Annotated in this window: 44 protein-coding genes (1 of these 44 running past the window's edge); 19 read left to right on the top strand and 25 right to left on the bottom strand. The window is 61.5% G+C overall.

The features are described from left to right. Window positions 1-791, bottom strand: the 5' portion of a protein-coding gene (serA, locus tag AD665_RS18525; RefSeq protein ID WP_024777964.1) for a phosphoglycerate dehydrogenase. 439 nt of this gene lie to the left of the window's left edge; the window shows 791 of its 1,230 coding nt (coding positions 1-791); its start codon is at window positions 789-791; its stop codon lies off the left edge, out of view. A 202-nt stretch (window positions 792-993) separates the two neighbouring features. Here serA and AD665_RS18520 point away from each other — a divergent pair, with 202 nt between their 5' ends. From AD665_RS18520 to AD665_RS18505, 4 genes are all read left to right on the top strand, one after another. Continuing rightward, a complete protein-coding gene (locus AD665_RS18520) occupies window positions 994-2,388 on the top strand; it encodes an FAD-binding oxidoreductase (RefSeq protein ID WP_053193099.1) in 1,395 nt (464 codons plus the stop codon). 40 nt (window positions 2,389-2,428) lie between these two features. Continuing rightward, window positions 2,429-3,094, top strand: a complete 666-nt coding sequence (locus AD665_RS18515) for a fumarylacetoacetate hydrolase family protein (protein WP_024777962.1) — start codon at window positions 2,429-2,431, stop codon at window positions 3,092-3,094. A 231-nt stretch (window positions 3,095-3,325) separates the two neighbouring features. After that, window positions 3,326-4,258, top strand: a complete 933-nt coding sequence (locus AD665_RS18510; protein WP_024777961.1) for an SdiA-regulated domain-containing protein — start codon at window positions 3,326-3,328, stop codon at window positions 4,256-4,258. Window positions 4,259-4,374: 116 nt separating this feature from the next. Continuing rightward, complete coding sequence (locus AD665_RS18505) at window positions 4,375-5,283, top strand: SdiA-regulated domain-containing protein (protein WP_024777960.1); 909 nt, start codon at window positions 4,375-4,377, stop codon at window positions 5,281-5,283. 150 nt (window positions 5,284-5,433) lie between these two features. On the opposite strand, the gene rpiA is transcribed toward AD665_RS18505, so the two are convergent. Beyond that, window positions 5,434-6,108: a ribose-5-phosphate isomerase RpiA gene (gene rpiA, locus AD665_RS18500; RefSeq protein WP_053193096.1), complete on the bottom strand. Its 675-nt coding sequence runs from the start codon at window positions 6,106-6,108 to the stop codon at window positions 5,434-5,436. A 137-nt stretch (window positions 6,109-6,245) separates the two neighbouring features. On the opposite strand from rpiA, the gene ilvA reads away from it, so the two are divergent. After that, window positions 6,246-7,760 (top strand): threonine ammonia-lyase, biosynthetic, encoded by a 1,515-nt coding sequence (gene ilvA, locus AD665_RS18495; protein WP_053193093.1) that lies wholly within the window; start codon window positions 6,246-6,248, stop codon window positions 7,758-7,760. 42 nt (window positions 7,761-7,802) lie between these two features. Beyond that, window positions 7,803-8,231: a DUF2269 domain-containing protein gene (locus tag AD665_RS18490; protein ID WP_024777957.1), complete on the top strand. Its 429-nt coding sequence runs from the start codon at window positions 7,803-7,805 to the stop codon at window positions 8,229-8,231. 94 nt (window positions 8,232-8,325) lie between these two features. Here AD665_RS18490 and AD665_RS18485 read toward each other — a convergent pair whose 3' ends face one another. Continuing rightward, the gene (locus AD665_RS18485; protein WP_053193091.1) at window positions 8,326-8,982 is read right to left on the bottom strand and encodes a histidinol-phosphatase; all 657 of its coding nucleotides are present in this window, start codon (window positions 8,980-8,982) and stop codon (window positions 8,326-8,328) included. Between the two features lie 143 nt (window positions 8,983-9,125). On the opposite strand from AD665_RS18485, the gene AD665_RS18480 reads away from it, so the two are divergent. Beyond that, entirely contained in the window at window positions 9,126-9,605 is a 480-nt protein-coding gene (locus tag AD665_RS18480) for an RNA pyrophosphohydrolase (protein ID WP_003186867.1), read from the top strand. A 22-nt stretch (window positions 9,606-9,627) separates the two neighbouring features. Continuing rightward, window positions 9,628-11,907: a phosphoenolpyruvate--protein phosphotransferase gene (gene ptsP, locus AD665_RS18475; RefSeq protein WP_024777955.1), complete on the top strand. Its 2,280-nt coding sequence runs from the start codon at window positions 9,628-9,630 to the stop codon at window positions 11,905-11,907. Between the two features lie 130 nt (window positions 11,908-12,037). Here ptsP and AD665_RS18470 read toward each other — a convergent pair whose 3' ends face one another. Then, window positions 12,038-12,784, bottom strand: a complete 747-nt coding sequence (locus AD665_RS18470) for an NRDE family protein (protein WP_053193088.1) — start codon at window positions 12,782-12,784, stop codon at window positions 12,038-12,040. A gap of 304 nt (window positions 12,785-13,088) precedes the next feature. Between AD665_RS18470 and AD665_RS18465 the strand changes: the two genes are divergently transcribed. From AD665_RS18465 to AD665_RS18455, 3 genes are all read left to right on the top strand, one after another. Further along, on the top strand, window positions 13,089-13,871 hold the full coding sequence (locus AD665_RS18465; RefSeq protein WP_053193085.1) for a sulfite exporter TauE/SafE family protein: 783 nt from the start codon (window positions 13,089-13,091) through the stop codon (window positions 13,869-13,871). A 68-nt stretch (window positions 13,872-13,939) separates the two neighbouring features. Beyond that, window positions 13,940-14,749: a prolipoprotein diacylglyceryl transferase gene (gene lgt, locus AD665_RS18460; RefSeq protein WP_024777952.1), complete on the top strand. Its 810-nt coding sequence runs from the start codon at window positions 13,940-13,942 to the stop codon at window positions 14,747-14,749. Window positions 14,750-14,798: 49 nt separating this feature from the next. Then, window positions 14,799-15,770, top strand: coding sequence for a thymidylate synthase (locus AD665_RS18455; protein WP_053193082.1), 972 nt, complete (start codon window positions 14,799-14,801; stop codon window positions 15,768-15,770). 161 nt (window positions 15,771-15,931) lie between these two features. On the opposite strand, the gene cadR is transcribed toward AD665_RS18455, so the two are convergent. Further along, complete coding sequence (gene cadR / locus AD665_RS18450; RefSeq protein WP_024777950.1) at window positions 15,932-16,378, bottom strand: Cd(II)/Pb(II)-responsive transcriptional regulator; 447 nt, start codon at window positions 16,376-16,378, stop codon at window positions 15,932-15,934. An 86-nt stretch (window positions 16,379-16,464) separates the two neighbouring features. On the opposite strand from cadR, the gene AD665_RS18445 reads away from it, so the two are divergent. Continuing rightward, window positions 16,465-18,678, top strand: a complete 2,214-nt coding sequence (locus AD665_RS18445; RefSeq protein WP_024777949.1) for a heavy metal translocating P-type ATPase — start codon at window positions 16,465-16,467, stop codon at window positions 18,676-18,678. Window positions 18,679-18,845: 167 nt separating this feature from the next. On the opposite strand, the gene AD665_RS18440 is transcribed toward AD665_RS18445, so the two are convergent. The 3 genes from AD665_RS18440 to AD665_RS18430 are packed head-to-tail and all read right to left on the bottom strand — an operon-like array spanning window position 18,846 to window position 24,054. Further along, a complete protein-coding gene (locus tag AD665_RS18440) occupies window positions 18,846-21,893 on the bottom strand; it encodes an efflux RND transporter permease subunit (protein ID WP_053193080.1) in 3,048 nt (1,015 codons plus the stop codon). Further along, window positions 21,890-22,954, bottom strand: a complete 1,065-nt coding sequence (locus AD665_RS18435) for an efflux RND transporter periplasmic adaptor subunit (protein WP_024777947.1) — start codon at window positions 22,952-22,954, stop codon at window positions 21,890-21,892. The genes AD665_RS18440 and AD665_RS18435 overlap by 4 nt, the downstream gene beginning before the upstream one ends. Continuing rightward, entirely contained in the window at window positions 22,951-24,054 is a 1,104-nt protein-coding gene (locus AD665_RS18430) for an efflux RND transporter periplasmic adaptor subunit (protein ID WP_053193078.1), read from the bottom strand. Before AD665_RS18430 ends, AD665_RS18435 begins: the two co-directional genes overlap by 4 nt. A 105-nt stretch (window positions 24,055-24,159) precedes the next feature. Between AD665_RS18430 and AD665_RS18425 the strand changes: the two genes are divergently transcribed. Beyond that, a complete protein-coding gene (locus tag AD665_RS18425) occupies window positions 24,160-25,320 on the top strand; it encodes an AAA family ATPase (RefSeq protein ID WP_053193076.1) in 1,161 nt (386 codons plus the stop codon). A 284-nt stretch (window positions 25,321-25,604) separates the two neighbouring features. Here the strand turns inward: AD665_RS18425 and AD665_RS18420 are convergent, their stop codons facing one another. The 4 genes from AD665_RS18420 to AD665_RS18405 form a co-directional block, all read right to left on the bottom strand. Next, the gene (locus AD665_RS18420) at window positions 25,605-26,387 is read right to left on the bottom strand and encodes a MetQ/NlpA family ABC transporter substrate-binding protein (RefSeq protein ID WP_024777944.1); all 783 of its coding nucleotides are present in this window, start codon (window positions 26,385-26,387) and stop codon (window positions 25,605-25,607) included. 180 nt (window positions 26,388-26,567) lie between these two features. Beyond that, window positions 26,568-27,500, bottom strand: a complete 933-nt coding sequence (locus AD665_RS18415) for a sigma 54-interacting transcriptional regulator (RefSeq protein WP_053193073.1) — start codon at window positions 27,498-27,500, stop codon at window positions 26,568-26,570. A 48-nt stretch (window positions 27,501-27,548) separates the two neighbouring features. After that, window positions 27,549-28,130, bottom strand: coding sequence for an alpha/beta hydrolase (locus AD665_RS18410; RefSeq protein ID WP_024777942.1), 582 nt, complete (start codon window positions 28,128-28,130; stop codon window positions 27,549-27,551). 210 nt (window positions 28,131-28,340) lie between these two features. Continuing rightward, window positions 28,341-28,586 (bottom strand): DUF2789 domain-containing protein, encoded by a 246-nt coding sequence (locus AD665_RS18405; RefSeq protein ID WP_024777941.1) that lies wholly within the window; start codon window positions 28,584-28,586, stop codon window positions 28,341-28,343. A gap of 155 nt (window positions 28,587-28,741) precedes the next feature. Between AD665_RS18405 and AD665_RS18400 the strand changes: the two genes are divergently transcribed. Next, window positions 28,742-29,266, top strand: coding sequence for an NfeD family protein (locus tag AD665_RS18400; protein ID WP_024777940.1), 525 nt, complete (start codon window positions 28,742-28,744; stop codon window positions 29,264-29,266). Between the two features lies 1 nt (window position 29,267). After that, window positions 29,268-30,029 (top strand): slipin family protein, encoded by a 762-nt coding sequence (locus tag AD665_RS18395; RefSeq protein ID WP_053193071.1) that lies wholly within the window; start codon window positions 29,268-29,270, stop codon window positions 30,027-30,029. Between the two features lie 85 nt (window positions 30,030-30,114). Here AD665_RS18395 and AD665_RS18390 read toward each other — a convergent pair whose 3' ends face one another. Genes AD665_RS18390 through AD665_RS18370 form a run of 5 tightly spaced genes read right to left on the bottom strand, consistent with a single transcriptional unit; the run spans window position 30,115 to window position 40,711 of the window. Beyond that, window positions 30,115-31,155: a sulfotransferase family protein gene (locus tag AD665_RS18390; RefSeq protein WP_080996598.1), complete on the bottom strand. Its 1,041-nt coding sequence runs from the start codon at window positions 31,153-31,155 to the stop codon at window positions 30,115-30,117. Beyond that, complete coding sequence (locus AD665_RS18385; RefSeq protein ID WP_024777937.1) at window positions 31,143-31,928, bottom strand: aspartyl/asparaginyl beta-hydroxylase domain-containing protein; 786 nt, start codon at window positions 31,926-31,928, stop codon at window positions 31,143-31,145. Before AD665_RS18385 ends, AD665_RS18390 begins: the two co-directional genes overlap by 13 nt. Before the next feature lie 12 nt (window positions 31,929-31,940). Next, entirely contained in the window at window positions 31,941-33,452 is a 1,512-nt protein-coding gene (locus tag AD665_RS18380) for a TolC family protein (RefSeq protein ID WP_053193069.1), read from the bottom strand. A gap of 46 nt (window positions 33,453-33,498) precedes the next feature. Next, the gene (locus AD665_RS18375; protein ID WP_053193067.1) at window positions 33,499-39,822 is read right to left on the bottom strand and encodes an Ig-like domain-containing protein; all 6,324 of its coding nucleotides are present in this window, start codon (window positions 39,820-39,822) and stop codon (window positions 33,499-33,501) included. A gap of 52 nt (window positions 39,823-39,874) precedes the next feature. Next, complete coding sequence (locus AD665_RS18370; protein WP_024777934.1) at window positions 39,875-40,711, bottom strand: sulfotransferase family protein; 837 nt, start codon at window positions 40,709-40,711, stop codon at window positions 39,875-39,877. Window positions 40,712-41,002: 291 nt separating this feature from the next. Between AD665_RS18370 and AD665_RS18365 the strand changes: the two genes are divergently transcribed. The 3 genes from AD665_RS18365 to AD665_RS18355 all read left to right on the top strand — a co-directional run bounded on the left by AD665_RS18365 (window position 41,003) and on the right by AD665_RS18355 (window position 42,978). Continuing rightward, window positions 41,003-41,590 carry a phage tail protein gene (locus tag AD665_RS18365; protein ID WP_024777933.1) on the top strand — a complete coding sequence of 196 codons (588 nt, stop codon included), beginning with the start codon at window positions 41,003-41,005 and terminating at the stop codon, window positions 41,588-41,590. A gap of 46 nt (window positions 41,591-41,636) precedes the next feature. Continuing rightward, the gene (locus tag AD665_RS18360) at window positions 41,637-41,948 is read left to right on the top strand and encodes a DUF6916 family protein (RefSeq protein ID WP_024777932.1); all 312 of its coding nucleotides are present in this window, start codon (window positions 41,637-41,639) and stop codon (window positions 41,946-41,948) included. Window positions 41,949-42,390: 442 nt separating this feature from the next. After that, a complete protein-coding gene (locus AD665_RS18355) occupies window positions 42,391-42,978 on the top strand; it encodes a phage tail protein (RefSeq protein ID WP_024777931.1) in 588 nt (195 codons plus the stop codon). A gap of 151 nt (window positions 42,979-43,129) precedes the next feature. On the opposite strand, the gene AD665_RS18350 is transcribed toward AD665_RS18355, so the two are convergent. The 8 genes from AD665_RS18350 to AD665_RS18310 form a co-directional block, all read right to left on the bottom strand. After that, entirely contained in the window at window positions 43,130-43,621 is a 492-nt protein-coding gene (locus AD665_RS18350; RefSeq protein WP_024777930.1) for a GNAT family N-acetyltransferase, read from the bottom strand. A 9-nt stretch (window positions 43,622-43,630) separates the two neighbouring features. Continuing rightward, window positions 43,631-45,727, bottom strand: coding sequence for an efflux RND transporter periplasmic adaptor subunit (locus tag AD665_RS18345; RefSeq protein WP_024777929.1), 2,097 nt, complete (start codon window positions 45,725-45,727; stop codon window positions 43,631-43,633). A 1-nt stretch (window position 45,728) separates the two neighbouring features. Next, the gene (locus tag AD665_RS18340; protein WP_024777928.1) at window positions 45,729-47,048 is read right to left on the bottom strand and encodes an efflux RND transporter periplasmic adaptor subunit; all 1,320 of its coding nucleotides are present in this window, start codon (window positions 47,046-47,048) and stop codon (window positions 45,729-45,731) included. Continuing rightward, complete coding sequence (locus tag AD665_RS18335; RefSeq protein WP_024777927.1) at window positions 47,045-47,824, bottom strand: efflux RND transporter periplasmic adaptor subunit; 780 nt, start codon at window positions 47,822-47,824, stop codon at window positions 47,045-47,047. The genes AD665_RS18340 and AD665_RS18335 overlap by 4 nt, the downstream gene beginning before the upstream one ends. 66 nt (window positions 47,825-47,890) lie before the next feature. Further along, on the bottom strand, window positions 47,891-48,457 hold the full coding sequence (locus AD665_RS27905) for a hypothetical protein (protein ID WP_231995004.1): 567 nt from the start codon (window positions 48,455-48,457) through the stop codon (window positions 47,891-47,893). A 565-nt stretch (window positions 48,458-49,022) separates the two neighbouring features. Next, window positions 49,023-50,390 carry an HlyD family type I secretion periplasmic adaptor subunit gene (locus AD665_RS18320; protein ID WP_024777924.1) on the bottom strand — a complete coding sequence of 456 codons (1,368 nt, stop codon included), beginning with the start codon at window positions 50,388-50,390 and terminating at the stop codon, window positions 49,023-49,025. Further along, a complete protein-coding gene (locus AD665_RS18315) occupies window positions 50,380-52,536 on the bottom strand; it encodes a type I secretion system permease/ATPase (protein ID WP_024777923.1) in 2,157 nt (718 codons plus the stop codon). Before AD665_RS18315 ends, AD665_RS18320 begins: the two co-directional genes overlap by 11 nt. A 37-nt stretch (window positions 52,537-52,573) precedes the next feature. After that, window positions 52,574-53,923, bottom strand: a complete 1,350-nt coding sequence (locus AD665_RS18310) for a TolC family outer membrane protein (protein WP_024777922.1) — start codon at window positions 53,921-53,923, stop codon at window positions 52,574-52,576. Window positions 53,924-54,282: 359 nt separating this feature from the next. On the opposite strand from AD665_RS18310, the gene AD665_RS18305 reads away from it, so the two are divergent. Next, on the top strand, window positions 54,283-57,671 hold a 3,389-nt coding region (locus AD665_RS18305; protein WP_155514787.1), incomplete at its 3' end, for a beta strand repeat-containing protein.

The following is a 57,671-nucleotide window of genomic DNA, read 5'->3' as shown; positions in this document are numbered from 1 at the left end:
TCGATGGCAGCACCGATCAAGTGCTTGTCCTTGATCGCGTCGGCCAGCGCATCGAGCTTGACCACAGTGCCGCGGGCGGCGTTGATCAGGATCCCGCCCTTCTTGATGGCGCGGATTTCCTTCTCGCCGATCATCCATTGGGTCGCCGCGGTTTCCGGCACATGCAGGGTCACGATGTCGGACATGCCCAGCAACTCATGCAGATCGTTGACCTGGGTGGCGTTGCCCAGTGGCAGCTTGGTCACGGTGTCGTAGAAGAACACCTGCATGCCCAAGCCTTCGGCCAGGACCGACAACTGGGTGCCGATCGAGCCATAACCGACGATCCCCAGCTTCTTGCCACGGATTTCGAAGGAGTTGGCCGCACTCTTGATCCAGCCGCCACGGTGGCAGGAAGCGTTTTTCTCGGGGATGCCGCGCAGCAGCAGGATGGCTTCGGCCAGCACCAGCTCGGCAACGGAACGGGTGTTGGAGTACGGTGCGTTGAACACCGCGATACCGCGTTCGCGAGCCGCGTCAAGGTCAACCTGGTTGGTGCCGATGCAGAAGCAGCCGACCGCCACCAGTTTCTTGGCGTGGTCAAAGACCTCTTCGGTCAATTGGGTGCGGGAGCGAATGCCGATGAAATGAGCATCGGCGATCTTTTCCTTGAGCTGGGCTTCCGGCAGAGAACTGGTGATGTACTCGATACTGGTATAGCCCGCCGACTTGAGGACGTCGACAGCCGATTGGTGGACGCCTTCGAGGAGAAGGAACCTGATCTTGCTCTTATCGAGAGAAGTCTTGCTCATCTGCGTAAACCTGTGTCCCGGAAAAAATGGCAGGGAATCGGACCGCGCGACGCTGGCCCGACCGGCTTGATGGCCGTCGCCGCAGAACGGCCTTCGGCGCTGTTCTACGGGGGCGGTATGCTAGCATATGCGACCTGCAAACACTCATTCTGCGACATGAAGCGTTCTCAGGGTGACCATGAATTGTTCGAGAGTTTTGCCGATGACCAATCCTGCCCCGATAGAAGAGCTCAAGTCCCTGGTCGAGCCTGGCAAGGTGCTGACCGATGCCGACTCCCTGCAAGCCTATGGAAAGGATTGGACCCGACACTTCGCCCCGGCGCCGAGTGCCATCGTTTTCCCCAAGACCATCGAACAGGTCCAGGCCATCGTACGCTGGGCGAATGCACACCGGATCGCCCTGGTGCCTTCGGGCGGACGCACCGGGCTTTCCGCCGCAGCCGTGGCGGCCAACGGCGAAGTGGTCGTCTCATTCGACTACATGAACCAGATTCTCGGGGTGAACCTCACCGACCGCACCGCCGTTTGCCAGCCGGGCGTCATCACCGAACAAATGCAGAACAAGGCTCAAGAGCATGGGCTGTACTACCCGGTGGACTTCGCTTCGGCTGGTTCCAGCCAGATTGGCGGCAATATCGGCACCAATGCCGGCGGGATCAAGGTGATTCGCTATGGCATGACCCGTAATTGGGTAGCCGGGATGAAAGTTGTCACCGGTAAGGGCGATCTGCTGGAGCTGAACAAGGATCTGATCAAGAACGCCACTGGCTATGACCTGCGGCAGTTGTTCATCGGCGCCGAAGGCACCCTCGGTTTCGTGGTCGAGGCCACCATGCGCCTGGATCGGGCGCCGAAGAACCTCACGGCAATGGTGCTCGGCACGCCGGACTTCGATTCGATCATGCCCGTGCTCCACGCCTTCCAGGGCAAACTCGACCTGACCGCCTTCGAGTTTTTTTCGGATAAGGCCTTGGCCAAGATCATGGGTCGGGGCGACGTGCCGGCACCGTTCGAAACCGACTGCCCGTTCTACGCTCTGCTGGAGTTCGAAGCCACTACCGAAGACGTTGCCAATCACGCCCTGGCTACCTTCGAGCACTGCGTGGAACAGGGCTGGGTGCTCGATGGCGTGATGAGTCAGAGCGAAACCCAGCTACAGAATCTGTGGAAGCTGCGTGAATACATCTCGGAAACCATCTCCCACTGGATGCCGTACAAGAACGACATTTCGGTGACTGTCTCGAACGTCCCGGATTTTCTCAAGGAAATAGACGCAATCGTCGGCAGACACTACCCGGACTTCGAAGTCGTCTGGTACGGCCACATTGGCGATGGCAACCTGCACCTGAATATTCTCAAGCCGGAGAACCTGGGCAAGGATGAATTTTTCGCCAAGTGTGCGACAGTGAACAAATGGGTGTTCGAGATCGTCGAGAAATACCATGGCTCGATCTCGGCCGAACACGGCGTAGGCATGACCAAGCGGGACTACCTGACCTATAGTCGCTCGCCGGTGGAAATCGAATATATGAAAGCCATCAAGGCCGCATTCGACCCGAACGGCATCATGAATCCGGGCAAGATTTTCGCGGTGTGATGAAAAGCACCTGATAAGTTTCAGAAAACAGGAGTCGGTAATGAGCTATCAGCACCAGTATGTCGACGGTACCCGCATCCACTTTCCGGTCGGGAAGGTGGTGTGCATTGGCCGTAATTACGCCGAACATGCAAAGGAACTGGATAACCCGGTGCCCACCGAACCCTTGCTGTTCATCAAACCCGGCAGTTGCGTGGTGCCGCTGGAAGGCAGCTTCAGCATTCCAGTGGACCGGGGTTCGGTGCATTACGAAGCGGAAATTGCCGTGCTGATCGGCAAGCCGCTGTCGACCCGGCCAAGCGTCGAAGAAGTCCTCGACGCCATCTCCGGCTTTGCTCCGGCCCTGGACCTGACTCTTCGGGACAAACAGGCCGAACTCAAGGCCAAGGGCCTGCCGTGGGAAGTTGCCAAGTCATTCGACGGCGCCGCGGTGATTGGGCCATTCGTATCGAACGCCACCTTTGCCGACCTGACAGACATTCCCGTGCGCCTCACCATCAACGGTGAAGTGCGCCAGGATGGCAACAGCAGTCTGATGCTCAACCCCATCGTGCCGATGATCCAATACATGGCCGGCTGCTTCTCGCTGCAGGCTGGCGACGTGATCCTCACTGGCACCCCGGCGGGCGTCGGCCCGTTGAATGTGGGTGATGAGCTGGTGCTGGAACTGCCGGGCGCGAGCCGTTTCGAAAGCAGCGTTTGCTGACAGCTGCGTCATCTCCTTTCTGTGGGAGCGAGCCTGCTCGCGATCGCGGTCTGCCTGCAACATTGATGTTGCCTGACACACCACTATCGCGAGCAGGCTCGCTCCCACAAGGGTTTTAAGGCATCCACCCCACGATTTACCGTTTTTTTCACATGCCATCCGGATAATTCCGAAGAATGCGGCATCTGAGCCAGCCATTCCCCAGCCCGAATTCCTGGAACGCAATCACCGATGGCCAAGACCCAAGTACTGCCCCACGCCAAACCTGCCCGCCGCTCCCGCTTTGCCCTGCCCCGGTATGCCTGGTCGCTGCTGGCGCTGGCTGCCGCTTATGGATTGGCGTTTGCGATGCATTGGGATGACCGGGGCCTGCTATGGGTGAAGGAACACTTTCAAAGCCCGGCTCTACGCCAGGAAAGCGTCTGGCTGCCGGATTACACAGCCGTGATCGACGCCAAGCCGCTCCCTGGCATGGAGAAGGATGAAGCGTCCGATGTGACCTACAACCCACAGACCAAGACCCTGTTTGCCGTGATGGGCAAGAATCCGTTCCTGGTGGAGCTGACCTTGCAGGGCGACGTGCTGCGCAAGATGCCTTTGGTGGGCTGGAGTAATCCTGAAGGGGTCTCTTTCATGGAGAACGGACTACTGGCCATTACCGATGAGCGAAGCCACACACTGTCGATCGTTCACGTCGACACCGATACGCGGGAGTTGAACAAGAGCGATTTCCCTGACTACGACCTTGGCCCTTCAAAGAACCAGAACAAGGGGTTCGAAGCGGTCGTCTGGGATCCACGCAACCAGCAACTGGTGCTGGGCGAGGAACGCCCGCCAGCGTTGTTCACCTGGAAAAGCGATGGCAGCCTGCTGCTCAAGGGTGACAAGCAGATCCATACCAGCAATGAACTGGATATGCGCAACCTCTCGGCCCTGGCGATAGATCCTCGAACCGGTCATATGCTGGTGCTTTCGGCCGATTCACATCTGCTGCTGGAGCTTGATAAAAAAGGCCAGCAAGTCAGTTTCATGACCTTGCTGGGCGGCTTCAACGGGCTGAAGAACACCATCCCCCGCGCCGAAGGCGTCACCGTGGACGAAGCCGGTAACATGTACATGGTCAGCGAGCCGAACCTGTTCTATCGTTTCGAAAAACAACGCTGACAGCGCAACTCTGTAAGGTAATTTCTCCTTCGCCGTAGGGTGTGGCACACAGCCATTAAGCTTCAGTTCAGGCCGCTGTGATATTTCCAGCCACCTGTTCTTACCGAGCCCACCCCATGCGTCGACTTGCCCGTCCCAAGCCCTTGATCCTGATGTTGCTGGCAATCGCCCTGATCGCCCTGATCACGGCGGGTCAGTACCTGCGCCTGTTCGAACGGGCCTGGTTCAACCTCAATACCCTCTGGCAACCCGCAAATGAGCAGGCCATCGCCCTGGATCAGTACCGGATTACGAAAGAGGCCCTGGTGATCGAAGGTCTCGATGACGTATCGGCACTGACCTTCGATCCGGTACGCAAGAGCCTGTTCACCGTCACCAACAAGAATGCCGAACTGATCGAACTGTCACTGGACGGCAAAATCCTGCGCCGGGTGGCGCTGATCGGCTTCGGTGACCCGGAAGCGGTGGAGTTCATCAGCGAAGACATTTACGTCATCAGTGACGAGCGCCAACAGCGGCTGATCAAGATACACCTGGATGAAGGCACCCGGTTTCTCGACGCGGCCGACGCCGAACAGATGACCCTCGGCGTGCACATGAGCAAGAACAAAGGATTCGAAGGACTGGCTTACGATTCAGTGGGCAAGCGGCTGTTCGTCGCGAAGGAGCGCGACCCGATGCTGATTTATGAAGTGCAGGGTTTTCCCCATCACAACTCAGAAAAATCTTACGCAGTCCACGTCATCAACAACCCCAAGCGCGATGCCGGACTGTTCGTGCGCGACCTGTCGAGCCTGCAATACGATGAGCGCAGCGGCCATTTGCTGGCATTGTCCGATGAGTCGCGGTTGATCATCGAGCTGGATATCGACGGGAAACCCCTGAGCACCCTGTCGTTGAGCAAAGGTCGCCAGGGATTGCAAAAAAATGTCCCCCAGGCCGAAGGCATCGCCATGGACGATGACGGCACTCTGTACCTGGTGAGCGAGCCGAACCTGTTCTATGTGTTCAAGAAACAGCCTTGAACCAGGCCTGCCATAAATCCATGTGGGAGCGAGCCTGCTCGCGATAGCGGTTTCACATTCAACGCTGATGTGACGGGTGAATCGCTATCGCGAGCAGGCTCGCTCCCACAGGGGCCCGACTTCGAGCAGAAGACCGGGCTTTTTCCCTGTTTACTCGGCCCGCAGGGTCTTCACCCCTTCCGCAGTGCCCAGCAACAGGACATCCGCCGGACGGGCAGCGAACAAACCATTGGTGACCACACCGACGATGGCGTTGATCTGGCTTTCCAGCTCCGCCGGGTTGGTGATCTGCAGGTTATGCACATCCAGGATGATATTGCCGTTATCGGTCAGCACACCCTCGCGATACACCGGATCGCCGCCCAGCTTCACCAGTTGGCGGGCCACGTGGCTGCGAGCCATCGGAATGACTTCGACCGGCAGCGGGAACGCGCCGAGTACCGGCACCAGTTTGCTGGCGTCGGCGATGCAGATGAAGGTCTTGGCCACCGCCGCGACGATCTTCTCGCGGGTCAGGGCCGCGCCGCCGCCCTTGATCAGGTTCAGGTGCGCGTCGCTTTCGTCGGCGCCGTCGATGTAGAACTCCAGGTCGCTCACGGTGTTGAGCTCATACACCGGGATCCCGTGGCCCTTGAGCCGCGCGGCGGTGGCTTCGGAGCTGGCAACCGCCCCGTCGAAGGCGCCCTTGTGCTGTGCCAGCGCGTCGATGAAGCAATTGGCGGTGGAGCCGGTGCCGACCCCGACGATGCTCTTGTCATCCAGTTTCGGGAGGATGAGGTCGACGGCGGCCTGGGCCACGGCCTGTTTGAGTTGATCCTGGGTCATGCGGGCTCCGAAAACGGGCAGGGAGTGAAGAGGGACGCGAGTATAACCCAACAAAACCTCGGGATTCGTGTGGTCGCCCGGCCAAAAGCCGGGTTAGACTCCTTGACCCTGCCCAACCCGCCCAGTGATGCTTTCCGATGCTTGAACAGTACGTCAAAAAGATCCTCACCTCGCGCGTCTACGACGTCGCAGTAGAAACCCCGCTGCAGAACGCTCGCCAGCTTTCCGAGCGACTGGGCAACAGCATCTGGCTCAAGCGCGAAGACTTGCAGCCGGTGTTCTCGTTCAAGATTCGCGGGGCCTACAACAAGCTGACCCAGCTCAGCGATGAAGAGCGTTCACGCGGCGTGGTCACAGCGTCGGCGGGCAACCATGCCCAGGGCCTGGCCCTGGCCGCCAAGGTCCTGGGTGTGAAAGCCACCATCGTGATGCCCAAGACCACCCCGGAAATCAAGGTTGAAGGCGTGCGCTCCCGTGGCGGCAAAGTGGTGTTGCACGGCGACTCGTTCCCCGAGGCCCTGGCCTATTCGCTGAAACTGGTCGACGAAAAGGGTTACGTCTATATCCATCCCTACGACGATCCCCACACCATTGCCGGGCAGGGCACGGTGGCGATGGAAATCCTGCGTCAACATCCGGGGCGCCTGGACGCGATTTTCGTTCCGGTGGGCGGTGGCGGGCTGATTGCCGGGATCGCGGCCTACGTGAAATACCTGCGCCCCGAAATCAAGGTCATCGGTGTCGAACCCGACGACTCCAACTGCCTGCAGGCCGCCATGGCCGCTGGCGAGCGGGTGGTGTTGCCGACTGTCGGCCTGTTTGCCGACGGCGTCGCCGTGGCACAGATCGGCCAACACACCTTTGATATCTGCAAGCATCACGTCGATGAAGTCATCACCGTCAGCACCGACGAGATCTGCGCGGCAATCAAGGATATCTACGACGATACCCGCTCGATCACCGAACCTGCCGGCGCCTTGGGTGTGGCCGGGATCAAGAAATACGTCGAGTCACGCGGCATCAGTGGCCAGACCCTGGTCGCCATCGACTCCGGTGCCAACGTCAACTTCGACCGCCTGCGCCACGTGGCCGAGCGCGCTGAACTTGGCGAGGGTCGCGAAGCAATCATCGCGGTGACCATTCCCGAGCAACCAGGCAGCTTCAAGGCGTTCTGCGAGGCCGTCGGCAAGCGCCAGATCACCGAATTCAACTACCGCTACAACACCGGCAGCGAGGCGCACATCTTCGTAGGCGTGCAGACGCATCCGGAGAGCGACCCACGCAGCGCACTGATCGCCAGCCTGACCGAGCAAGGTTTCCCGGTCCTGGACCTGACTGACAACGAATTGGCCAAGCTGCATATCCGCCACATGGTCGGCGGGCACGCGGCCCATGTCATCGACGAGGTGGTGCTTCGCTTCGAATTCCCTGAACGTCCGGGCGCGCTGTTCAACTTCCTCAACAAGCTGGGCGGACGCTGGAACATTTCGATGTTCCATTATCGCAACCATGGCGCGGCGGACGGCCGTGTGGTTGCTGGCTTGCAAGTGCCCCACGATGAGCGCCATCTGGTACCAGCCGCCCTCGAGGAGATCGGCTATCCGTACTGGGATGAAAGCGATAACCCGGCGTACCAGTTATTCCTGGGTTGATAAAGAGCTAGGCTGTTGGGCACGGCTCAAGGAAATCGAACAATGGAAACGTTGACCGCGCTGAAGATCGCTCACGTCCTGGCTACTGCCCTGCTGCTGGTGGGCGCCGTGGGGCTGGCTATCTGGGTTTGGCGAACACGCCGCAACGGTGACGCCACGGCATCTGCCCGCGTATTGCAACGCCCGCGGGTGTTCGTCTGGCTGGTGATGGGGCTTTCCCTGGCGAGCCTGCCCTTCACGGGCTGGTGGATGGTTCATCAGATCGGCTGGCCGTTGGGACAGACCTGGCTGCTGGCCTCCAGCATTCTCTATACCTTGGCGGCGCTTGCAGGGTTCTGGCTTTTGGTGCGACTGAACAAGCGGCGCAGGCTGCCGACGGCGGGCAATGGCACCTTTACCTTGGCCTTGGCGCTGTTCAGTTTTGTCTGCTTGATCGCCATTGCCGGGTTGATGGGCGCCAAGCCGGTCTAGGATCTGGAACCGAGTCGGCTTCATCGCGAGCAGGCTCGCTCCCACAGGGGAAACGCATTCCAATGTGGGAGCGAGCCTGCTCGCGATGGCGATATCAGTCGCGCAGACTGATCACCGGCCAACCGCGTTTCTCGGCCTCAGCCCGCAGGTTCGGGTCCGGATCCACGGCGACCGGACGCGAAACCACCTCCAGCAACGGCAAGTCGTTCATCGAATCACTGTAGAAGTAGCTGCCGTCGAGGGAATACCCGGTTTCTTCCAGCCAGCGATTCAGGCGAGCCACCTTGCCTTCGCGGAAGCAGGGAATATCGGTGCTGCGTCCACTGTAGCGCCCATCGATCATCTCGCACTCGGTGGCGATCAGGGTTTCGACCCCCAGGCGCTCGGCAATCGGAGCGGTGACGAAGCGGTTGGTGGCGGTAATGATCACCAGTTTGTCGCCAGCTTCACGGTGCTTATCCAACAGTTCGATGGCTTGGGGCAACACGATAGGCTCGATGCAATCGCGCATGTAGTCCAGGTGCCATTGGGCCAGCACCTCCATTTCGGTGCGACCGAGGATTTCCAGGCAAAAGTTCAGGTATTCGGCATTATCGAGCTTGCCGGCCAGGTAATCCTGGTAGAACTGATCGTTGCGCGCCTTGTACGCGACGGCGTCCAGGAAGCCGCGCTCACACAGGTAATCGCCCCAGGCGTGATCGCTGTCGCCGCCCAACAGTGTGTTGTCCAGGTCGAATAAGGCCAGCCGCATTGCAGTTACTCGCTGAAATTTCTGAAGAAAGGCGTTCAGAATACGGACTTTTCACAAGAGTGCACATAACCTGGGCGGGCTCGTTGCTGCTTTCACAACCTTTGTGGAACAATGCGGCGACATGCGCTTGCGAGGTTGTTGCCGTGATCGATCCCGATGGTTTCCGACCCAATGTGGGGATCATTCTTACGAATGATGCCGGGCAGGTACTATGGGCTCGCCGTATCAATCAAGACGCCTGGCAGTTTCCTCAAGGCGGGATCAACCCCCAGGAGACGCCGGAAGAGGCTTTGTACCGCGAGTTGAACGAAGAAGTGGGGCTGGAGCGTGAAGATGTTGAAATACTCGCCTGCACCCGAGGCTGGTTGCGCTATCGTTTGCCGCAACGCTTGGTCAGAACGCACAGCCAACCGCTGTGCATTGGCCAGAAGCAGAAATGGTTTCTCCTGCGCCTGATCTCCAACGAGCAGCGGGTGCGGATGGATTTGACCGGTAAACCGGAGTTCGATGGCTGGCGCTGGGTCAGCTATTGGTATCCGCTGGGCCAGGTGGTGACATTCAAGCGCGAGGTGTATCGACGCGCTCTCAAAGAGCTTGCCCCGCGCCTGCTGACGCGCGACTGACGACGGAGTTCGACCCCGAGCCATGCTCAATACGCTGCGCAAGATCGTCCAGGAAGTTAACGCCGCCAAGGATCTCAAAGCGGCGTTGGGGATTATTGTGTTGCGCGTCAAAGAGGCCATGGGCAGCCAGGTCTGCTCGGTCTACCTGCTGGACCCCGAGACCAACCGTTTCGTGCTGATGGCCACCGAGGGCTTGAACAAGCGCTCGATCGGCAAGGTCAGCATGGCACCCAATGAAGGTCTGGTCGGCCTGGTCGGCACGCGCGAAGAGCCCCTGAACCTCGAAAACGCCGCGGACCACCCGCGCTACCGCTACTTCGCCGAAACCGGCGAGGAGCGCTATGCCTCGTTCCTCGGCGCACCGATCATCCACCACCGCCGCGTCGTCGGCGTGTTGGTCATACAGCAAAAGGAGCGCCGCCAGTTCGACGAGGGTGAAGAAGCCTTCCTCGTGACCATGAGCGCGCAACTGGCCGGGGTGATCGCCCACGCCGAGGCCACCGGCTCGATCAGCGGCTTGGGCCGCCAGGGCAAGGGCATCCAGGAAGCCAAGTTCGTCGGCGTGCCGGGGTCTCCGGGCGCGGCCGTGGGCACGGCGGTGGTCATGTTGCCGCCCGCCGACCTGGATGTGGTGCCGGACAAGGCCATCAGCGACATCGATGCCGAGCTGAAGCTGTTCAAGACCGCCATCGAAGGGGTGCGCGCCGACATGCGAGCCCTGTCGGCCAAACTGGCGACGCAGCTGCGCCCCGAAGAACGCGCCCTGTTCGACGTCTACCTGATGATGCTCGACGACGCCTCCCTGGGCAGCGAAGTGACCACGGTCATCAAGACTGGCCAATGGGCCCAGGGCGCGTTGCGCCAGGTGGTGACCGACCACGTCAACCGTTTCGAACTGATGGACGACGCTTACCTGCGCGAGCGTGCCTCGGACGTCAAGGACCTTGGCCGCCGCCTGCTGGCTTACTTGCAGCAGGAGCGCCAGCAGACCCTGGTCTACCCCGACAACACCATCCTGGTCAGCGAGGAGCTGACCCCGGCCATGCTCGGCGAGGTGCCCGAGGGCAAGCTGGCGGGGCTGGTCTCGGTATTGGGTTCGGGCAACTCCCATGTCGCGATCCTCGCCCGGGCCATGGGCATTCCCACGGTGATGGGCCTGGTGGACCTGCCGTACTCCAAGGTCGACGGCATCCAGATGATCGTCGACGGCTACCATGGCGAGGTCTACACCAACCCCAGCGAGGTGCTTCGCAAGCAGTTTGCCGATGTGGTGGAGGAAGAAAAACAACTGTCCCTGGGCCTGGATGCGCTGAGGGATCTGCCCTGTGTGACGCCCGACGGCCATCGCATGCCGCTGTGGGTCAACACCGGCCTGCTGGCCGACGTGGCCCGGGCGCAGAAGCGCGGCGCCGAGGGTGTGGGCCTGTACCGCACCGAAGTGCCATTCATGATCAACCAGCGCTTCCCCAGCGAAAAGGAACAACTGGCGATCTACCGCGAGCAACTGGCCGCGTTCCATCCGCAGCCGGTGACCATGCGCAGCCTGGACATTGGCGGCGACAAGGCCTTGTCCTACTTCCCGATCAAGGAAGAAAACCCCTTCCTCGGCTGGCGCGGGATTCGCGTGACGCTCGACCATCCGGAAATCTTCCTGGTCCAGGCCCGTGCCATGCTCAAGGCCAGCGAAGGGCTGAATAACCTGCGCATCCTGTTGCCGATGATCTCCGGCACCCATGAGCTGGAAGAAGCCCTGCACCTGATCCACCGGGCCTGGGGCGAAGTGCGCGACGAAGGCACCGACGTGCCGATGCCGCCGGTTGGCGTCATGATCGAGATCCCGGCAGCGGTGTACCAGACCAAGGAACTGGCGCGGCAGGTGGACTTCCTCTCGGTCGGCTCCAACGACCTGACGCAGTACCTGCTGGCCGTGGACCGCAACAACCCACGGGTGGCCGACCTGTACGACTACCTGCACCCTGCCGTGCTGCAGGCCTTGCAGACCGTGGTGCGTGACGCCCATGCCGAAGGCAAGCCGGTGAGTATCTGCGGTGAAATGGCCGGCGATCCGGCCGCGGCGGTACTGTTGATGGCGATGGGTTTCGACAGCTTGTCGATGAACGCCACCAACCTGCCCAAAGTGAAGTGGATGCTGCGCCAGATCAACCTCAGCAAAGCCCAGGAACTGCTGGCGGAGGTGATGACCATTGATAATCCGCAGGTCATCCATAGCTCGTTGCAACTGGCGCTGAAGAACCTTGGATTGGCGCGGATGATCAATCCTGCGTCGAACAAGACACTCTAACCGTTGGACCGCCATCGCGAGCAGGCTCGCTCCCACAATGGTTCTCGGTCGGACACAAACTCCGTGTTCGCTGGAGACTCAGTGTGGGAGCGAGCCTGCTCTCGATGAGGCCAGCGCAGTCACCACAACACTAAACCCTGACCTCGACCTCCCCCAAATGCCCCCCATGGGGCCCGAAGCTGCGTTCGACCATGTGCCGCGCCCCATCGGCCTGGACAATCAACGCCGTACTCGCCCGCGTCCCATACGCCGGGCTGGCAATGAACACACTCGACAGCAGCGTCTCGGTCGCCACCCCCACTCCGGTGTCCGGCAGTTCCGCCAAGGGCGCCGGTAGCGGATCATTCAGTAGCGCCAGCAGACTCGGAGGCTGCGCAGTGGCGAGCACCTCAACCAATGCCGCCCGGGCCTTGAGCAACTTGGGCCAAGGCGTGTTCAGCCCGGCGTTCGACAACCCGTAGACGCCTTCGGCCAAGCGCTGTGGCCGGGCATCGCGGGCGTTGTAGTGCCACAGCTCGCTGCCGTCGCCGAGCAGCAGGTTGAACCCGCCATACTCGCCGGCACGGGGCACGATTTCGCTCAGGTAGTCGGCGATCGACAGATTCCCGGTCAGGAACCGAGCCACCAGCTCGCCACGAGACTTGAACGCCGGCAACTGGTCTGGATCACGGATATTCGTCAGGGCCGCAAAGCGACTGTCGGCGCCGATCCCGAGCCAGGTGCCACCGGCCTCCAGGTCGCGACCAGCGTAGACATGGGGAGCGTCAGGCCATTGGGCCAGGGGCAGGGTCGGGCGCGCGTAGAACTCGTCACGATTGGCCGCCACGATCAGCGGTTGGGCGTGACCAGGTCGCCAGGCAAATACGATCAGGCACATCAGGTAGTCCCCATTAACAAGACCCAGCACAGTTCCTGTGGCGAGGGGATTCAGCGAAACGTCGCACCGCCCCGCTGGCTGCGAAGCAGCCCCAAAGCAATTTATCTGGCACACCGAGGTGTCCAATTTTTAGGGCCGCTTCGCGCCCCAGCGGGGATAAATCCCCTCGCCACAGGGTTTTGCATCGGATTGACGTTCCACTCTAACCGACACATCGCCCGCGCATCCATCGCCTTCAGTGGAGCACAAGGCCATCGATCCGTTACCATGCCGCTCTTGTTTCGGGGATGGGCGGGGGACGCTGGTGGAATTCGTGATCTATCTGCTGCTCGGTGCCTGCGCCGGGGTGCTGGCCGGGTTGTTCGGCGTGGGTGGCGGGATGATCATTGTCCCGGTGCTGGTGTTCAGCTTCACCCTGCAGGGATTCGACCCGCAGGTATTGACGCACCTGGCCGTTGGTACGTCCCTGGCATCAATCATCTTCACCTCGGTCAATGCCGTGCGCGAGCACCAGCGCAAAGGCGCGGTACGCTGGCCAATTTTCGCCTGGATGACCGTCGGGATCCTGATCGGTGCCGGTTTCGGCGCTGTCACCGCCGAAGCGATTTCCGGGCCCCACCTGCAAAAGATCATCGGTGTGTTCGCCATGATCGTCGCTGCGCAACTGGCCCTGGATTTCAGACCCAAGGCCAGCCGCACCGTACCTGGCAAGGCCGGGTTGACCCTGGCCGGTACAATCGTCGGCTGGGCCTCGGCGATTTTCGGCATCGGCGGCGGTTCGCTGACCGTGCCATTCCTGACCTGGCGCAGCGTGTCCATGCAGCAGGCGGTGGCCACCTCGTCGGCCTGCGGCTTGCCGATAGCACTGGTCAGTGCATTAAGTTTCATGATTCTGGGCTGGCACGATCCGCTGTTACCGGCCCATAGTCTCGGTTTTGTGTATTTGCCGGCGCTGCTGGGCATCGCCCTGACGAGCATGGTATTCGCCCGTGTCGGCGCAAGACTGGCCCATCGCCTGTCGCCACGCTTGCTCAAGCGGCTGTTCGCGGCTTTGCTGTTCTGCGTGGGGCTGAGTTTTCTGCTCTGACGCAATCCTGGCTTAATCCCGAGGTGACAGGGTCACCCGCATATTTTTGACGTTTACGAGGAATATCAATGCTGCCTTACCCGCAGATCGATCCGGTGGCCCTGGCCATCGGTCCGCTGAAAATCCACTGGTACGGCCTGATGTACCTGGTCGGCATCGGCGGTGCCTGGCTGCTGGCGTCGCGACGGCTCAACCGTTTCGATCCGACCTGGAACAAGGAAAAACTCTCCGACCTGGTGTTCTGGCTATCCATGGGGGTGATCGTCGGCGGACGCCTGGGCTATGTGCTGTTCTATGACCTGAGCGCCTACCTGGCGAACCCGACGCTGATCTTCGAGGTCTGGAAGGGCGGCATGTCGTTCCACGGAGGCTTCATCGGTGTAATGCTGGCGGCGGTGTGGTTTGGCAAGCGCAACAACAAGTCGTTCTTCGAGCTGATGGACTTCATCGCGCCGATGGTCCCGATCGGCCTGGGCGCCGGACGCATCGGCAACTTCATCAACGCCGAATTGTGGGGCAAGCCGACCGACGTGCCGTGGGCGATGATCTTCCCGCCGTTCAGCGATCCGGCGCAGTTGCCGCGCCATCCGTCGCAGCTCTATCAGTTTGCCCTCGAAGGCGTGGCACTATTCTTAATTCTCTGGCTGTTCTCACGCAAGCCGCGGCCCACGATGGCAGTGTCCGGGATGTTCGCGCTTTTTTACGGCATCTTCCGCTTCATCGTTGAGTTCGTCCGCGTACCGGACGCCCAGCTGGGCTATCTGGCATGGAACTGGCTGACCATGGGTCAACTGCTGTGCCTGCCGATGATCGTCGGTGGTCTGGTGCTGATCTGGCTGGCTTATCATCGTGCGCCGGCTGCGGCGGCCAAGGCTTAAAATTCGAAACCCGAGGCGCTGGCCTCGGGCTCAAGGACACAGGTAATCCATGAAGCAATATCTCGATCTGGTGGCCCATGTCATCGAGAACGGCACCAAGCAAGCCAACCGCACGGGCGTCAACACCATCAGTTTTCCTGGTGCCATGCTGCGCTATGACCTGAAGGATGGTTTCCCGGCCATCACCACCCGCAAGATGGCGTTCAAATCGGCTATCGGCGAGATGTGCGGATTCCTCCGCGGGGTCAACAACGCCGCCGAATTCCGCGCCTTGGGCTGCAAGGTCTGGGACCAGAACGCCAACGAAAACACCCAGTGGCTGGCCAACCCGTTCCGCCAGGGAGAGGACGACCTGGGCGAGATCTACGGCGTGCAGTGGCGCAAGTGGCCGGCCTACAAGCAGATCCCCGTAGGCAATCCGGCGGCCATCGAGCAGACCCTGGCCCAAGGCTACCGGCAGATTGCCGAAGGCGAAGAAAACGGCCAGGCCTATGTGGTGCTGTACAAGGCCATCGACCAGGTTCGCCAGTGCGTCGACACCATCATCAAGGACCCGGGCAGCCGCCGCATCCTGTTCCACGGCTGGAACTGCGCCCAGCTCGATGAAATGGCCCTGCCGCCGTGCCATCTGCTCTATCAGTTCCACCCGAATGTCGAGACGAAGGAAATTTCCCTGACCCTCTACATCCGCTCCAACGACCTGGGACTGGGCACGCCGTTCAATCTCACCGAAGGCGCCGCCCTGCTGAGCCTGATCGGCCGCCTGACCGGCTACACGCCGCGCTGGTTCACCTATTTCATCGGTGACGCCCACGTCTACGAAAACCACCTGGACATGCTCAAGGAACAACTCACCCGCGAGCCGTTCCCGATGCCGAGGCTGGTGATTTGCGAGCGGGTACCGGAGTTTGCCAAGACGGGCGTGTACCAGCCCGAGTGGCTGGAACAGGTGGAGCCGAGCGACTTCTCCCTTGAAGGCTACCAGCACCATGCGCCGATGACCGCGCCGATGGCGGTCTAAAGCACACCACTATCCCTGTGTGCGAGTCTGTGGGAGCAAAGCTTGCTCGCGACGAACGATGCGCGATCTACTGACGGATCGAGGTGTTTTCATCGCGAGCAAGCTTTGCTCCCACAGGCCCAGCCCATAGGCCTCTGTGTATTCGGATTGGCGGCAAGGGCTCAATGCCCGTGACTGCGCCCCACATGTGAATGCTCTACCTCCGGCGCCACCGCTCCGCTCACTTCCAGGCGCTGCAAGATCCCGCACTGGTCCGGATCCGGCCCTTTGTCGCAGCGATGGCGCAGGTCGATCAGTTGTGCCTGCAAGGCCAGCAGGCCATCAATGCGAGTCTTGACGTGGAGAATATGTTCGTCGACCAGCGCGTTGACGCTCTCGCACTGATCCTGGGGACTGTCACGCAGTGCCAGCAAGCTGCGGATTTCTTCCAGGGTCATGTCCAGAGTGCGGCAGTTGCGAATGAACGTCAGCCGCTCGGCGTGGGCCTGGGTGTAGACGCGGTAGTTGCCATCGCTGCGAGCCGGCTCCGGCAGCAGGCCTTCGCGTTCGTAGTAACGGATGGTTTCGACCTGGCAGTCGGTGATTTTCGCCAGTTCGCCGATCTTCATGGCATTGCCTCCAGAACAGGTGCTTGACCCTATAGTGGCTACAGGGTCTTTACTGTGCAACAAGCACTTCTCATGGACGTAACCCGATGAGCGACTCTCTCCACATCCATAAGCCCGCCCACGACCATGGCCACGGGCATTCCTGCTGCGCTTCGAAAGCCGCGCCTTCTGTGGTCAATCTCGGTAAAGCGCCGACGGACGGTGCTCGGCTGAGCAGTTTTCGCATCGAAGCGATGGACTGCCCCACCGAGCAGACGCTGATCCAGAACAAGCTCGGCAAGCTCGAAGGCGTGCAGCAGCTGGAATTCAACTTGATCAATCGCGTATTGGGCGTGACCCACGACCTGCCCGACGATGGGCCGATCATCCATGCGATCCAGTCCCTCGGCATGCAGGCCGAGCCGCTGACCCCGGGTCAGGAGCAACAAACCAGCGACCTGCCGGCCCCGGCCAAACCGTGGTGGCCGCTGGCGTTGTCCGGCGTCACTGCCTTGGGCGCCGAACTGATCCATTTCACCAATGCCGCGCCTGGCTGGGTGGTCGCCGTGGTAGCACTGGTGTCGATCCTCAGTGGCGGCCTGGGCACCTACAAGAAGGGTTGGATCGCCCTGAAGAACCTCAACCTGAACATCAATGCGTTGATGAGCATCGCCGTGACCGGCGCGGTTTTGATCGGGCAGTGGCCGGAAGCGGCCATGGTAATGTTTCTGTTCACCGTGGCCGAGCTGATCGAAGCCAAATCCCTCGACCGGGCGCGCAATGCCATCAGCGGTCTGATGCAGATGGCCCCGGAACAGGCCACGGTGCAACAGCCCGATGGCACCTGGCAGGTACAGGAAGTCAAGGCCATCGCCCTCGGCGCGCGGGTTCGGGTTCGCCCCGGCGAGCGCGTCGGACTGGACGGTGAGGTAGTGGCCGGTCGTTCGACCATCGACCAGGCGCCGATCACCGGTGAAAGCCTGCCGGTGGAAAAAACCGTGGGCGATAAAGTGTTCGCCGGCACCATCAACCAGGCCGGCGAGTTGGAGTACAGCGTGACCGCGGCGGCCGACCACTCCACCCTGGCACGGATCATCCACGCCGTGGAGCAGGCCCAGGGCTCCCGTGCGCCGACCCAGCGCTTCGTCGACCGATTCTCGAGAGTCTATACCCCGGCGGTGTTTGCCCTGGCGCTGGCGGTGGCTGTCATTGCGCCATTGTTCATGGGCGCGGAGTGGTTCGACTGGATCTACCGGGCCCTGGTGCTCCTGGTGGTGGCCTGCCCCTGTGCGCTGGTGATTTCCACGCCGGTGACCATCGTCAGCGGTCTTGCCGCGGCAGCGCGCAAAGGCATCCTGGTCAAGGGCGGCGTATACCTGGAGGGTGGCTACAAGCTCGACTACCTGACCTTGGACAAGACCGGCACGATCACCCACGGCAAACCGGCACAGACCGACTACGTGGTGCTGGACACGACCATGGAGACCATCGCCCCGACCTTGGCCGCCAGTCTCGCAGCCCGCTCCGACCACCCCGTGTCCCGGGCCATTGCCGCGGTGGATAAACAATCGGCGCCGCAGCCTGTGGATAACTTCGAAGCCCTCCCCGGTCGTGGGGTTCGAGGTGATATCAATGGCCAGACCTACCATCTGGGTAATCATCGCCTGGTGGAGGACCTGGGCCAGTGTTCCCCGGAACTGGAAGAGAAACTTTTCGCCCTGGAAAAACAAGGCAAGTCCGTCGTGCTGCTGCTCGACGGCTCAGGTCCCCTGGCGCTGTTCGCCGTGGCTGACACCGTGAAGGACTCCAGCCGCGAAGCCATCCGGCAACTGCATGAACTGGGCATCAAGACCTTGATGCTCACCGGCGACAACGCCCATACCGCCGAAGCGATTGCCGGCCAGGTCGGCATGGATCAGGCGCGAGGTGACCTGCTGCCGGAGGACAAGCTGCAGGCCATCGAAGCGCTGTACGCCCAAGGTCACCGGGTTGGCATGGTCGGCGATGGCATCAACGACGCCCCCGCCCTGGCCCGAGCGGAAATCGGCTTCGCCATGGCGGCGGCTGGTACCGATACGGCCATCGAGACGGCCGATGTGGCCTTGATGGACGATGATCTGCGCAAGATTCCGGCCTTCATCCGCCTCTCGCGGCAAACCTCGAGCATCCTGAAACAGAACATCGCCCTGGCGCTGGTGATCAAGGCGATCTTCCTCGGCGTGACCTTCGCCGGGTTCGCCACCATGTGGATGGCAGTGTTTGCCGACATGGGGGTAAGTTTGCTGGTGGTGTTCAATGGGTTGCGGTTGTTGCGTAAATGAAGGTGTAGCTGCGCGCAACACACAACCATTGTGGCGAGACCAAAAACCTGTGGGAGCAACGCTTGCTCGCGATAGCGGCAGACCAGCCAGGATTCATGTCGACTGGCTTACCGTAATCGCGAGCAAGCGCTGCTCCCACAGGTTTTGGCGCCTCGCCACAGAAACCATCAATCGCGTTGCGGCTCGCGAATCTTGTACCAGGCCACATACAACGCCGGCAGAAACAGCAGGGTCAGCAGCGTGGCGATGATGATCCCGCCGATCATCGCGTAGGCCATCGGTCCCCAGAACACTTCCCGGGCAATCGGGATCATCCCCAGGCTCGCCGCAGCCGCCGTGAGCAGGATCGGTCGTCGCCGGTGTTGGGTGGCTTGCACCACCGCATCCCAAGGTTCATACCCGTCACGTTCATACTCATCGATCTGGGTGACCAGAATCACCGAGTTGCGGATGATGATGCCAATCAGCGCAAGAATCCCCAAGATCGCCACGAAGCCCATGGGCGTGCCGGTCGGGACCAGCGCCAGAACCACGCCAATCAATCCGAGGGGCGCGACGCTGGCTACCAGGAACAGCTTCTGCACGCTGTGCAACTGGATCATCAGGAACGTCGCCATCAGGAACAGCATCAGCGGCACCACACTGGCAATCGGTCCCTGGGCCTTGCCGCTCTCCTCTACCGTGCCCCCGGTAGCGACCTTGTACCCCACGGGCAGGCCAGCGGCGAACTTGTCGATGTCCGGTTGCAGCTGCTTCACCAGATCGGTGGGTTGAATTTGATCGCGCACGGCAGCCTTGATGGTGATCGTGGGCTTGCGGTCACGCCGCCACACCAGCGGCTGCTCCAGTTCATAGCGCACCGTGGCGAACGCCAGCAACGGAATCGACGTGCCGCCCGGCGTGACAATCTGCAGGTTCTGCAAGGTTTCCGGCGAGCCACGTTCGCTGTCCACGGCACGCCCGACCACGTTGATCAGGTAGATATCATCGTCGACCTGGGTGACCGGCGATCCGCTGACGATGCTGTTCATCAGCTTGGCCACATCATCGGAAGACAACCCCAGTTGCCGCGCCTTGTCCTGGGCGATGTCGATGCGCAGGACCTTGCCCGGCTCGTTCCAGTCATAAATGATTTCGCCGATGTGCTCGTTCTTGTCCAGCTCAGTGGCCAGTTCGATAGCATGCTTGCGCACTTGGTCGATATCCTTGCCGCTGACCCGGTACTGGATCGGCCGCCCTACCGGCGGCCCCATTTCCAGCGGCTGCACGTAGCTGCCAATACCGACGAAGTCCTCGCGCAGACGTTTTTGCAGGCGCTCGGTGAGGGCCGCGCGCGATTCCAGGCCCTTGCTGACGATCACCAATTGCGCGTAATAGGGGTTCTGCAGTTGCTGGTCCAACGGCAGATAGAAACGAATTGCGCCTTCGCCAATGTAGGTGCTCCAACGCTCGATGTCCGGGTCGCCTTTGAGTGTCGCTTCCAGACGGTCGACGGCCTTGCGGGTCTCATCCATCGAGGCGTTCTGCGGCAGGTTGAGGTCCACCAGGATCTCGGGCCGGTCCGAAGACGGGAAGAACTGGTTCTGCACGAAGCGCATGCAGAACACCGCCAGCACAAACAGCAGCACGGTGATGCCGATAGCCCACCAACGATTGCGCATCGCCCACAGCAGGCCGCCATTGAACGCCCGACCGATCCTCCCCGGCTCGGTGTCGTGGGGTTTCACGTTGGTGCTGAGGATATGCACGCCGATCACCGGGGCGAACAGCACCGCGACGATCCAGGACACCAGCATCGCCACGGCAATCACCGCGAACAGGGTAAAGGTATATTCGCCGGCGGAACTGGCGTTCAGGCCGATGGGCACGAAACCGGCGACGGTGACGAGGGTGCCGGTGAGCATAGGAAATGCAGTCGAGGTGTAGGCGAAGGTCGCGGCCTGCTCCTTGGTCTCACCTTTTTCCAGGCGCGTGACCATCATTTCCACGGTGATCATCGCGTCATCCACCAGCAGGCCGAGGGCGATGATCAACGCGCCGAGGGAGATCCGCTGCATGGTGATGCCGCTGTATTCCATGAACACAAAGACCATCGCCAGCACCAGGGGAATCGAGCAGGCCACCACCAGCCCCGCACGTATGCCGAGACTGATGAAGCTGACCACGAGCACGATCACCACCGCCTCGAACAAGGCGCTGGTAAAGCCGCCGACCGCCTCCTGAACCACCTCGGCCTGGTCCGAAACCGTATGCACGCCGATGCCTACCGGCAGGTCGGCAGTCAGTTCGTTCATGCGGGCGTGCAGCGCCCTGCCGAACTCCTGAATGTTGCCGCCCTTTTTCATGGCAATGGCCAGGCCGATGGCCGGCGTTCCATTGAAACGGAACAGCGGCGTAGCCGGATCGACGTAACCACGACTGATGTCAGCAATGTCAGCCAATCGATAGAACCGATCATTGAGTCGCAGGTTGACGTTCGCCAGGTCCTTTTCCGACTGGAACTGCCCGGACGTGCGCACGGAAATCCGCTCCGGCCCGGCGTCAATCACCCCGGCAGGCGTCACCGCGTTCTGCGATTGCAGGCTCTGCACCACCTGGCGCTGGTCGATACCCAAAGCAGCGAGCTTGCGGGTGGAGAAGTTCAGGTACAGCACTTCATTCTGCTCGCCGAGCATTTCCACCTTGCCCAGACCAGGCACGTCACGGATTTCGGCCCGCACTTGCTCCACGTAGTCGCGCAACTGGCGCATCGACAGGCCGTCGCCGGTAAAGGCATACACAGAACCGTACACGTCTCCGAACTCATCGTTGAAACCTGGCCCCTGCAACCCTTCGGGGAAGTCGCCGCGGATGTCGTTGATCTTCTTGCGCACCTGATACCAGATCTGGGGAATATCCTTGGCGCTGGTGGTGTCGAGCAAGTACACGAATACCGTCGACTCGCCAGGCCGGGTGTAGCTTTTGACGTAGTCGAGGGAGTCGAGCTCTTCGAGTTTTTTCTCGATGCGATCGGTGACCTGCTTGAGAGTTTCCTCCTGGGTCGCACCCGGCCAGCGGGTCTGGATGATCATGGTCTTGATGGTGAACGACGGATCTTCTTCGCGGCCCAGGTTCACGTAGGAAAACACGCCCATCAACAACGCAACGAACATCAGGTACCAGACAAACGACTGATGCCGCAGAGCCCATTCGGACAGGTTGAAAGGCCCTTTCATCGTGCGTCCTCGTCGAGTTTCACTTTCTGTCCTGGCTGGAGGCTGTTGACGCCGGCGCTGACCACGCGGTCGCCGGGCTTGATGCCGTTGGCCACCAGCACCGTGTCGGCCGAGCGTTCGAGAATGTTCACCTCACGGGGGAAAACGGTCTGGCTCTGCGGGTCGACGAGCCAGATCCGCGCCTTGCCATCGACCTCCTGCAACACACTGAGCGGCAACTCGATGCGCGGCTCGATGGCCGAGCTCACTGTCACGCTGATGGCCGTCCCCAGACGCAGGCCGGGAGGGGCGTCGGTCAAGGTCAGACGCGCACGACGGGTGCGGGTGGCGCTCTCGGCCTGGGGCTCGATCTCGCGCACGATGGCAGTGGTGCGGATACTCGGGTCCAGTTGCGCCGCAACTTCGAACACCACGTCTTCGGGCAAGCGCTCGACCAGCCCGGCCGGCAGGTCGATCACCGCCTCCTTGATGTCCGGACGGGCCAGGGTCACCACTTGTTGGCCGGCGGTTACCACCTGCCCGGCTTCTGCAGTCCACGCGGTGACAACGGCGTCGTGGTCGGTACGCAGCTCGCTGTAGTTGAGCTGGTCACGGGCCTGTTCCACCGCAGCCCGGGCCTGTTCGAGGGCGGCACCAGTGGTTTTCAGGTCGGTCTGAGCGACATCCAGCTGCGCCTGGGCACCGACACCCCGATCGAACAACTGCTGCTGGCGACGGGCATTGGCCTGGGCATTGATGTACTGCGCCTCGATCCGCGCAAGGTCGCCCTGAGCAGAACGCAAGCGGTTCTGTTGATCGGTGGGGTCGAGGGTCGCCAGCAAGTCACCTTTTTTCACTTCGGCACCGACATCGACATGACGGCTGGCAATTCGCCCAGGTACCCGGAAACCCACACTGGTCTCGTAACGCGCCTGGATATTTCCGGCGAAGCGTCCGAGTGGCTGCTGGTCGAGCGCCTGGACTTCGATGGACAACACCGGACGTACCGGCTCAGGCGGCGCATCTTCCTTCGAGCAGGCAACCAGGACCAGGCTCACCAGGACCATCCCCAAGCGCTTCATGGCTGAGCTCCTGCCGGAGATTCATCATGGGTGTTTTCAGCGATCTCGACGCGCACGCCGGGATGCAGCAATTGCCCGCCGGCGGTGACAACTGTCTCGCCACCCTTGAGCCCATCGCTGATGATGACTTTTCCGGTCAGATACCGGCCGACGGTGACGGTGCGCAACTGCGCCCGACCTTCGCCATCTAACACCCATACGGCGGGCTCGCTGAGGTCCTTGGTCAGTGCCGACCAGGGCAACTCCACAGCTGTCTTGCCGGCGGACTTGGCGGTGGCGCTGACCACCGACCCCAGGTGCATGCCTTCGGGCAATTCGTTGAGGCTAACCTTGACCCTTACGGTGCCGGTCTCGGCGGACACCGCCGGGGTGATCTCGCGCACCTTGCCGGTAGTCTGGATGGCCGGGTTATCCAGCAGGCTGATGACAATGGCCGGATCCGAGGGAGACTCCCTCAGCAGGGATTCGTAGATGTTGAACACCGCGTCACGCTCGCCGTCCCGGGCCAGGCTGAAGATCGGCTCCGTGGCCTGTACTACCTGGCCAACCTCGGCCTGGCGCGCCGTGATGATGCCTGGCGCCTCGGCAAACAGCGCGGTGTAGCTCAGTTGTTCCCGCGCATTGGCCAACTGGGCCTGGGCGGCCGTCAGTGCGCTCTGGCTACTGCGCAATTGCGCCTGGGCCGCGTCGTATTCACTCTGGCTGGTGTAGCCCTTAGGCAAAAGTTTTTGCTGGCGCACGAAGGCTGCCGCGCTTTGCTTGACCCGCGCCTGTTCGGCGGCCACCTGGGCCTCGGCGGAATCAGCGTTGGTCTGCAAATCCCGAGGGTCGAGCCGGGCCAGCACTTGCCGGGCCGAGACACGGTCACCGACATCGACTTTGCGTTCGATGATTTTGCCGCCTACACGAAACGACAGATCAGTCTGAACCCGAGCCTGGATATCCCCGGTCAAGGTTACCGAGGCTGCGTACTCGGTTGGCACGGCTTGCTGAACGAAAACCCGTGGCAGGGCTTTTTCACCGATTTTTTCGTCACCGCATCCCACCAACAACGCACACAAGCCCAGGCAAACAAACAGTTTGTTTCGGGGACCAGCCATGCAGACTCCTTGCATTGCACGAATGTGCCAGTGACGATACGACTGTGAGCTTAGAACAGGGTTCCACGGATGCACAGACGCTAACCAGGCAGCAGGAAATCGCTCATGCTCAAAACCCTCGCGGTGGCCAATTACCGATCCATCAATAAATTGGTGGTTCCCCTGGGGCGGCTGAACCTGATCACCGGCCCCAATGGCAGTGGCAAGTCCAACCTGTACCGGGCCCTTCGCCTGCTGGCTGAAACCGCACAGGGTGGGGTGGTCAATGCCTTGGCCCGTGAGGGTGGATTGGACTCGACATTCTGGGCTGGGCCCGAGCAAATAAGCCGACGCATGCGTAGCGGCGAGGTGCCCATCGGCGCTACGGTTCGACTAAATACCAAACGCCTGCGCCTTGGGTTCGCCACAGAAGACTTCAGCTATTCGATTTCCCTCGGCCTGCCGGAACCGAGCTCGTCCGCGTTTTCGCTGGACCCTCAAATCAAGTGCGAATGTATCTGGGCCGGCGCCACGTTCCGTCCGGCCAGCCTGCTGGTGGATCGCAACGGCCCCATGATCCGTGCCCGTGATGGCCGCGCGTGGGACGTCCTGGCTCAACACACACCGACCTTCGACAGCCTGTTCGACCAGGTTGGCAGCCTGCGCGCCTCGCCGGAGGTGCTGCAGATGCGCGAGTTCATTCGTCGCTGGCGCTTCTATGACCATTTTCGCAGCGACGCCGACGCCCCGGCGCGTCAACCGCAACTGGGCACTCGTACACCAGTGCTGCACCACGACGGACGTGACTTGGCAGCCGCTCTGCAAACCATTCTTGAGATCGGAGACGATCAGGCCCTGCAGGCGTCCATCAGCGATGCGTTCCCAGGCGCCAGGCTGCATATCGATAAACTGCAAGGCGGACGCTTCGGCATCGAGTTTCACCAGCATGGCCTGCTGCGCCCATTGTCCGCCGCCGAACTGTCAGACGGGACCCTGCGTTACCTGCTGCTGATCGCCGCACTGCTCACCCCGCGACCACCTTCGCTCATGGTGCTCAACGAACCGGAAACCAGTCTGCACCCAGACCTGTTGCCGGCCCTGGCGCGTTTGATCATTCGGGCTTCAGAGCACTGTCAGGTCTGGGTGGTTTCTCACGCCCGGCGCTTGATCACTACCCTGCAGCAGGATGGCGATTGCAACTGCATCGTGCTGGAAAAGGATTTGGGCCAGACAGGAATCGTCGGCCAGGGGATGCTGGATGCGCCGGCGTGGAACTGGCCGGATTGATCCGTGGTATTTGCAGAAGCCTTGCGGTAGGTCTATTTTTCTATCGCTGCAGGACGGGACACCGCCAAGGAACCGCAGCTCAAAGCCAGGACCTCTGGCGACACGCACAAGGAGGATTGACATGGCCGACGTGAAAGCCCCGCAACAACTCGACCCGCAAGACATGGTCAAACTGCTCGTGGCCCTGCGCCGGGCGCTGAAGAACAGGGCGGCATAGACCCGCAATCCATTGTGGCGAGGGAGCTTGCTCCCTCGCCACATAGTTTTTTAAATGGTGGATTCGATCAGAACGCCGGCAATACCGCGCCGCTGTATTTCTTCTCGATGAATGCCTTCACTTCCGGACTGGTCAGGGCCTTGGCCAGTTTCTGCATGGCGACGCTGTCCTTGTTGTCTGGACGAGCCACCAGGAAGTTGACGTAAGGCGAATCCGAACCCTCGATCACCAGCGCATCCTTGGCCGGATTGAGACCCGCTTCCAAAGCATAGTTGGTGTTGATCATGTCCAGGTCGACCTGATCCAGCACCCGCGGCAGCATGGCCGACTCCAGTTCCTTGAACTTGAAGTTATGCGGGTTCTTGGCGATGTCCTTGGGTGTTGCCAGGGCGTTCTTCGGGTCCTTGAGCTCGATCAGGCCAGCCTTCTGCAGCAGGATCAGGGCGCGACCGCTGTTGCTGCCTTCGTTGGGAATGGCGATGGTCGCGCCGTCTTTCAACTCGGCCAGGCTTTTGACTTTCTTCGAGTAGCCGCCAAATGGCTCGACGTGCACACCAATCACAGTGACCAGGTTCGTGCCCTTGCCCTCATTGAAGCTCTTGAGGTACGGCAGGGTCTGGAAGTAGTTGGCGTCCAGACGCTTCTGATCGACCTGTACGTTGGGTTGGACGTAGTCGGTGAACACCTTGATTTGCAGGTCCACGCCTTCCTTGGCCAGGGCTGGCTTGATCAGCTCAAGGATTTCAGCGTGGGGCACCGGAGTAGCCGCCACCACCAGTTTCTCCGCAGCCTGGGCCAGACCCGAAGCCAGCGCTGCCGCCAATGCGGTGAACAACAGAACCTTTTTCATGCAGTGTCCTTATCGAAAAATCACGGTCGTCATGGACGACGCTCAAAGGGTGAGGTGCCAGCGAATTGCTATCGCTCGCGTGAAGCGGACGATACCGATACTTTTTATTCCTGAACAATATCTTTTGTTCAAGTTCATATTCATTTTACTCATATAGACCGGGCGCTCATGCCACAGACTCTAAAAGAGCCGGTCCAGACGGGTAAGCAATGCCTTGAGTGCCAAGCGCTCAGCAGGCGTTCCGTTTGCAAGGAGATTTGCTGCCTGCTCGATGGCGTCGAGCACCAACGGCGGGAACGGCAGGTTCAAATGCTCCGGCAAAATCTCTCCTCCCACGCTCACCAGTAACGCGAAATGAATGACGTTCTCGAGCTCGCGGGTATTGCCAGGCCAGCTATGCCGCTCAAGCGCCTGGTGAGCCGCCTCGCTGATCAGCGGCATGGTCAGGCCGAGGCGCTGGGTATAGATACCCAGGAAGTACTCGGCCAGAGGCAGGATATCACCCACCCGATCACGCAGGGCCGGCAGTTCGAGACGCCCTTCGCTGAGGTAGTGGAAAAGCCGTTCATGAAATTTCCCGGCGTCTACTGCTTGTGCCAGATCAATACTGGTGGCCGCCACCAGCCGCACGTCCACGGGGCTCGGCTGGTGAGCGCCGACGCGGGTGACTTCGTGATTTTCCAGGGCCGCCAGCAATTTGACCTGGATCGGCAACGGCAGATCACCGATTTCATCCAGGTACAGCGTGCCGCCATTGGCCGAGCCGAACCAGCCGGCCCGGCTGCTGGCCGAACTGCTGTAACTGCCGACCGCATAGCCGAACAATTCGGCGTCGGCGTAAGTCGGGCTGATGGCGCCGCAATTGACCGAGACGAACAACCCGCCACGATCGCTTTCACGGTGAATGTGCCGGGCGAGCAGTTCCTTGCCCGTGCCGGTTTCGCCACGAATCAGCACCGGTATTGAACGGGGCGCCAGTTGCTCCAGTGCGTGACGCAACCGGCGCGAACGAGGGTCAACGAACACCAGCGCCTTGGCGCGGATGCTCAGGGGGCTTTTTTCCGCATCGGGAAAGGTCAGCAACGGCTGACCGAAAGTTTCATGCAGGCTCATGGCAGACTCCCGCCCCACACCGCCGGGTAACGGGGAGGCGTAAATTAATCAGGCGCGACGCAGGGCGTGATGCTCCGTGCGGTTTTGCAGCCGATAGAGATAGGCGAAACCCTGCTCCCAGCGCTGATGGCCGGACTGCACGTTGATGTGCCCCGCCCCGGCCAGGATCCCGGCTTCGGCCCCCCAGTCATGCGCCAGCTTCAGCGCACGTGGGGCACTCACTGCAGCGTCGTTGTCGGAGCTGACCACCAGGCTGGGAAAGGGCAACTGAGCGGAGGGGATCGGTGCGAAATTGCGCAACGCAGGCGCACAGGCCGGCCGTTCGACATCCGCCGGTGCGACCAGCAACGCCCCGCGAACCTGCCGTAACCGTTGCTGCGGTGCGGTGACGGCCCAATGGGCAACCGTGATGCAACCCAGGCTGTGGGCAATGAGGATCACCGGCGTGGTGTCGGCGGCGATGGCCTCGGCCAGTGCGGCCACCCAGTCATCACGTCGGGGCGTCAGCCAGTCGTCCTGCTCGACCCGGGCACTGTTGGGCAAACTGCTTTGCCAATAGGTCTGCCAATGATTGTCCGGCGAACCTTGCCAGCCCGGCACAATCAGGTAGCGAGTCGATTCGTTGCGCATGGGGGCTCTCCTGCGTGTCTGTTGAGGAACGAGTATAGGGAGGAGAGATATATTCTTTAAGGAATAAGAAGATATTTATTAATAATTAAATTGCATATTAGAGCTTTTGTGGGAGCGAGCCTGCTCGCGAAAGCGATACACTCGTCTTCTCTGCGCTGGAATGTGAAACCGCTATCGCGAGCAGGCTCGCTCACAGGGTTTGCCTCTGGATCAGTCACAGCGGCCCTTTCTCAACAACACATCCAATTGATCCACCGCCATCGCCCAATCGGCATCTTCAAGGATTTCGTCGCGCAGCAATTGCCGCTGGCCCTCGTTCCAGAAAAACGCGTCAGCCAGGTGCAGTTCAGGCTTGAGGGGTGAATGGCTGGCAATGAACTGATCGATACTGACGGCATCGTCGGACAGGCCCAGTTGCTTGAACAGGGCGGGAAGGCTGTGGATTGGGGTTTCCATGGGAGCTCCTGACATGGCTGGATGCGGCTTCTCTCCTAGCAGTCTAGCCTCTGAGGCATCGCCGGACGGGTCAAAATTCGATCAACCCAGGCTTCGACTAGACTGTGAGTAACGACTGTGGATAAACATCACGCATGGGCGTTGCGGAGGGTCCGGTGAATATTCGCTGCTTGATGCTTGCGCTGTTGGCCATGAGCGGGCCGGTGCTGGCAGCCGATGGCCCTGTACTGATGGTCGCAAACTCCCTGGGTTTCTGGTTGATCGCCTTGGGCGTGGCATTACTGATCGCCGAGGCAGCCTTGCCCAACTATGGCGTAGCCGGGCTGGGTGGCATCATTTTGTGTGTCATCGGCGCGATTATCCTGACCAATACCGATGTGCCTGCTCCCTTGATGGTCGGGCTGGGCCTGGTCAGTGCCTTGCTGCTGATCTTCCTGCTGATCCGCGCGTTGAAAACGCGGCCGCGCCGCCCCGTCAGCGGCGACGCCGTGTTAATAGGAAGCATCACCTTGGTCACTTCCCTGCAGGCCGGTAATCATCACCATGGCTGGGTACAGTTGGAAGGCGAACGCTGGCAAGTGGCATGCGCGACGTCGCTACGACTTGGACAAGCGGTGCGTGTCACCGCACGCAAGGGCCTGCTGCTGGAAGTGGCCCCCGCTGATTCACAAGGAGCATGAGATGGGTATGCAAATCGGTTTTGTAATGCTGCTGTTACTGCTGATAGCGCTGGCAGCTTCGACCTTCCGGATCCTGCGCGAATACGAGCGTGCGGTGGTGTTCCAGCTCGGCCGGTTCTGGCAGGTCAAGGGGCCCGGATTGATCCTGCTGATTCCAGTGGTGCAGCAAATGATTCGCGTAGATCTGCGCACCATCGTACTCGACGTACCGCCGCAGGACGTGATCACCCGGGACAATGTATCGGTGAAGGTCAATGCGGTGCTGTATTTCCGCGTACTCGACCCGCAGAAGGCAATCATCCAGGTCGAGAACTTCCTCATGGCGACCAGCCAGTTGGCCCAGACCACCTTGCGCGCCGTGCTCGGCAAACATGACCTGGACCAGTTGCTGGCAGAGCGCGAACAATTGAATGGCGATATCCAGCAGGTGCTGGACGCCCAGACCGACGTCTGGGGCATCAAGGTGGCGAACGTCGAGATCAAACATGTGGACCTCAACGAATCGATGATTCGCGCCATCGCTCGTCAAGCCGAGGCCGAACGGGAGCGGCGGGCCAAGGTGATCCACGCCGAAGGCGAGCTGCAGGCGTCGGAAAAACTCATGCAAGCCGCCGAGATGCTCGGGCGCCAGCCAGGCGCCATGCAACTGCGCTACATGCAGACGTTGGGGTCGATTGCCGGGGACAAGTCCTCCACCATCGTCTTTCCCCTGCCGATCGAGTTGCTCAAGGGGATGGCGGAGTTGTCTCCAAACAAGCCCTGATGGACCGCCGGAGATAGAAGCACTGCCCCGAGTTGACTACCTGCTGCTTTCTCAAGGTTTGTATGAGCCCCTGTGGCGAGGGGATTCATCCCCGTTGGGCCGCGGAGCGGTCCTGGGCTGTCAGGGTTGCTGCGCAACCCAGCGGGGCGGTGCGACGTTTCGCTAAATCCCCCTCGCCACAAAGGTCACTGCGTAGGTTCTCCAATGCGTCATAGGGCCCCTGCGCCCAACTCCCCACCCGCTCGCGCAGCAATGGCGAAACCTCCCGGTGTTTTTCTGCGCTGTCATCGACAAATACCTGCGACGGCTGTTTGGCGTGCCGTCCCACCGTCGTGAAAGCTTGCTTGAGTTGTGCATCATCGAGTTGGAAAAACCTCGCCAGCCCTCCAGTCATCGCCTCGGGCAGCTCGTTGTAGTTGACCGCCAACCCACCAGCGCCGTGGCAATGCTCCAATCCCACCTGCAACAACCGGCCCAGCCGTCGCGCGATGAAGTCTTCCGGGCCGCTGAAAGACAATCCATCGTCCAGGATGCTCGGACCAATCATCCCCGGCACCATGTGCATGCCGGGGCGGCGCAGATGAGACACGGCAATTTCCAGCGGGTCGCGGTACACGAACAGCCAAGGCGTATCGGGAAAACACTCACGCAGCCGCGACAGTTCACCGATGTTCCAGGCATCGAGCTTGATCACCAATCGCCGCTCCACACCTCGACGAGGCTGCCCATAGGCCGACAGCAACCCCTTGAGCGCCGCGCAGCGTTCGGCGGCAGGCAGATCACTGCGCAGCAGCCGATCCAGCGGCGGCGGTTCGGAGACGACGATATGGTCGTCCAGTTGCGCCAGCATCTGGCTGATCAGTGTCGAACCACAGCGCGAGGCATGAAAGATGAACGCACTGGGCACAAGTCCAGGGCTCTGCTGCTGCCACTGGGCGAGCGCGTCCAGGGGTGTCTGGCGCCGGAACGCCTGGTTGAAGGGCAGGCGCAAGGCGTCTTCCACGGCATCACCGAAGAAGGGCTGCGACAAGGGCTTATCGCCGAACCAGCACCAATCGACCCGCCACTGTCCCGCCTCTTGCCACACGCGAATCGGCAGCCAGTCTTGCAGGTTCAGGCCTTCCATTGGTCGCTCCACTGCCGACGACCATTGCGCATGGCCGCCCGCAATTCTTCCCGGCGCACCTGCAGCCCTTGCCGGGCAGCCAACGCCAGGGCGCATTCGATGAAGGCGTCCGGGTCTGCCAGGCTCTGCAGGGTCCTGGCGAGTTGCGGATCGCTTGCCACCTGCTCTTGAAAGCGCAGGAAGTCGCCGAGTTCGTCGCGGACAGCTGGGGTGGTGGGCAGCCCATCGACAATCTGTTGCTCCAGCCAGGGGCCGGGGCGACAGTCGAGCACCAGATGAACCCGTGGCAACCGGTCCCGATTGTCGACACGATGGGGCCGTGACAAGTCGAGAAACCAGCACTCACCAGCCTTCATCGGGATGCGCTGCCCCTCCAGCCAGAAATCCACTTCGGGCGGGCTGAGCAGTGGCACATGCAGGCGCAGGTCGGCGTCCGGTCCGCCCAGGTCATAGTCACGGTGTTCGTGGATCCGGCCGCCGGGGCCGAGCCGCAGCAGCCGGGCCGAAACGATCTCCACGGACCAGTCGCGCAACGCCTGGTGCCAGCGATCATCGTTTGACCAGGGCGGCCGGCGCAACGGCTGCCCTTGGCCGGGCGACAATTCGGTCAGCGCGTCGGCCGCCGAAATCAGCGCCACGCCGCTCCAATCGCCGTGGTAATAGGCGCTGTTGAAATGCCCCTGCCAGCGATCGTCCTCAATGGCCGCCAGCGCTTGCAACAGCAGGGGCAGGTCCACCGTCACCGGCAGCCGGGAAAACGCCGGACGCGTCATGCTTGCGCCCGGTTATGGCTTCACCGCCGCCTTGGGTACCGTGATGTCGCCCTGGGCCCAGGCCGCTTCGCGATTGGCCAATGCCGTGGCAATCGACTGCACCTTGGTCGATTGCACTTCATCGGGCAGCGGGTCGAGACCGGCGCTGGCGAAGATCTGGCCGTAGGCATTGCGCAGGTCGGCATAGGACAGATCCCGTCGCAGATCGGCCTGCAAGGTATTGAGTTCGCCCTGGATCAGATCCAGCTCACCGATGCCGGCGGCTTGATGACGGTTGCGCAACTGGCCGACGATTTGCCCGTCGATGTCCGACAGTTGCTGGTTGGTCTTGAACTGGCGCAGCGCATCGCGGTAGTTGGCGTTGGCCACATACAACTGCGCCAGCACGGCAATCGACATCGCCTGACGCCGCGCCGCCGCCACTTCTTCACCGGCCTTGGCCACATCGATGGCCGCCGGGGCAGAGATCACGTTGAACAGGTTCCAGGTGACTTTCACGCCATAGTCGGCCCAGCCCTGCTCTACCAGGAACGAGTTACTGTCGTAGTGCCCGCCGGCGGAAAACTCCAGGCCCGGCAACAGCCGCAGCATGGCCTTGCGGGTTTCGGCGGCCGTGATGCGCGTCTGGTAATCCTGCTCGCGCAGTTCCGGACGGCTGGTCAGGGCTTCGTGCTCGAGACGGGCCATGTCGACCTTGAGTTCCGGGATCTCGTACTCATCCGGGGCCGCAAGGGTCAACTCAGTGCCCAGAGGCAGGTTGATCAGGGTGGCCAGTTCGGTCTTGGCCAGGGACAACGCGCGCCGCTGCTCTTCGAGCTGGCGGGTGGCCTGGATCAACGAGCGCTGGTAACCCAGAGCCTGCACCGGGTCACCGATGCGTTGTTCGCTCATGCTCTGGCTGTTGTTGCGCGCCGCCTCGACCCGGGCCATCAGGCTGTCGATCTGCTTGAGCAGGCGTTCGGCAGCCATGGCTCGCCAGTAGGCCGAACGCACATCCTGGACGATGGTGTTGATCACCTTGCGCCGGCGTTCCTGGACGATCAACCGCTGGTCACCGGCCTGCTTGGCGCTGATGTAGCTCACGCCGAAATCGAGCACGTTCCAGACCATGGTGAGGTCGGCCACTTCACGATCACGGTCCTGGGACGTCGACGGTTCGAGGGACTGGGTGCCGGTCTCCACGCTCTGGCTGCTGGAGGCGTTGACGTTGTTGCGGCCCACATAACCGGCGTCCAGTGCCATGCGTGGCAGCATGTCGAAACTGGCCAAGTCCAGTTGCCGCTTGGCCAGGGCCTCTTCCATGATTTTAAGACGCCCCTCCAGATTGTACTTCACTGCCCGAGCCATGGCCTGGTGCAGGGTCAGCGGGCCGCTGAGAGGTTCCTGGCCCTTGAACATGTTCTGCAGATCGGTTTGGGCGCGCTGTTCGCTGACGCTACGATCGATCGGCTCACTGGTGACTGCACACCCACTGACCATCACGGCCAGCAGACTCATACCGAATAACTTCTGACTTCTATTCATTCCTTGGAATGCCCCTGGTTGCCGCACAATTTTCTTATTGAATGCTTCAGGCCTGTACCTGGCTTACACCCACCTGTTGCAGAGCCATTGCCAGGCTGTCGACCTGACGCTGCTCAGTGTCCTTGAGGTGTTGCAATTGCTGGCCCAAGGTCGGTGCGCCGAACATCCCGCGCATACCTTGGGAAACATCGCCCCCCTGCATCGACGAGTTGCCGAAGGCATTCATCGACTCGTTTTCGGTGCCGGAATCATGGTTGAACAAGGTCGAAATGGTGCTGCTGCCGAACACCCCGCCATCACCGCCCCCAAAACCGAGGAACCCTTGACCCGAGCCATCGCCGGCGGCATCAGTACTGAATACCTGGGCGATATAGCTTGGCGCCAGTTCGCCACGGTTGATGAAAATATCGCCTATAGGCCGCAGACCGCCGCCCACATCACGCTGCTCGAACAGCGGTGGGAAGCCCAACGGCGAACCCAGGTCGCCCGTCGGCGGCGTGAAGATGATCGGTTGCAACGGCACATCGGACGGCGGTATGACCGTGACGGGATCCGACGTCAGGAACTCCGGCGGTGGCTTCACGTCGTTGGGCACAACCGTATCGATTGCGTAATTGTTGGACACCGCCACGCTTGCCCCGGCGTTGCCGGCCAAGTCGCTGACGTTACTGGTGTCCAGGGCGATGAAGTTGCTCGGGTCGGTGAGATTCACCGTGGGAGTGAAGGTCGCTGTCCAGGTCTTGCCACCGTCGCTGCTGGTCAGATTGGTCAGTTCACCGTTGGTGACGCTCAGGTCCGACAGATCGAAACCGGCCACGGCTTCGCTGAAGGTGATGGTCACCTGGCTCGTCTCACCCACAGTCAGGTTTGAATCGGCGACCACGATGGTCGCGGTCGGCCGGGTAGCATCGAGTACGTAGTTGCTGGAGATCGCGATACCCGCGCCGGCGTTGCCGGCAATGTCCTGCACAGTGCTGGCGTCGAGCAGGATCAGGTTGGTGGTGTCGTTGACACCCGCCGTAGGCGTCAGGGTCGCCGTCCAGGTCAGGCCGCCATCGCTGCTGGCGAGATTGGACAGCACCCCATTGGCGACGCTGAGGTCCGACAGGTCGAAACCGGTCACCGCCTCGGTGAAGCTGATGGTCACGGTGGTAGTCTCGCCGATGCCCAGGTTGGTATCGCCCACCACGATGGTGGCACCCGGGCGCACCGTGTCGACAGCGTAGTTGTTGGAGTTCACCACGTCGACACCGCTGTTGCCGGAAACGTTGACCACGCCGCTGGTGTCCAGGCTGATCAGGTTGCTGGTATCGGAAATGCCGGCGCTCGGGGTGAACGTCGCCGTCCAGGTCACGCCACCGTCCGAGGACGACACATTGCTCAACGTGCCGTTATTCACGCTCAGGTCCGAATTGTCGAAGCCGCTGACCGCCTCCGAGAAGGTGATGGTCACCTGCGAAGTTTCCCCCACCGTGAGTGAATTGTCCGCAACCACGACGGTGGCGGTCGGCACCTGCGTTTCGACCGCATAGTTGGCCGAGTTGGTGGTCCCTGTTCCGGCGTTGCCGGCCGCATCGCTTACGCCGGTGTTGTCCAGAACGATGAGGTTGGTGGCATCGCTCACGCCTACGGTCGGCGTGAACGTGGCGGTCCAGGTCAGGCCACCATCGCTGCTGCTGACCGCGCTCAGGCTGCCATTGGCAACACTCAGGTCAGCGTTGGTGAAACCGGTCACGGCCTCGGAGAAGGTAATGGTCACCTGGGCGGTCTCGCCCGGCCGCAGCGTTGAATCGTTCAGCACAATGGTGGCGGTCGGACGCTGGGTGTCGATGGCATAGTTGTTGGAATCGGTGGTGCCGGTGCCGATGTTGCCCGCCAGATCGGCGATACCGCCGTTGGTGAGGGTGATGACGTTGCTGGTGTCGTTGATGCCGGCACTCGGCGTGAACGTCGCGGTCCAGGTGATACCGCCGTCACTGCTGCTCAACCCGGTGACCGTACCGTTGGCGACCGTCAGGTCGGCCGTGGTGAAAGCGGTCACCGCCTCGCTGAAGGTGATGGTCACCAGCGAGGTCTGGCCAGCACCGATGGCGGTGTCGGCCACGACGATGGTCGCCGTGGGGCGCACGGTATCGACGGCATAGTTGTTGGAGTCGGTGGTGCCGACCCCGGCGTTGCTCGCACCGTTGCGCACGCCAGTATTGTCCAGGGTGATCACGTTGCTGGTATCGGAAATACCGACGCTCGGGGTAAAGGTGGCCGTCCAGGTCACGCCACCATCCATGCTGCTGACACTGCTCAGGGTGCCATTGCTGACGGTCAGGTCACTGTTGTCGAACCCGTTCACCGCTTCGTTGAAGGTGATGGTCACCGTCGAAGTTTCACCGATACTCAACGACGAGTCCGCGACCACAATGGTGGCCGTCGGCACGTTGGTGTCGACCTGGTAGTTGTTCGAACTGGTTGTGCCGGTACCGGTGTTGCCCGCCGCGTCACTGAAACCGGTGTTGGTCAGCGTGATGACGTTTGTGGTGTCGACGATCCCCAGATTCGGCGTGAGGGTAGCGGTCCAGGTGATGCCGCCGTCGCTGCTGCTGACGGCGCTCAGCGTACCGTTGGCCACGCTCAGGTCCGAGTTGTCGAAGCCGCTGACCGCCTCGCTGAAGGTGATGGTCACCAGCGAGGTTTCGCCGACGCTCAGAGCGTTATCGGCCACGACGATGGTGGCGGTCGGACGTTGGGTATCGATCGTGTAATTGTTGGAATCGGTGGTGCCGGTACCGGCATTGCCTGCGCCGTCCACGACGCCGGTATTATCGAGGGTGATCAGGTTACTGGTGTCGTTGATCCCGACGCTCGGGGTAAAGGTTGCGGTGTAAGTGATGTTGTCGCTGGTGCTCAGCCCGCTCAGGCTGCCGTTGGCAGCGGTCAGATCGGCCAGGGTGAAACCGGTCACCGCCTCGCTGAATGTAATGGTTACCAACGAGGTCTCGCCAGCGGCGAGCGCCGTATCGGCAATCACCACGGTGGCGGTGGGACGCACGTTGTCGATGGCGTAGTTGTTGGAATCGGTGGTGCCGCTGCCGGCGTTACCCGCCGCATCGCTCACCCCGGTGTTGTCCAGGGTAATGAGGTTTGTCGCGTCGCTGGTGCTCGCACTCGGGGTGAATGTCCCGGTCCAGGTAATGCCGCCGTCGCCGCTGCTCAACCCGGTAACGGTACCGTTGGCGACCGTCAGGTCAGCGGTGGTGAAACCGGTGACCGCCTCACTGAAGGTGATGGTCACCAACGAGGTTTCGCCGACACTCAACGTGGTATCGGCAACGACAATGCTGGCGGTCGGACGTTGCGTGTCGATGGCGTAGTTATTGGAGTTGGTGGTGCCGGTGCCGGCGTTGCCGGCCGCATCCTGCACTCCCGTATTGGCCAGGACGATCAGGTTGGAGGCGTCGGTGATGCTGGCGCTAGGAGTGAGCGTCGCGGTCCAGGTGATACCGCCATCCGCACTGCTCAACCCGCTCAAGGAGCCGTTGGCGACCGTCAGGTCGGCCAGGGTGAACCCGCTGACGGCCTCGCTGAACGTGATGGTCACCAGTGAGGTTTCACCCGCGCTCAGCGCGGTGTCGGCCACTACGATCGTCGCGGTGGGGCGCAGCGTGTCGATGGCATAGTTATTCGAGTCGGTGGTGCCCGTGCCGGCGTTGCCAGACAGGTCGGCAACGCCGCTGTTGGCCAGTGTGATCAGGTTCGTGGTGTCGCTGATGCTGGCGGTCGGGGTGAGTGTCCCGGTCCAGGTGATGCCGCCGTCGCTGCTGCTCAGCCCGGTGACGGTACCGTTGGCGACCGTCAGGTCGGCGGTGGTGAAGCCGGTCACCGCCTCGTTGAAGGTGATGGTCACCAGGGAAGTTTCGCCAACGCTCAGCGCGGTGTCGGCCACCACGATGGTAGCGGTCGGGCGCAGGGTATCGATGGCGTAGTTGTTCGAGTTGGTGGTGCCCACCCCAGCGTTGCCGGACAGGTCTGCGACGCCAGTCTTGTCCAGGACCACCAGGTTGGTGGTGTCGGTCACATCGGCATCCGGGGTCAGGGTCGCGGTCCAGGTGATGCCGCCATCGGCGCTGCTCAACCCGGTGAGGGTACCGTTGGCCACCGTCAGGTCGGCGGTGGTGAAGCCGGTCACCGCTTCGGAGAACGTGATGGTGACGGCCGAGGTTTCACCGCTTTTGAGTGCGGTATCGGCCACCACAATAGTCGCCGTCGGCGCCACGGTGTCGTTGACCACGTAGTTGTTCGAGTCGGTGGTGCCCACGCCAGCATTGCCCGCCAGGTCGACAACGCCGGTGTTGTCCAGGGTAATGACGTTGGTGGTATCGGCGATGTTGCTGGCCGCCGTCAACGTGCCGGTCCAGGTGATGCCGCCGTCGCCGCTGGTCAAGGTACCTACCGAGCCGTTCTGCACCGTCAAATCCGCCGCAGTAAGCCCTGTCACCGCCTCGGAAAAAGTGATGGTCACTGGCGACGTGCCGCCGGAATTCAGGGAGGTATTGGTCACCACGACGGTTGCGGTAGGGGGGGTCTCGTCCGGTACATAATTGGTGTTGATGGTCCCGCCGTCACCGTAGACGTTGGCGACAGAGGCCGGCGACGTGCCCGCGGTGCCGGCACTGCCGCCCCCGGTGCCGCTCCCGCCGACGTTACCTGACAGGGCCGCGAAGTTGGCGGCGGTGATCAGGATCGCCCCCTTGTTCCAGATGGCGCCAACGCCGACGCCGCCCGCACCGCCGGTGTGGGTGTAGCCACCGCCAGCACCGCCGCCACCACCGCCACCACCGGCGCCGATGTTGTTGGAAATCACCGAGTTGCCGATGATGCGCAGGGTCGCCCCAGTGTCGTTGTAGATACCGCCGACCGCGCCGCCACCGGCACCACCGACCGCGTTGTAGCCGTCACCGCCACCACCACCGCCGATGGACAAGCCAGCGCTGGCCGCCGTGCCGCCGGCCGATCCGGTGCTGTAGCCCGGGTACGCGGCACCACCAATGCCGCCGGTGGAGTTGCCGCCCCGTCCGCCCATGTTGAAGAAACCGCCGCCGGCGCCGCCTTGTCCGGTCGAACCAACGGAACCCGTGGCATTGATTGTATCGCCGCCCTTGCCGCCGGTACCGCTGCCAACCGCGCCGCCGCCACCGCCGCCGCCACCAGCATATTGCGGCGTCACGCCGCCACCGCCACCGCCGCCCGAGGCGGCGTTCGCGGTGATCGTGACATTCTTCAGGGTCAGGGTCCCGGCGTTGTAGATACCGCCGGCCTTGGCAACCGCAGCATCGACGCCACCATTGCCACCATCACCCGCCACCATGCCACGGGTAATCACCAGGCCATCGAGGGTCGCCGTCGTACCGGACGTCACGTTGAGGACCTGGGTGCGGAATTGCCCATCGAGGGTGACATCGGCGACGTTGTCGTTATTGAGGTCGCCATCGATGGTCACGTTCTTGTTGACCACCAGCACCTGGGTCAACGCGACGGTCATGCCACTGTTGAAAGTCACGATGTCGCCGTTCTGCGCAGAGGCCAGGGCCGCGCGCAACGAGCCGACGCCGGTGTTGGCGTTATTGGTGGCGGTCCAGGTAGCGAGGCCCCATTGGTAGTCGCTCATTGCAGTGGCAGACAACACGTTGGCGCTTTCGATGTTACCGGTGGCAATTTCCAGATCCCAGTCGCCACCCAGACCGGTACGGTCGTTGGACGCGGCCACATCGCGGCCGGTCAGTTGCGCCAGTGAATCGACCAGTTCCAGACCACGCTCGCCTTGGGCGGTATAGCAGCCGTAGATCAGGATATCGCCACCGGCGTTCATGTCCTGGCCGATCTGCGCCAGCACCTCGGCGCGGGCCTGGACGTTGTCCGCCGACAGATAGGCGTTGCCCAACCACAGATCACCGGCATTGCCGTGGGCGATGATCTGCACCGAACTGACGCCCTGGTGGGTGTCCAGGTAATCGGCAATCTGTTGCAAGCCGTCCTTGGTGGCATCCAACTGCACGACCTGGGTACCGGGCGCCACCCCTTCAAGCAGGCTGGCGGAGTCCTTGACCCGGGAGTCGACGAATACCACGGACTTGCCCGGAACCGCGGCGGCCTCGGTGGCATCAGCCTGGCCCTGGGCCGCGTGGGTATCGGTGGCCTGATCGGCCGTAGGCGTCTTGGCCGCATCGGCAGTGGGGTGGGCGTCCGGCTGCGCGGCATCGGCGACGGTCGCGGCGACGGCACCGTCGAACAGCATCCGCGGTTCCAGGGACATGATCATTGGCGATGCCAGGGCCTGTGCGCCCTCGATTACCCGCGATTTACCTTTGCTCCACCACATGACGTTCACCCGGACTCGAACTGCTTGAACACGCTAATGATAAAAACCGCGTTCAGCTGAGCGCGGCGTCGGTTTTCATACGAATGACATTGGCGGCGCTGGCAGAGCCATCGCGCCAGAAGGACAATTCGGCATACTTCTCGAACAGATCCGGCGGCAGCACGGTCCGTCGCGCTTGCGGCGCAACCCTGGGCTTGACCTTGTGCAGGCCGGCAACGCCCAGGGCCAGATCGAAGGCTGGAGCGTCGTAGGTCAAGTGATTGAAATCGTGTTCGAACCAGGGCTCATCGATGAACTCATAGATCAGCCGCATCACCCGCTCGGGCGCCTGGCTCAGCAGGTCGTAATCGACGATCAGCAACGACTCGGCGTTTTCGCCGTAATAGGCTTCCTTGAGTGCCGTCCAGGCATACCCCACCAGGCGGTTGCGCTGGGCCAGGGTTTCGCAGCGGCTGTAAACGGTGTTGCGCTCGTCATCATCGTTGAACAGCTTGGTGTTCTCGAACGGGTTGGCGCGGTAGAGCCGCTCCAGGCTGTCGAGCACCCAAGCGACATTGCGCACGCAGGCGATGGTCTTGGCTTGGGGAAACAGATCCTGCAGCGCGGGCAAACGTGCGCACCACTGGCGGTTGGTGTCGAAGATGACGGGTTTTTCGGCCTTGTCGGCATAGTACGAGTCGAACAACCCGCGCAGCAGTCGACGACGCAAGTCGGTGTCGATCACCGAACCGAATTCGCTGCCGGCGCTGCATTGCTGCAACACGCTGCTGAACAGCGTACCGACGGGGCTGGTCATCCCGGCGTGGAAGCGTGGATTCTGCAACAGAATCGCAGAAAGCAGGGTTGAACCTGAGCGCGGAAGACCTGAAATGAAGTGAAACTTTGACAATCCCTTTCACCGTTTGTAGTTCCTTTGTGTCCGAAGAGTAGACGAGGAAACAAACATCGACTAGTACTACTTTGATATCAAATGCAGCTGAATCTGTAAAAAAGATGGACGGTATGGATCCTCCCTCGACCTGAATCGATTAAGCCAGGCAGCAGCCATTTTCAGCTCATGGGCAGAATGAAATAACCCCGTCTACGCTCAGCCGTGCTTGACCAGGCCAAGGAGAACGCATCTTTGCCCGTTGTATCCGCCTAGACATCGCAGACCAACAACCTGAAGGATGAGGATTCTATGGAAGTATTTATCGGGACCATCCAGCCTTTCGCTTTCAACTTTGCACCCAGGGATTGGGCCTTGTGCAACGGGCAGACGCTCAGTCTTGCCCAATACCAGACACTGTTTGCCCTGATCGGCGTGACCTACGGGGGCGACGGCCAGACCACCTTCCTGCTCCCCAATCTGCAGGGGCGGATGCCCATTGGTCAGGGCAACGGCCTCGGACTGACCCCGAGGGTGATCGGCACCGTCTCCGGCACTGAAAACGTCACGGCGACACTGAACAACCTGCCTAATCACACCCACGCTCTTACCGGTATAACCGCCGCAACGACGCTGCAGCTGGCAAACCCGGCCAGCAACCCGGCAAATACGCCAACGGCCACCAACTCCTTCATCGGCACCTCAGGCACCGGTCCGGGTGCGGCGAATATCTATTCCGACCAGCTAGGCGCCTCGCCGGTACCGCTGCAGGGTGTAACCACGACGGTCAGCGGCACGGTCGCCCCCACGGGCGGCAGCACACCGATGGCGATCATGAACCCATTCCTGGCGATCAACTTCAGCATTGCCCTGCAAGGCTACTTCCCGTCCCGTAACTGATGATTTACCGGAGGACTACGGCCCTCCGGCCTGTTGGAGTATCGACATGTTGCAAGCGGTTCATAGCCACCACTTCCAACCACTGCTGGGCCAGACGAGCCACCTGACCCTGCCCGACGGCAGTTGCTTGCCCGTGCGGATCGAAACACTTGAGCAAGCGCCTCGAGCGAAAATGCCCAATACCGAACGCATGCCCTTCAGCGTCGAATTCAATAGCTTGCAGGCTACTGATTTCGTGGATGGCTTGTGCTCACTGGAAGTCCCTGAACTGGGCAGGCTCGAAGGGGTGTTCGTGTCGCGGGTCCCTCCCATGGGTCGGGATCCGGCGGTGGGGTATTTCTATATCGCGTTCAACTAGCCAACGGGGGTCACAGATCATGCAGCCATCCGAGAACCCTGTGGCAGCGAGCCTGTTCGCGATGGATGGCTGTCCATCCAACAAGGAGCGACTGCCCCTGATGCCAGTCAGTTAAGGATCAAACGGCGCAAAACCTGTGGGAGCAAAGCTTGCTCGCGATGACGACAGCCCCGTCAACATTGCTGCTGACTGACTTACCGCAATCGCGAGCAAGCTTTGCTCCCACAGGTTTGTGGCTTAACTGACTGGCATTAGCGACTGCCCCTCCGTTTTCGCGAACAGGCTCGCCCCCACATTGAATCTGTAATGGAGTTCCATCCGGCAGAGCACGGCAACCGCGTCTACGCTCAGCCGTGCGTGACCAGGCCTGGGACGGAGTCAAACTGAACGCAATCTTCTCCCTTGGCAACACCAGAACGATAACCTGAGGAACGAGGAATCTATGGAAGTATTCATGGGCACTATCCAGTCGTTTGCCTTTAATTTCGCACCCAGCGGCTGGGCGCTGTGTAGCGGGCAGACACTCGGCATCGCGCAATATCAGGCGCTGTTCTCACTGATCGGCACCTACTACGGAGGCAATGGCCAGACCAACTTCATGCTCCCCAACCTGCAAGGCCGACAGCCCTTGGGCCAGGGCAACGGCCTGGGCCTGACTCCGCGTGTCATCGGTGAGATTTCCGGCACCGAAAACGTCACGGCGACACTGAACAACCTGCCCAACCACACCCACACCCTTACGGGCATCACTGCCTCAACCACCCTGCAACTGGCGAACCCGGCCAGCAATCCGGCGAATACACCAACAGCCACCAACTCGTTCATCGGCACCTCGGGGACCGGGCCCGGTGCGGCGAATATCTATTCCGACCAGATAGGCGCTTCGCCGGTACCGCTCAAGGGCGTGACCACGACGGTCAGCGGCACGGTGGCCCCCACGGGCAACGGGCTGCCGATGGCAATCATGAACCCGTTCCTGGTCATCAACTTCAGCATCGCCCTGAACGGTCTGTTCCCATCCCGTAACTGATTTTTCAATCGCAGGGCTGCGGCCCTGTGGGAGCAAAGTTTGCTCGCGACTGCGACAAGTCAGGCAGCAACAATATCGACTGGTCTGCCGCTATCGCAAGCAAGCTTTGCTCCCACAGAAACTCCCCCGCACACTAAGGAATATTGAGCTGTCAGTCGCCTTTCGGATACCAGACCAACCGCTCTGCCGCCGGGTTGCGCTCCTGGACTTCGAAGCCCAGCGCCAGGTAATGCCGACGTGCGTGAGGATTGCTGGTCCAGACTACGGTCGCCACCGGACAGCGGATCTGCTGCGCGGCTTTCTGCACACCTTGCAACACCGTCCGGCCATAACCCTGTCCACGCGCCTGGGGAATGAAGGCCAGGTACAACACGCGAATTTCATTGGGGCCGAAATCGGTGCTCAAGGCGCCGATAGCGGTGCCGAGTTTTTCCACGACGTAATGCATGGCATTGGGAAAATTGTCCCCCAATCCCTGTTCCTGCACCTGGAACTGCTGGGCGATCACCTGCTGCACTTGTTCGTGCTCGCCATCGATCCATTGCAGATCCGGCCGCGCCGCCTGATAAAGACGCTGCAAGAACGGACCATCGCTGACCCGCGACGGCCGCACCACCAGTCCCTCTGCCGCTACTGACTCCATGTACACTCCTTAAAATCCGCTTTCCCTCACACCCAACGCCGCCAACCGACGCCAGGCCGCTCCCAGTATCGATTCGCCCTGCCCCTGTAGCACCACGACGCCCCGCAGCGGTTGCGGCGGCGCAACTTCGTCATCGATGGCGCTCAGGCGCACGCCATATTGCGCCTGCACGGGCTCGGCGCGCTGTTGCGAGTCGCGGCGCACGGCAATCGGCCCATGGTGATCGGACGTCAATGCCTGCTGCTCGACCCAGGCGACGCCATTGGTGTCGACTTCATTCAGTTGCACGGCAATCGAAGGGTGCATCGGATCATCGGCGATGAATCGCCCCGTGGCTCCCGGCCCGACCCGCCAAAGCTCGGCCTCGGTGAGGTAACCGCGCAAGCGGGAGTCGGCCTGCACCACCCGCACCAGCGGTTGCGTGGGTGATAACCAGCGGCCCACCGCCAATTGCGGCAGCAAGTCGCGTACCTGGCCGGCATGGGGCGCACGCAGCAACAGGCGCTCACGCTGGGCGACCAGGCCGCGGTACTCGGCGACGGCTTCGGCCAGTTGCTGCTCGACAATGCCTGCGTCGGCCGCGGTTTCGCTGCGGCCGGCCCGACGACGCATCTGTAATTGCTGGATCTCGATCTCCCGGCGCACGATGCTCAGGCGTGACGCCATGTCCGGCGACTCCAATTCAATCAACACGTCGCCCTGGGCCACCACCTGCCCATCGTGCACGTTCACTTGCTTGACCCGTGCCGCCACTGGTGCATACAAGGCGCTGGCCCGTCCGGCCTCCAGCATCGCCGGCACTTCCACGGCGCTGCGCCAGGGCAGGAGCAACGCCAGGATCAGCGCCAGCAAGACCAATCCAGTCAGCAGCACCCGCGGCCCATGGGCCTGCTCGCGACGCTGCCACCATTGTCGCCACTCATTCACGATAGGCATGAAAATGAACCAGACCAATTCCACCATCATCAAGAAAATGCCCAGCACCTTGAAAAACAGGTGATAGACCGCCAGGGCAATGCCGAAAAACAACGCCGCTCGCCACAACCACGACCCATATCCCCATACGAGCAAGCGGCGGCGCATTTTCGGCGACCAGGGTTCCGGCGCCGCCACGCCATAACCGAACAAGGCTTCGCGCAAGCGCCAGCGACACAAGGCGAACGCCCGGCCTTGAAGGTTATCCACCGCCCAGAAATCGCTGAGCAGGAAATACCCGTCGAAGCGCATGAAGGGATTCAAATTGATGATCAGCGTGGTGATCCAGGTAGCGCTGGCCAACATGAACGCGGCAGTGCGGGCCGGCCCGTCGGGCAGCAGCGACCAGGCCAGCAAGGCGATGCATGCCAGTAGCAGTTCCGCCAGCACGCCGCCGGCGCCAATCAGCAGCCGGGCCCGCCGGTCATTGATCCGCCAGGCGTCGCTGACATCGGTATAAAACATCGGCAACAGCACCATGAACGCCACACCCATGCTTTGCACCCGGCAACCGGCGCGCTTGGCCATGAAGGCATGGCCGAACTCATGGCACAGTTTGGCAAAAAACAATGCCACCCCGAACGCAAGCGCACCGCCCAGGCTGAACAGGTGGGGAAAAGTCGCCAGGAACCGCTGCCAATCCCGTGACACCAGAAAAATCCCGACACCCAGGGTCAGCGGCAGTCCATAGCGCAGGATCTTGGGCCCGAATCGTGCCAGCCAAGGCCAGATGCGGTTGAGAAAGGCGTCCGGGCGCCACAGCGGAATCCGGAAAAACAGGTATTGATGCAACAGGATCTGCCAGAGGCTCTGGCGCCGGGCGGCCGTCTTGAGTTGGTAGCTGTCACGCTGTTGCGGATCCATTGCGCTGATCAGATCGTGACCGCGCAGAAAGCCCAGCAGTTGCTCCAGCGACTCGCCATTGAGGGGCAGGCCCGGCTCACGGTTCGCGGCTCGCAGCACCTTTTCCGGATCGCCCAGGGACCAATGTCGCAGCATGCGCATCGCCGCCGCACCAAGCTTGAAGTAACGCCCCCGCACCGGATCGGCCAAGGTCCACTGAGGCGAACCATCAGGGTCCGGTGCCGCTGGGGACAGCTGAAGGTCCGGCCGCAGGCTCGGCAGCTCCATGCTACAGACCTACGCTCTGGCGCAGGCCAGCCAGTGGACGACGCAACAGGTACAGCGCCAGCGGCGCACGATCACCGAATATTTTCGCCGTGCCACGCAGGCCGATGCGCGGCGCGGCGGCGTCGAAACGCGCATCCAGCCGATAAGCAAGCTGTCCGGCGGCGGTGGGTTGCGCCTCATAGGCCGAACGCTCGAGCCGGGCCAAATGCCGCTGCAACGGATCGCTGTCGAGAAACAACGCGACTTGCGCGCCGGGGGCCAGGGTTATCGCATCGCCGACCGCCAGTTCGATACGTAGCTCAGCCTGGCTTGGATCGGCAATCTCCATCAAGCGCTCGCCGGTCTGCACCGGCTTGCCGAGCCAGCGCTCGACATCGGCAAACACCGCGATGCCATCTCGTTCCGCGCGCACTTCACTGCGCTTGAGCAGCTCGAGGGCATAGTTGCGCTCGGCACGTTTTTGCTCGACGCGAGCGGCCAGCAGGTCGATCTTGGAGCTCGACTCGGCGTCGGCAAACGAGCGCTGGGAGTTGGCCTTGAGCTCCGCCTCGGCCACGTCCAACGCGCGCTCGGCCACATCGGCCTGGGCCTTGAGGCTGGTGCTTTCGAAGCGCAGCAACAGATCGCCGTTCTTGACGGCCTGGTTGGGCTTGACCATGAATTCGGCGATCACACCATCCAACGGCGCCGCCACTACCTGACCGCCCAGCGGCACCACTTCGGCCGGGGCCAGCACCGACTGACGCACCGGCACCAGCAAACCCAGCAACAGCACCGCCACCAGCGCGACCTGGCGCTTGCGCGTCCAGCGCAAGCGCCATGGCTTGCGCGGTTGCAACGCCAGCCACGCGTGGCTGTAGGTGTCGCCCAGTTGCGATAGCAACACTTGCTCAGCCGGCGTCCAGGGCAGGTCACGGGCCAGCCACAGACCACCGAAGACCAGCCCCTTGTGATCGATCAACGGCAGCCAGAATACCTGCGCGGCCGACAGGCTTCCCCAGTCCGCCTGAACGGCTTCGCTCACACCATCGGCGGCAATCACACGGGCCTGATTCAGCACGCCTTGCTTGAACAACTGCGCCACCGCCTGCTCGACAAACGCCACGAAGGGCGCGTTCGGCTCCACGGCACTGACGCCGGTCACCGCCTGGACCTTGCCGGCGATCAACAGCGCGGCGTGGCGAAACCCGAACAGGGCCTGACCATCGTTGACCAGGCTGTAGCTCAGTTGCGCCGGGTTACGCGCGGCCCGCGTCTGACGCTCCAGATCAAGGAAGCGGGCAAATACCTGCTCGGCGCTGCCCATGACCGGCGCGTTCATTTGGACTCCGCGAAACGCGCCGTGCCGCTCATGCCGGACAGTAAACCACTGGCGTCGGGCAGGCTCGCGACCAGCAGCAACGTCTGGCTGCCTTCATCGATACGCGCGCCGAGGCGCTTGACCGTCGCTTGCAGCGGCCGCCCGGTTTCGTCGGGAACGAACGTGAAGGATTGGCCGGGCTTGAGCCTGCCCATCCAGCGCGACGGCACCAGCAGGTGGATCTCCAGGGTGCGGTTGTCGACCACATCCAGCAATGGCGCGCCGGCTGCCACGCTCTCGTAACGCTGGACCTTGCGCGCCACCACCTGTCCATCGAACGGTGCGATTACACTGCAGCGCTTGACCTGAACCTGATAAACCTGGGATTGCGCCTGGGCCTCGCTGAGCCGAGCCTCAGCCCGCGAGACTTCGAAACGCCCGACGGACTTCAATGCCGCCAGTTGCCGGTTATGCGCCAACTCTTCACTGGCACCCCGACTTGCCGCCTGGGCGGCATTGAGCTGGGCCTGATAAGCCGAGCAATCGAAACGCGCAAGGGTATCGCCCTTCTTGAACGACTCGCCCTCACTGAACGGTAATTCGACGATGCGTCCGGCCAACTCGCTGGCCAGCACCGCCTGATCCCGCGCCCGAAGCACTCCCCGAGCCTCATTGCCACCCGGCGCTCCGGTCGCCACATTGTTCTCGAACAAGGGATCGTCCGCGACAGGCGTCTGCGCCTGGACCGCGCACGTTACAAAGGCCAATCCCAAAACCCAACTGCCAAAACGTTGCATGACCGCTACTCCCTGACGGATGGTCGGAGTCTACGACAGCGGCAGGGAGCGTCAAGGGAGATGCGGTCAGGTTTGGGAAATCTCTTGTTTCAATGCCCACTGCTCAACCTCGTACGCAGAGATTAGGTTCTCTGGCAGTTGGGGTGAAAACACCGGCTTCGGCCGGTTTTTTCGTTTCTGGGGATTGAGTTTGTGCGTACCGCTTTGTTCGTTGACGGCTATAGCGTTTTCTATGGATTGCTCGCCGGCACGTCTTATAAGATGCGACCAGACCTGCGCCTGGGTGGAAACCAACATGTCCTGGGGCGCCCAGAGCACGATGCCGGCGATCAACCATCCCCAAGGCATCGCGCGTCTCAGCCGATTGCCGATATGGACAAGGGCCAGCATGTACAGCGAATAACTTTGCAACGTGGCGCCGAACAGCGCCAGCCACCAGACCTGCTGCGCCCGGGCAGCCGAAGGCACCGCAGCGTCGGACCAGAAAGCGTGTTCGAGCGTTTGCAGATAGCCGTCGAGCAGTCCCGAATGCCCTGCCCAGGTCAGCATGAGACTGACCAATAGATGCATGAGGGCAGCGGCGTACAGCCAAGCGACCAGGGCTTTGCGAAGGGAACTGGGAGGGGCTGACATTCCGTGTCCTGAAGGCTTGCTTGGGAGCCGCAAGTCCAAAGGAAAAGAAAGTGGCTTTACCTGGCTAATTGGGGTGAGTTGAGGTCCGCCATCGCGAGCAGGCTCGCTCCCACAGGAAATGGGCGCAGGCGCGAATGTCACAACCAGAACAGACCCTGTGTGCGAGCCTGCTCGCGATGGCGTCCACCCAGACAACCGCTGACCTGAACATCATGACAGCCCTTCCATCAACGCTGCATCCCCCGACGCTTCACCGTCACCCGCTCCAGGTTGTCGAACACCAGGTTCTCCACCAGCAAGCACAGCGCGGCTTCATGGGCGCGCCTCGATCAAAAACTCACGGCAGGGCCGTATGGGTTCGTGTCGTGCGGCGCGCCGATTGGTCGGCAGGTACGCAGGGGTATGACTTTATCGGTATAAGAATTTAAATACCGTCAATGAATAACGATATGGCTTGGAGTTTTCATCGCATCCCTGTGGCGAGGGAATTCAGCGAACCGTCGCACCGCCCCGCGCCACAGCCCCCCCTCGCCACAGAGCTCGGGGCGGCCTCAATTGCTCGTCTCTACCGCTCGTGCAACGCCTCGGCCCGGGCCTTGATGATGGGCTTGAGCAGGTAGCTGAGCACGGTTTTCTTGCCGGTGATGATGTCCACCGAAGCCACCATGCCCGGGATGATCAGCAGCGGTTTGTCATCGGTGCCCAGGTGGCTGCGCTCGGTGCGCAGCTTGATGATGTAGTAGGTGGTTTTCTTGTCTTCGTCGGTAACGGTGTCGGCACCGATCTGCTCCAGCTTGGCTTTCAGCCCACCGTAGATGGTGTAGTCGTACGCGGTGAATTTCACCGTGGCGTCCTGACCAGGATGCAGGAAGGCGATGTCCTGGGGACGGATTTTCGCTTCTACCAGAATGGTGTCGTCCAACGGCACGATCTCCGCCAGGTCGCTGCCAGGCTGAATCACTCCGCCGATGGTGTTCACCAGCATTTTGTTGACGATACCCCGCACTGGCGACGTTACCAGGGTGCGGCTTACACGGTCTTCCAGGGCCTTGCCGGTCGCCTGGGCCTTGTTCAGGTCGGTGCGTGCCTCGTTGAGCTGGGTCAACGCTTCGCTGCGGAATTTGCCGCGGGTCTCATCGATCTTGCGTTGCACTTCCTTGATCGCCGACTCGGCACGAGGAATCGCCAGGGTCGTGGCATCCAGTTGCCCGCGGGTCTCGACTTCAGCGCGCTTGAGCCGTAGCACTTCCACCGGTGATACCGCACCCTGGGCCACCAGCGGCTCGGACATGTTGATTTCCTGACGTTGCAGCGCCAGGCCGGAGCGGTACTGCGCCTGCTTGGAAATGAATTCACGCAGCTCCTGCTGACGCTGCACCAACTGCTCCTGCAACCCGCCAATTTCATCGTGCAGCTGCTGGCGACGGCTGATATACAGCGACTCTTCGCTGGCGGCCTGACGCGGCACCGCCTTGAGTACGTCCGCCGGGAAGTTCAGCGGCCGGTCGTCGACCTCGGCACTCAATCGTTCGACGCGCAACAGCATGGACAGACGATCCGCCTCGGTTTCACCCACATTCGAGGCAAACCGCGTGTCGTCCAGACGAATCAAAGGCGCACCGGCCTCGACTATCTGCCCTTCCTTGACGAACAGTTCGGCGACGATGCCGCCTTCCAGGTTCTGGATCTTCTGGATCTTGGACGACGGAATCGCCTTGCCATCGCCCTTGGTCACCTCGTCGACCACGGCGAAGTTGGCCCACAGCACCAGAAACACGAAGAACGCGATAATGCTCCAGATCGTCAGGCGCACCACTCGTGGAGCATCTTCGATCAGAGCCTTGTTGACCTCCGGCAGGGGTTGCCCACCAAGCGAAGCAGAGCCTTTGAAATAGCGGCCCACGGAATCCTTGAAACCCGACTTAAGCAACACTGATCTGCCCCTTCTTCAACGCTTCCATCACGGCAGCTTTCGGGCCGTCGGCGAGGATCTGCCCACGATCGATCACCAGCAGGCGATCCACCAGCGACAGCAGAGATGCCCGGTGCGTCACCAGCAGCACCGTCTTGTTCTCCACCACGGCGGCCAGACGTTGCTTGAGGCGTTCCTCACCGGTGTTATCCATAGCGCTGGTGGGTTCGTCGAGCAGCAGGATCGGTGGGTTGAGCAACAGCGCGCGGGCCAGGGCAACGTTCTGGCGCTGACCACCGGACAGGTTCTGTCCGCGCTCGCCGACCTGCAACTCATAGCCCTGGGGATGCAGGCGCGCAAACTCATGCACGCCCGCCAGTTCGGCGGCCTGGAGTACCAACTCGTCTTCGACATAGCGGGCACCTGAGGTCAGGTTGTCCCGCAGGGTGCCGGCCAGCAACTGGATATCCTGGGGGACGTAGCCGATGTTGTAGCGCAACTCGCTGACATCGATCTGACGAATGTCCACGCCGTCCACCAGCAAGGCGCCATCGTCCGGCTGGTAGAGACCCACCAGCAGCTTCGCCAGGGAGCTCTTGCCCGAGCCGCTGCGGCCGATGATGCCGATTTTTTCACCGGGCTTGATGACCAGGTTGATGTTCTTCAGCGCGGCGTTCTGCTGGTTCGGATAAGTGAAATTCAACTGCCGGCATTCAATGGCACCCTGCAGGACCTTGCGACTCAGCGGACGCTCTTCGAAATTGCGCTCCTGAGGTAGCTCCATCATCTGGTCGACGGAGGTCATGGTCACCCGCGCCTGCTGGTAGCGGGTCAGCAGGCCCGACAGCGATGCCAGCGGGCTGAGGGCGCGGCCACTGAGCATGTAGCAGGCAACCAGCCCACCCATGCTCAGGTTACCGGCGATGATCAGGTAGACACCGAAGACGATCATGATCACGCCAGCCAGCTGCTGGATCAGCAACGTGATGTTCATCGCCAGCCCGGACAGCATTTTTACCCGCAGCTCGAGACGGCTGAGGGTGCCGATAGTCTGCTCCCACTGGTATTGGCGCTCGCTCTCGGCGTTGTTGACCTTTACCGCATCCAGGCCGGCGAGAGTCTCGATAAGGCTGGACTGGCGCTCAGCGCCCAAGGCCATGGTCCGCTCCATGGTCGCCACCAGAGGCTTTTGCAATGCATAGCCGATCAACAGGGCAATCGGGAACGCCAGCACCGGAATCCACACCAGATGTCCGCCAATGATCGCGATGACCATGAAGATCAATAGCGTGAACGGCAGGTCGATCAGGCTGGTAAGGGTCAGCGAGGCGAGGAAGTCTCGCAGGCTCTGGAACTCATGGATGTTCTGGGCAAAGCTGCCGACCCGCGCAGGACGGTACTTCATCGCCATGCCGACGATACGCTCGAACAGCGTGGCGGAAATGATCAGGTCGGTCTTCTTGCCTGCCAGGTCCAGGCACAGGCTGCGCAGCATCTTCAGGATCAGGTCGAACAGATAGGCGCCGGTGATGCCGATGGCCAATACCCACAGAGTCGACTCGGCCTGGTTCGGCACAACTCGGTCGTAGACGTTCATCACGAACAGCGGTGCCGCCATGGCGATGATGTTGATCAGCAGGCTGGCAGCGATCGCATCGGCGTACAGCCAACGAGAACGCTTGAGAGTGTCGCGAAACCACGAGCGCGCCCGGGGAATGAGCGTGCCGTGGTTCACATCGAATTTGTGCTGGGGCTGGGCAAAGAAGACCTTGCCACTGTAGTCGTCAGCCAGTAGCTCGCGGCTGACCGTCACTTCTCCGCCGTCGCTCTCACTGAGCAGCAGCCGCGCCTGGTCGTCGCCGACCCAGCCCAGCAACACCGCACTGCGACCTTCCTTGAGCAACAACAGGGCCGGCATGGCAATGGTCGGGATCTGCTCGAGCCGACGTTGCAGCACCCGGCCCTGTAGACCGGCCCGGGCCGCCGCGCGCGACAATAATTCGACGCTCAACCGCTGCTTGGGCAGCGGCAGACCGGTGGTGAGCATCGCCGCGCTGGCCGGTTTCTGATGCAGCATGCAGAGCGCCAGCAACCCGTCCAGCAAGGGGTCATCGTGCAGCGTACGCGGGTCATGGACTAGTTCGACTCGACTGACTTCTGATTCCACGCTCTGCACTCTTTACTGAACAAACTGGATGGATGATTCAATTCATCCCAGGTAACTGGACCCTGGGCTTCACGTCGTTCTGCACAACGGATGCCAACGGCGCGACGACCCCCTGACTTTTGAGCAATTCGCCCATGGTTGCCTTGATCCGGTACTGGGTGAACAACTGCACATTCTTGATTTCCGCCAACCGCCGGGAGGCGCTGAACAGCTCGTTTTCGCTGTCGAGCAAGTCGAGCAGGGTCCGCTCGCCAAGACTGAACTGCTTCTGGTAAGCATTGCGCACGCTGGCGCTGCGGTCCACATATTGCTGGGCAATCGGCACCTGGGCATTGGCGTTGTTGAGGGCGTTCCAGGCCAGGCCCAGTTCTTCAGTCAATTGGCGCAAGGCGTTGTTACGGATGTCCAGGGCCTGATTGGACAGGTAGGACTTGGATTCCAGATCCGCCTTGTTGCTGCCGCCGGCATACAGGTTGAAACGCATGCGCAGCATGGCCTGCCATTCATTGTTGTGACCGTTCTGGCCATCCAGGTCGTTATCGGCGGTGCGACCCAGTTCGGCGTCAAAGCGAGGATAGAAGCTCGACTTGGCAGCTTCGTACTGTTTCTCGGTGGCAACGATGTCCGCTTCAGCCGAACGCAGTACGGGGCTGTTTTCCAGCATCTGCGCGCGAGCTTCCGTCAGGTTGGCCGGCAGCAGCGCCATAAAATCGGCGGGGCGCTCCAACTGGTCGGGCAACTGGCCCACGGCACTGAGGTAGTTGGTTTCGGCGTCGGCCAGATTGGTCTGCTCGGTGATCAGGTTGTTGCGGGCCTGTGCCACGCGTGCTTCGGCCTGGTCATGGTCGGCACGGTTGCCCACGCCGCGCTCGGTGCGCAACTTGATCTGATCGAAGATGCGCTCGTGGCTCTTGAGGTTCTCCTCGGCCAGGCGCACGAACTCGCGCCGGGTCAGCACATCCAGATAAACCTGGGCCACGGTCAGGCCGGTGCGCTCGGAGGTATCGAGCAGCGAATAGGCCCGGGCATTAACGGTGGCTTGTTGACGCCCCACTTCACTGGACGTCGCAAAACCGTCAAAAACCATTTGCGTCACACGCAGGCTCGACTCGCTTCGATTCAGGGTTTCCCAATGATTGTTGTTGCCCGAGCGGGTGGTGACGCTGTCGGTGCCTTCGCGACCGTACCCGGCTGCGAGGTCGACCCGAGGCAGATAACCGCCCTTCGCCGCCTTGAGTTGATAGTCCGCCGCCAGGCGACTGTTCACTCCGGCCTGGATTTCAGGGTGTACGTCCAGCGCCTGTTGCATAGCCTGCGGCAAGGTTTGTGCTTGTACGAAGCTGGCGGCAAGAGCAAAGGGTAAAGCCATGAACAATTGCGAACGCATGGTGTTTTTTCTTCCTGAAACGCGTGTCTTGGATCACAGCGAAACGAGGCGCTGCATCGGATGATGGCAACCGGAATGACCGTATGTCGGAAAGTTCGAAACAGGTACTGAAACTTGCACCGGAAGAACAGGTCGCCGCTTAAATATCAATGTGACATGACCGATACAATTGTTTAGGATGCCCGGGATAAGGTCAATAGTTTGGCGAAAACAAAAATTATGGAAATCATAGCCAAAATATTGACATTTTACAGCGTCAAAACAACCCTACTAAGTAAAGCCAAAACGTCCAGACCGCCGCTATCCGTAGCTTGCGGGCCCATGGAAGTTAACTGAACGTGGCATCCGGAGAGTCTTCAATGAGCAGCGTTATTGCCGTCGTCAAAAGCATTGTCGGTCAGGTTTTCGCCGTATCCCCGGAGGGTATCCGGCGTGTACTCATTGAAGGCGATCGTCTGTTTACGGGCGATCAGTTGGACACCGGCCCTGCCGGAGCCGTCACCTTGGAGCTGGCCGATGGCCGCACCCTCGACCTGGGCCGAGACACCCAGTGGAGCGCCAACGCCCCGGACTCTTCCACTGACCTCGCGCAGGCCACTGCCCAAGCCGCGCCATCGGTAGAAGAACTGCAGCAGGCCATCGCCGCCGGTGTCGACCCGACTACCGCCCTGGAGGCCACCGCCGCCGGAGCCGGCGAAGCGACTACTGGTGGTGCCGCCGGTGGCGGCCACAGCGTTGTAGTGTTGGATGCCACAGCCGGCAGCGTCGACCCGACTATCGGCTTCCCGACTGAAGGCTTGGGCGCGGCCACAGCTAATGACAACAACATCACTGGCCTGGCCACCAATACCAACGCCAATACCACGGCCAACACCCTGCTCAATTCGACGTTGACCCTGAGCGCCACCCCGACCCTGACCGAGGCCGGCGGCGTGCTGGTCTATACCGCGACCGTGACCCAGGCGCCCCTGACCGACCTGACGGTGACACTGTCCAATGGCTCGGTGATCGTGATTTCCGCCGGACAAACCACCGGCAGCGTCAACGTCCCACTGGCACCGAACGACACCGTCTACAACGATCCAAGCCAGATCAGCGTGACCGTGACCGGCACCACCGGTGGCAGCGGCATCGCCGTGACTCTGCCCACCACGCCAGCCGTGACCCAAATCACCGACACCATCGACACCACCAATGTCACCCTGAGCGCAGGCGAGACGGTGACCGAAGGGGGGCAGATCACCTACACCGCAACATTGACCAACCCGGCACAGACCCCAGTGACCGTGACCTTGAGCAATGGCTCGGTCATTACCATTGCTGCGGGCCAGACCACCGGCACCGTTGCCGTCGACACTCCGACCAACGACGTTTACAACAACGGCAGCACCGTCAGCACCACCATTACCGGTGCGACCGGTGGCAACTTCGAAAACCTGGTGCCGAGCAACGCGCCTGCGGTCACCACGATCACTGATTCGGTAGACACCACTGGCCTGACCCTGAGCGCCACCAACAACATCACTGAAGGCGGCCAGATCACCTATACCGCCACGCTGACCAATCCGGCCCAGACCCCAGTCACTGTAACCTTGAGCAATGGCTCGGTTATCACCATCGCTGCCGGTCAAACTACGGGTACCGTCAATGTCGAGACGCCAGCCAACGACGTCTACAACAATGGCGGCACCGTCAGCACCACGATCACAGGCGCAACCGGTGGCAACTTCGAGAACCTGGTGCCGAGCACCACGCCTGCCGTCACTACCATTACCGACTCGGTGGACAGCACTGGCCTGACCTTGAGCGCCAGCGAGAGCATCACTGAAGGTGGTTCGATTGTTTACACCGCGACCCTGACCAACGCAGCGCAGACGCCAGTCACCGTGACCTTGAGCAACGGTTCGGTCATCACCATCGCTGCGGGCGAAACCACCGGCAGCGTGAATGTCGAGACACTAGCCAACGACGTCTACAACAATGGCAGCACCGTCAGCACCACCATCACCGGCGCAACCGGTGGCAACTTCGAGAACCTGGTGCCGAGCACCACGCCTGCGGTTACCACCATTACCGATTCGGTGGACACCACTGGTTTGACTCTGAGCGCCAGCGAAGGCATCACCGAAGGTGGTTCGATTGTTTACACCGCTACGCTGACCAATGCAGCGCAGACGCCAGTCACCGTCACCTTGAGCAACGGCTCGGTCATCACCATCGCTGCGGGCGAAACCACCGGCAGCGTGAATGTCGAGACGCTAGCCAACGACGTCTATAACAACGGCAGCACCGTCAGCACCACCATCACCGGCGCAACTGGCGGCAACTTCGAAAACCTGGTTCCGGACACTACGCCTGCGGTCACCACGATCACTGATTCGGTGGACGACACTGGCCTGACCTTGAGCGCCAGCGAGACCATCACTGAAGGCGGTTCGATTGTTTACACCGCCACCCTGAGTAACCCAGCCCAAACCCCGGTCACCGTGACGTTGAGCAACGGCTCGGTCATCACCATCGCCGCTGGCGAAACCACCGGCACCGTCGCGGTCAATACGCCTGCGAATGACGTCTACAACAATGGCAGCACCGTCAGCACCACCATCACTGGCGCCACTGGCGGCAACTTCGAAAACCTGGTGCCAGACACCACACCTGCCGTCACCACGATCACTGATTCGGTGGATAACACTGGCCTGACCCTGAGCGCCAGCGAGACCATTACTGAAGGCGGCCAGATCACCTACACCGCGACGCTGACCAACGCGGCGCAAACGCCAGTGACCGTCACCTTGAGCAACGGCTCGGTGATCAACATCGCCGCCGGCGAAACTACCGGCACCGTTGCGGTGAATACGCCTGCCAATGACGTCTACAACAATGGCAGCACCGTCAGCACCACCATTACCGGCGCAACCGGCGGTAACTTCGAGAACCTGGTCCCGGACACTACCCCTGCCGTCACCACGATCACCGACTCGGTGGACAGCACTGGCCTGACCCTGAGCGCCAGCGAAACCATCACCGAAGGTGGTCAGATCACCTATACCGCAACCCTGACCAACGCCGCGCAGACCCCGGTGACCGTGACTTTGAGCAACGGCTCGGTGATTACCATCGCCGCCGGCGAAACTACCGGCACCGTTGCGGTGAATACGCCTGCCAATGACGTCTACAACAATGGCAGCACCGTCAGCACCACCATCACCGGTGCAACGGGCGGTAACTTCGAGAACCTGGTTCCGGACACTACGCCTGCCGTCACCACGATCACGGACTCGGTGGACAGCACTGGCCTGACCCTGAGCGCCAGCGAAACCATCACCGAAGGCGGCCAGATCACCTACACCGCRACGCTGACCAACGCCGCTCAAACGCCAGTGACCGTGACCCTGAGCAAYGGCTCGGTGATTAACATCGCTGCCGGTGAAACCACCGGCACTGTTGCAGTCAATACGCCTGCCAACGACGTTTACAACAACGGCAGCACCGTCAGCACCACCATTACCGGCGCAACGGGCGGTAACTTCGAGAACCTGGTTCCGGACACGACGCCTGCGGTTACCACGATCACTGATTCGGTGGACGACACTGGCCTGACCCTGAGCGCCAGCGAAACCATCACCGAAGGCGGCCAGATCACCTACACCGCGACCCTGACCAACGCCGCTCAAACGCCAGTGACCGTGACCCTGAGCAACGGCTCGGTGATCACCATCGCCGCAGGCGAAACCACYGGCACCGTCGC

This window comes from Pseudomonas corrugata (assembly GCF_001269905.1).
Classification (GTDB): Bacteria; Pseudomonadota; Gammaproteobacteria; order Pseudomonadales; family Pseudomonadaceae; genus Aquipseudomonas; species Aquipseudomonas corrugata.
Note: the sequence above shows the minus strand (reverse complement) of the source record. Positions and strands in the feature narration are given on the sequence as shown.

Excerpts from the sequence above, each read along its gene's own strand:
- AD665_RS18395 (WP_053193071.1), top strand. The coding sequence starts at position 29,268 with ATGGGTATGCAAATCGGTTTTGTAATGCTGCTGTTACTGCTGATAGCG.
- AD665_RS18365 (WP_024777933.1), top strand. The coding sequence starts at position 41,003 with ATGGAAGTATTTATCGGGACCATCCAGCCTTTCGCTTTCAACTTTGCA.
- AD665_RS18445 (WP_024777949.1), top strand. The coding sequence starts at position 16,465 with ATGAGCGACTCTCTCCACATCCATAAGCCCGCCCACGACCATGGCCAC.
- AD665_RS18430 (WP_053193078.1), bottom strand. The coding sequence starts at position 24,054 with ATGGCTGGTCCCCGAAACAAACTGTTTGTTTGCCTGGGCTTGTGTGCG.
- ptsP (WP_024777955.1), top strand. The coding sequence starts at position 9,628 with ATGCTCAATACGCTGCGCAAGATCGTCCAGGAAGTTAACGCCGCCAAG.
- AD665_RS18420 (WP_024777944.1), bottom strand. The coding sequence starts at position 26,387 with ATGAAAAAGGTTCTGTTGTTCACCGCATTGGCGGCAGCGCTGGCTTCG.
- AD665_RS18350 (WP_024777930.1), bottom strand. The coding sequence starts at position 43,621 with ATGGAGTCAGTAGCGGCAGAGGGACTGGTGGTGCGGCCGTCGCGGGTC.
- AD665_RS18435 (WP_024777947.1), bottom strand. The coding sequence starts at position 22,954 with ATGAAGCGCTTGGGGATGGTCCTGGTGAGCCTGGTCCTGGTTGCCTGC.
- AD665_RS18335 (WP_024777927.1), bottom strand. The coding sequence starts at position 47,824 with ATGCAACGTTTTGGCAGTTGGGTTTTGGGATTGGCCTTTGTAACGTGC.
- AD665_RS18440 (WP_053193080.1), bottom strand. The coding sequence starts at position 21,893 with ATGAAAGGGCCTTTCAACCTGTCCGAATGGGCTCTGCGGCATCAGTCG.
- cadR (WP_024777950.1), bottom strand. The coding sequence starts at position 16,378 with ATGAAGATCGGCGAACTGGCGAAAATCACCGACTGCCAGGTCGAAACC.
- AD665_RS18455 (WP_053193082.1), top strand. The coding sequence starts at position 14,799 with ATGAAGCAATATCTCGATCTGGTGGCCCATGTCATCGAGAACGGCACC.
- AD665_RS18345 (WP_024777929.1), bottom strand. The coding sequence starts at position 45,727 with ATGGAGCTGCCGAGCCTGCGGCCGGACCTTCAGCTGTCCCCAGCGGCA.
- AD665_RS18470 (WP_053193088.1), bottom strand. The coding sequence starts at position 12,784 with ATGTGCCTGATCGTATTTGCCTGGCGACCTGGTCACGCCCAACCGCTG.
- AD665_RS18505 (WP_024777960.1), top strand. The coding sequence starts at position 4,375 with ATGCGTCGACTTGCCCGTCCCAAGCCCTTGATCCTGATGTTGCTGGCA.
- AD665_RS18405 (WP_024777941.1), bottom strand. The coding sequence starts at position 28,586 with ATGGAAACCCCAATCCACAGCCTTCCCGCCCTGTTCAAGCAACTGGGC.
- AD665_RS18380 (WP_053193069.1), bottom strand. The coding sequence starts at position 33,452 with ATGAATAGAAGTCAGAAGTTATTCGGTATGAGTCTGCTGGCCGTGATG.
- AD665_RS18360 (WP_024777932.1), top strand. The coding sequence starts at position 41,637 with ATGTTGCAAGCGGTTCATAGCCACCACTTCCAACCACTGCTGGGCCAG.
- AD665_RS18385 (WP_024777937.1), bottom strand. The coding sequence starts at position 31,928 with ATGACGCGTCCGGCGTTTTCCCGGCTGCCGGTGACGGTGGACCTGCCC.
- lgt (WP_024777952.1), top strand. The coding sequence starts at position 13,940 with ATGCTGCCTTACCCGCAGATCGATCCGGTGGCCCTGGCCATCGGTCCG.
- ilvA (WP_053193093.1), top strand. The coding sequence starts at position 6,246 with ATGCTTGAACAGTACGTCAAAAAGATCCTCACCTCGCGCGTCTACGAC.
- AD665_RS18340 (WP_024777928.1), bottom strand. The coding sequence starts at position 47,048 with ATGAACGCGCCGGTCATGGGCAGCGCCGAGCAGGTATTTGCCCGCTTC.
- AD665_RS18355 (WP_024777931.1), top strand. The coding sequence starts at position 42,391 with ATGGAAGTATTCATGGGCACTATCCAGTCGTTTGCCTTTAATTTCGCA.
- rpiA (WP_053193096.1), bottom strand. The coding sequence starts at position 6,108 with ATGACCCAGGATCAACTCAAACAGGCCGTGGCCCAGGCCGCCGTCGAC.
- AD665_RS18415 (WP_053193073.1), bottom strand. The coding sequence starts at position 27,500 with ATGAGCCTGCATGAAACTTTCGGTCAGCCGTTGCTGACCTTTCCCGAT.
- AD665_RS18375 (WP_053193067.1), bottom strand. The coding sequence starts at position 39,822 with ATGTGGTGGAGCAAAGGTAAATCGCGGGTAATCGAGGGCGCACAGGCC.
- AD665_RS18390 (WP_080996598.1), bottom strand. The coding sequence starts at position 31,155 with ATGGAAGGCCTGAACCTGCAAGACTGGCTGCCGATTCGCGTGTGGCAA.
- AD665_RS27905 (WP_231995004.1), bottom strand. The coding sequence starts at position 48,457 with ATGTCAGCCCCTCCCAGTTCCCTTCGCAAAGCCCTGGTCGCTTGGCTG.
- AD665_RS18310 (WP_024777922.1), bottom strand. The coding sequence starts at position 53,923 with ATGCGTTCGCAATTGTTCATGGCTTTACCCTTTGCTCTTGCCGCCAGC.
- AD665_RS18410 (WP_024777942.1), bottom strand. The coding sequence starts at position 28,130 with ATGCGCAACGAATCGACTCGCTACCTGATTGTGCCGGGCTGGCAAGGT.
- AD665_RS18510 (WP_024777961.1), top strand. The coding sequence starts at position 3,326 with ATGGCCAAGACCCAAGTACTGCCCCACGCCAAACCTGCCCGCCGCTCC.
- AD665_RS18490 (WP_024777957.1), top strand. The coding sequence starts at position 7,803 with ATGGAAACGTTGACCGCGCTGAAGATCGCTCACGTCCTGGCTACTGCC.
- AD665_RS18425 (WP_053193076.1), top strand. The coding sequence starts at position 24,160 with ATGCTCAAAACCCTCGCGGTGGCCAATTACCGATCCATCAATAAATTG.
- AD665_RS18485 (WP_053193091.1), bottom strand. The coding sequence starts at position 8,982 with ATGCGGCTGGCCTTATTCGACCTGGACAACACACTGTTGGGCGGCGAC.
- AD665_RS18520 (WP_053193099.1), top strand. The coding sequence starts at position 994 with ATGACCAATCCTGCCCCGATAGAAGAGCTCAAGTCCCTGGTCGAGCCT.
- AD665_RS18515 (WP_024777962.1), top strand. The coding sequence starts at position 2,429 with ATGAGCTATCAGCACCAGTATGTCGACGGTACCCGCATCCACTTTCCG.